This window comes from Pseudomonas sp. 2725, from assembly GCF_050434585.1.
Classification (GTDB): domain Bacteria; phylum Pseudomonadota; class Gammaproteobacteria; order Pseudomonadales; family Pseudomonadaceae; genus Aquipseudomonas; species Aquipseudomonas jessenii.
The window spans coordinates 401670-459340 of record NZ_JBNDIV010000003.1 but is presented as its reverse complement, the minus strand read 5'-3'; the positions used below and the strand labels follow the sequence as shown (position 1 = coordinate 459340).

Genomic DNA, 57671 nt, shown 5'->3' with positions numbered 1-57671 from the left:
GCTGTTCCCAAATCCCTGTGGGAGCGAGCCTGCTCGCGATAGGGCCAGAAGCCCTGCAAAATCAGGATCAGGCCAGACTGTCCGGATCCCCAAAAAACATCTGAATCCGCGACCGCAACCAACGCTCCCCCGGATCATTATCCTGGGATCCGCGCCACGCCATGTGCAACTCGAAACTGCGCACCGGCAACGGCGGATCTTCGGCCCGCACTCCGCCAGCGGCAGTCAGTGCATCGGCTGTGTAGTCCGGCACCGTCGCCACGATGTCGGTTCCGGCGAGCAGGGTACTCAACCCGTTGAACTGCGGAACGGCGAGCACCACATGCCGTTTGCGCCCGAGCTTTTCCAGCTCTTCATCGATGAAGCCGCTGAGGTCGCCAGCGAACGACACCAGTGCATGGGGGCGAGCGCAGTAATCATCCAGACTCAACGGCCCCGGCACGGTGTCGGCGCGCAACAGCTTCGGTTGGCTGCGGCGCAGTACCTTGCGTTTGGCGTTGGCCGGCAGGTCGGTGGTGTAACTGACACCGATGGATATCTCACCGGATGCCAGCAACCCCGGCATCAGGATGTAGTTGACCCGACGTACCACCAGCACAATCCCCGGCGATTCGGCACGCAGGCGCTTGAGCAGCATCGGCAGCAAGGCGAACTCGACGTCGTCCGAAAGGCCGATGCGGAACACGGCGGTACTTGTGGCAGGATCGAACTCGGCCGCACGGCTGACGGCGGTGGAAATCGAATCCAGTGCCGGCGAGAGCAGGGCGAAGATCTCGACCGCCCTGGCGGACGGCTCCATGCTGCGGCCGGTACGCACAAACAAGGGATCATCGAACAGGCCGCGCAGGCGCGAGAGCGCCGCACTGATGGCTGGCTGGCCGAGGAACAGTTTTTCCGCAGCACGGGTCACGCTGCGTTCGTGCATCAATGTTTCGAAAACGATCAACAGGTTCAGGTCGACACGACGCAGGTCATTACGATTCATCTGGAGTCCTGGCAGAGTCAGCAAGCTTGACGTGGGCGGCCATATGAGAACAATGGCCAGCAGGAATATTACGGGGAAAGACTGGTACTCTGCACCGGGTAATTCAGTTTTTCCTACATAGGCTGCTTCGGTTTCTTACGACATTTGACGATGTTGCCGCCGCTGCGGAATCAATGACAGGCATGTCGACTATTAATAGCCACAGATAGTGTTGGGTTGAAAGCCCGGCTAGAGTTCATGGCATTAGAGGTTTATTTGGCGAGGTTTGCGATGTCCCGCACGATACGTTTTCACAAGTTTGGTCCAGCCGAGGTGCTCAAATGCGAAGAGCATGCGACGGCTCTGCCTGCACCGGGCGAAGTGCAGGTGCGCGTCGAGGCGATCGGCATCAGTTGGTATGACACTCTCTGGCGTCAGAACCTGGCCCCGTCCCATGCACGACTGCCTTCAGGCCTTGGCCAGGAGATGGCCGGTATCGTCACCGCTGTCGGTGATGGCGTCGATGACCTGGAGGTCGGTGACAAGGTCGCCAGCTTTCCGGCCCAAAGCCCGAACGACTACCCGGTCTACGGCGAGCAGATCGTTCTGCCGCGCTCGGCAGTCACCCGTTATCCGGATGTGCTTAGCCCGATTGAAGCGAGCGTGCACTACACGCCGTTGTTGATCGCCTATTTCGCTTATGCCGATCTGGCACGGGTCAAGCCCGGGCAATTTGTTCTGGTGACTGACGCGAGTCATTGCGCCGGACCTTCGTTCGTACAACTGGGCAAGGCCTTGGGTGTTCGAGTGATCGCCGCGACCAAGACCGAGGAGGAACGTGAATACCTGCTGTCGCTGGGCGCCGAGAAAGTGATCGTCACCGAGGAAGAAGATCTGCTGATGCGGATCAACAAAATCACCGATAACCGTGGCGTAGATGTGGTGTTCGATGGTTTGGGCGGTCCGCAGATGTCGTTGCTGGGCGATGTGCTGGCGCCTCGCGGCAGCCTGGTGCTGTACGGCCTGCAAGGTGGCAACCAGACACCTTTCCCGGCCTGCGCAGCGTTCCAGAAGAACATTCAGTTCTTCGTGCACTGCATCGGCAACTTCACGGGCAAGCCGGAACTGGGCATCACCCAGGACCAGGCCGCACTGCAACGTGCCTTGCGCGACATCAATCAGCTGACCGCCGACCGCGTTCTGCTGCCGCTCAAGACTCGGGTCTTCCCGTTTGCCGAGTTTGTCGAAGCACACCGCTACATGGACGAATGCCCGTGTCGCGAACGGGTCGCGCTGCAGGTCGAGCCGGCGTAGCACTTACAGTCCTCCCAAGAGTCCGTGCCCACACGGACTCTTTCGTTTGAGCCCCCCCGAAAGCCGTCGATCCGCAGGCCGGTCCAGCAACTGAACTGGTTTTTGCCCGTAATCTGTAGCTTCTAATCAGCCACTAAGCCCTGATAATTGAATGATTACTTTCATCTCAAGGAATGAGTCATGGCCGGGTGTCAGGCTGAAACTTTTCAATGTGCGCCATCGGTGCAAATCTCCAAATTAGTTGGCCGTTGGCTAGTTGCCAAAAAGACAGCTGCAACTTCCTTCCTTGTTTCTTGTATTAAGTGTCTGTGGGACTTTGTCGGATATTTCCTAGGACTACGGTTTCAAATCAGCAAACCCTTGCCAGCAGGGCGCTCCAGCCTCACCTCTGTCGTTAAGTCGAGGGGGTGCTGCGATCGTTTCAAATGATTTCAAGAAAATTCAAGTGTTAGCATTTGGCAATAAAGTCCATGACTCCATTCGCGCCGACAGTCCAACGGGATTTGCTGTCTGTACGATATTGAACTTACGAGTATCAGGTAAATAAAGATGACCAGCATCCATGACCAAGCGATGAACTATGTCTATCAACAAGTGCTGCAGCGATTGCTGGGTTTTTTTTCCCGTGCCGAACGCACTGCATTGCAATTGTTGATTCAGCGCCTGGCAGTAGCGGCCGGGGGCATGGAGCACATTGGCGATTACAAGGTGTTGGCGATCCAGTCCGGGGCTCGTGACAACTGCTACACCCTGGCTTTGTTGCGTGCTGCACAGTTGACCATCGCCACGCGGACACCGGCGACATTCCAGTTGCGCATCGCCTCGTTACGGTTGAACGGCACAAGCGGCGCGGCCGTGGAAAACATGCACCGGACCAACAGCGCATTGTTTGTCTATGACGATCCCCGGGTCGAGGTACTGATGGTCGATGATCGGGAAGTCTTGCCGTTCAACCACCTGGCGCCGATCTCCGACGCCGGCCGCGAGTCCAGCCGCCTGAACCTGCTGCTGATCGGCCATCGCCGGGAGTGGCGCGGCGGGTTCGACCTTTGGGATGACGGTTATCTGGCCACGGGAGAGTTCTACGGACAAATCGCTCGCTGGGACGGCGGTGTCGACGCCCTGCTCATCAGTGACACGCCGCGTCAGCAAAAGCAGTTCATCGACGGCTTGAGGCGCGCCGCCACCAAGGCAGGGCTCGAGCCTTCGCCTGCGGGCGAGCCGGGTTATGCTGGGTTGTTTGCATTGCTCGATGAACTGGGCAGCGACTGTTATCACGGGTTCTACGCCGATTACGGCCAGGCCCGGTGGCGTCCGCAAGAGCGCTTCGAAACCTGCCGTCGTACGGCCTGCATCGACATTCACGACCTGCTGGTCAGCAACCTGGAAGAGCGTTGGCCATTGTTGACGGAGTTTCTCGGCTTCCAGCCTGACGAACTGTCCGCGCAGATCAGCGACAACGAATTCGTCAGCCCGTCGATCACGGCGCACGTCCGAGGGTTGCATGCGTGCTTCGTACAGAATCGCAATTACGAATCCGGTGTTGCGCAATACCTGCAACGTGCCTTGGTGATGATGCGCCGCAAGCACTTGCCCGAGCGATTGTGCGAGCAGGCCATCGAGGTCTTCGGCAATCCGGCGACACTGGTCGAACTGCGCGCCCGAGCGGCGGCCGAGGCACAAAAGAACCTGGGCCTGAGCGAAGCACAACTGGTGTGCCTGCTGTTTGCGCCCTTTACCGAAAAAGGTGCGGGGCTCGAGCGTTTTCTGCGTCAGTGCCATCCGGGCATGCTGGTGGCCATGCCCGAGTTGCATAAGGCGATGCAGGGGCATCCGGTCGCCGAACAGATCATGCAATGGATGATTGATGTCAGCGGATTGCCCGTCAGCCTGATTGGCCGGCTTTACCGCATGGAGCGGGCGCCCGCAGACGCTGGCGGGGCGGCTGAAGCAATCATCCCAAGGGCCGTGTCGCAAAATGCGCTGGACGATCCTGATGCTGACAGCACGTTGGTGGATGAATGGTCAGCGGGTCACTGAACGTGGGCGGATTTTCAGTCAATGCAAATGGCCTTCGCCGATGAAAGGTCCACGAGAAACGGATTTCGCCTATCAAGCGGTTTATCGATACCTGGTCAGCCTGATCAACGAGTCTGAAGGGGATTCGCGCATCCGCCTGCCGTCGCTGCGGCACCTGGCTGAGCGTCTGAATGTGTCGATCTCGACCATTCAGTACGCCTATTCGCTGCTGGAGAAAGAAGGGCGGGTCTATTCGGTGGCCAAGTCCGGTTACTACGCATTGCCAGTGTCCGCAATCAACCTGCAGGACAGCGGCAGCGACCTGCTGGAAGCGGTCTACGTCAATGCCAGGCGCCCGGGGATGTTGGTCCTGAGCGCCGATGAACCGGCGTTATTGCAGCCACTGGACAGCCCGTTGTTGCTGCTGGAGCGGGAGTTGCTGCGCCAGTATCCCCGCCAGCCGCAGTCGCCTTCGCAACCCTGCGGCGAACTCGAACTGCGTGCCGCCCTGGCAGCACGCTACACCACGTCTCCCATGCGTTACTGGCACGCCGATGATGTCTACATCGGCGCCGACCTGCGCGGTGTACTGGAAATCCTGATCGCCGTGCTGGGATTGAAAGACGCTACGGTGGTGGTCGAATCGCCGTGCGACTGGACGATCCTGCGTTTGTTTCAAGCCGCCTGCGTGCGGGTGATCGAGTTGCCCGTGCAAGCCGATGCCTGTCTGGATCCGGAACGTCTTGAAATGCTGCTCGATACCGAACCGGTAAGGCTGGTGATGCTGTCATCGGCCCTGAACATGCCCCGTGGCAGCCTGGCGCCTGACCACAACAGACAGGCCATTGCCCGGCTGTTGGCCGCCCATGACAGTTGGGTGCTGGAAAACGACTGTTATGGCGAACTCGGATTCGACCTGGGCACCCTGCGCTTTCGAGACTTGCTGGACCCTGAGCGGCTGATAGTGTTTTCCACGTTCGAGAAAGTCATCGGACCTGAAGCGCCCTACGGTTTTTTGCTTTCAAGGCATTTGAGCGCCGAGTTGCAACGGCACTTTCTGCTGCGGTCCTTCCGACTCTCGCCGATACGCCAGAAAGCCATTGCCCGTTTGTATAGCAGCGGTCGCATTGATCAACACCTGCTGGTGCTGCGGCGGCTGCTCAATGACCGCAAGAATCAAATGACCCTGTTGTTGCAGGAGCGATTGGGTGATTCCTTGCATTTCGTCGAGCCGCACGGTGGTGCAACGATCTGGATGCGCTCGTTGCGTCGGGTCAATGTCCGTCGTGTGTTCCAGCGCCTGCTGGCGCATCAGGTGGTCATCGCGCCAGGGGAGTTGTTCAGCCTCCACGGTCTGCACGGACAGCATCTGCGCCTGAGCCATACCTTCGGTGGCGATCACAATCTGGCGGCCGCGCTGGGATTGCTGGGAGATGCGCTGCGCCTGGAATCAATCGAGTGAGTGAGACAAAAAATAACAACCTCCACTGTGCGGATCGATCCCATCGCCTTGCGGTCAAACTGCCAGTAAACTGCGACCCAATTCCTGAACCACTCTATTCCAGAGGTTTTGCATGACACTCAGTCCTTTTGCGGGTAAACCGGCACCGGCACAATTGTTGGTCGACATCCCGCGACTGGTAACGGCCTATTACACCGGCCAGCCTGATGCCGCGATTTCCACCCAGCGCGTTGCCTTCGGCACGTCGGGGCACCGTGGCAGCTCGTTCGACTTGAGTTTCAATGAATGGCACGTTCTGGCGATCAGCCAGGCGATCTGCCTGTACCGCGAAGCTCAAGGCATCGATGGCCCGCTGTTTGTCGGTATCGACACCCACGCGCTGTCCACGCCGGCCGGCGCCAGTGCCCTCGAGGTACTTGCAGCCAACGGCGTGACCGTGATGATCGCCGAAGGTGACGAGTACACGCCGACACCGGCCATTTCCCATGCGATTCTCTGCTACAACCGTGGACGTACCACTGGCCTGGCGGACGGCATTGTCATCACGCCGTCCCACAACCCGCCGCAAAGCGGTGGCTACAAGTACAACCCAACCAACGGTGGCCCGGCCGATACCCACATCACCAAGTGGATCGAAGCCAAGGCCAACGAACTGCTGGCCAACAAGCTCACTGGCGTCAAGCGCATCAGCTACGAGCAGGCACTTAAGGCCAGCACTACCCATCGTCACGATTACCTCAACACCTATGTCGCCGACCTGATCAACGTGATCGACTTCGACGCGATCCGCGATGCCAAGCTGCGCCTGGGTGTCGATCCACTGGGTGGAGCAGGGGTGCGCTACTGGTCGGCGATTGCCGAGCATTACCGCCTGGACCTGGATGTGGTGAACAAAGAGGTCGACCCGACCTTCCGCTTCATGACCGTCGACTGGGACGGCCAGATCCGCATGGACCCATCGTCCAGCCACGCCATGCAAGGCCTGATCGGCCTGAAAGAGCGCTTCGACGTGGCGTTTGCCTGCGATCCGGACCACGACCGCCATGGCATCGTCACGCCGTCCGGTGGCTTGCTGGCACCGAACAACTACCTCGCCGTTGCCATCGACTACCTGTTCCAGAATCGTCCGCAATGGCGCGCCGATGCCGCCGTGGGTAAAACCGTGGTCAGCAGCGGCTTGATCGATCGCGTGGCCAAGCGCCTGGGGCGTCGCCTGTACGAAGTGCCGGTGGGTTTCAAATGGTTTGCCGACGGCCTGTTCGATGGCTCCCTGGGTTTCGGCGGCGAAGAAAGCGCCGGTGCCTCGTTCCTGCGCAAGGACGGCGGGGTCTGGAGCACCGACAAGGACGGTTTGATTCCGGCCCTGCTGGCCGCCGAGATGACGGCCCGGACTGGTCGCGACCCGAGTCAGGCGTATCGCGCCTTGACCGATGAACTGGGTGAGCCGTTCTCGGTACGGGTCGACGCCAAGGCCAATCCGGAGCAGAAAGCGCTGCTGAGCAAGCTGTCGCCGCAACAGGTCACCTCGACTCAACTGGCCGGCGAACCGATCCAGAGCATCCTCAGCCACGCACCGGGCAATGACCAGGCCATTGGCGGTCTCAAGGTCATGACCGAGAACGGCTGGTTTGCGGCGCGTCCTTCAGGCACGGAAGACATCTACAAGATCTACGCCGAAAGCTTTGTCAGCGACGACCACCTCAAGCAACTGGTGGCCGAGGCGCAAACGCTCGTGGATGGTGCCATTTCCGCAAAATAAACGGCGTAATTCCCACTGGAGTTGCATATAACCCTGTGGGAGCGAGCTTGCTCGCGATAGCGGACTGTCAGTCAAAATCAATGTTGGATGCCAGGCCGTCATCGCGAGCAAGCTCGCTCCCACAGGGGTTGGCTGCAGCCACTTAAAGGGGGTGACCAATGCGGTCGCCCCTTTTTATTTGCGATTGCGCTCAGCGAATCAAGCCAGATCCACCAGAACAATCTCGCTGTCCTCGATGGCCGTCACCCACAGCACCTGCTCATCGGCAACGGCTACGCCGTCTCGAGCTTGTGCACGCAAGCCATTGACCTCAATGACCCCCGTGGCCGGTACCAGGTAGGCGCGACGACCGTTGTCCAGGTGATACTCGGCGGATTCGCCGGCCTTGAGGTTCGCGGCTACCAGCCGGGCATCGGCCCGAATGCGCAGGCTCTGATCGTCGCCTGCCTTGCCGCTGGCCAGGGTGACAAAACCTTCGCGATTACCTTTCGGGAACGGCTTGGCGCCCCAGGACGGCGCCAGGCCGGACTCGTTCGGGATGATCCAGATCTGGAAAATCCTGGTCGGCGTCGCTTCCAGGTTGTACTCGCTGTGGGCGATCCCGGTACCGGCGCTCATGACCTGGACGTCACCCGCTTCGGTACGACCCTTGTTGCCAAGGTTGTCCTGGTGGGTAATGGCGCCTTCGCGGACATAGGTGATGATTTCCATGTCGCGGTGCGGGTGTTGCGGGAAACCGGTGCCGGGCGCGATCACGTCGTCATTCCAGACCCGCAGGTTGCCCCAGTTCATACGCTTGGGATCGTAGTATTCGGCGAACGAAAAATGATGGTGGGCATCCAACCAGCCGTGGTGAGCACCGCCGAGCGAGTTGAAAGGTCTGAGTTCAAGCATGATCGTCTCCAGAAAAGGTTCGTCATGGGGCCAGGTGCCTGAGCCCACGAAGCGAGACCGGTGAGTGATGACGGCCATCATCCAACAGGCAACAATCGATAAAAAGCGTAAAAAATGCTGCATTCCTATCGAATGGGTTGATATGAAATAACCTCGAAAATTTCTCATCCAACCTTCACTTCATCGCATAAGCCAATGAGTCATAAGCAATTCACTAGAACTCAACGGCAAATGCAGACACCATAGCGCTCAACAGCCTCACACCCTGGAGTCAGTCCGCGTGCCGCAACACACCCCCGATCTCCCTCCCGAACTTCGCCCCCTGGCCGAGATGCCGCTGATCAAGCGATTGCTTGCCCGATTCTTCGGCTACAGCCTGACCCGCCTGCACGCACAGCATCGTGCGTCGTGGTTGCATGGCCAGGCTGACGGTTTTCGCAGTGGTCACAGTGCCGGGGTCGATTACGGCTACAGGGAAGGCAAGCTCGAGGGGCTGGAAGAGGGCCGGCAGGTTCTGCTGATCCGCGACTCGCGCTGCACTGAACATCGACCGCCGAATGTCGATGACCTGTTGTTCGACGACTGGCGCCTGCCGTTGAGCGCCGAGCTGAAGAAGCGTATGAAGGCCGATGTCGCCCGCTTGTTGCCGGCCCATGCCCAACCCAGTGCCGCACAGTGGAAAATGATCTTCAGCGACACCCCGTCCACCTCGGTGATCGCGGGTGCCGGTGCAGGCAAATCGACCACGCTGGTGCTGCGTATCCTGCTGCTGACCCATTACCTGGGCTTCGAGCTGAGTTCGATGACGGTGGTGACTTTCACCCGCGAGTCGCGCAAGGACTTCATCAACAAACTGATCGAACTGTTTGCGCTCTGGGGCCGCGGGATCAGTTTCAAGGAGGCGCGGGACCTGGTGCGCACCTTTCACTCGCGGATCCTGCCGATGGTGCGCAGCCTCCCGGGTTTTGAGCGTTTGCAGGCTTTCGAGAACCTCAGCCTGCGGGCTGCACAGGGTGATGAGGAGGTCGACAGCAATCCGTTCGATCTGCGCATCAACGACGCCCAACGCCAGCAGCTCAACGCCTGCTATCACCGTCTGCACCGTGACGATGAGCGTTTTCGCGAGTTGATCAAGCCATTGTCCCGGCATGCCCTGCAACTCAAGGAGCTGGAGCGCGATCACCCGGATGTGCAAAAACGCATGGGCGTTACCGAGCTTGCGGCCAAACGCGATGAGGAGCTGTGCGACGCCATCGAGGACCTGTGGTTTCGCGCCGGTGCCTGGCCCATCAAGGGCATCGAACCGAATCGCCAGTCGTTCGATATCAACGGTTCGACATTCCATTGTCACGGCTACATCCCGTCCCTGGATGCCTGGGTGGTGCTGGGGTTCGATCCTCGGGAGAACCCGCAGGTCACGCGACCAAATGCCAAGCTGTCGGTGCGCGCAGAGTGGGCAGTAAAGCGCACCCTGTTTCAAGCTTTCTGTCGTAAGCCATTGATATGGCTAGATAGTTACGAATCATCAAAACGTGTTCTGGCCTCGCTCGCCGGTGATGCCAGCGCCGGGCCGGGTTTCGACTACAAGGTCAAGGGCGAGCTCGCTTCAGCGCCGCTGCTCGATTGTTTTGTCGCCGCCGCCGGGTTCATCGAAAACCTCGGGCTGGACGTGCCGGGCGCCGTGGCCCGGATGAGTTTCGCCAAGGACGATCCCGACCGGTTCTTCTTCGAAGCCTTGAGTCTGTACTGGCGGGCGCTGGAAGATCATTTGCTGGATCAGAAGCCGCCGATCATGACCTACAACCGAATGTTCGCCCTGTTCAGCGAACATTCGCCGGAGAACCTCAAACTGCTCGGCGATGAGCTGCTGCGGCCGCTGTCACACCTGATGATCGACGAATTCCAGGATGTCTCGCCGCAGATCGTCTCCTGGATCAGGGCCAGCCTGGCAGAGATCCGCAGTCGCGGGCCGGCCATGCACGTCGGGCGCGGAGCCCAGCGTTCCTCGTTGCTCTGTGTGGGCGATGACTGGCAGTCCATCTATGGTTGGCGCGGCAGTTCGCCGACCTACTTCATGGAGTTCAACAAGGAGTTCCCGTCGCCGAGCACCACCAAGGTCATGCTCAGCGACAACTACCGCAGCCACCAGCACATCATCGATGCCGCCGAGCACATCGTGCGCGCAGCACCGGCGATTGCCGGGAAGAAAGCCAAGGCCAGCGGTGAACCTAAGGCATTGCTGCCGGTGAACGTCCTTGATCGTGATGACCAGGGCATGGCCCAACGCCTGATGGAGCATTACCGAAAGGGCGATTCGATCTTGATGCTTTATCGAAAAAGCAGCGATAAGTCATTGATAGAAGAGCATATTCAATCAGTACTTAATGTTGATTCCAGCTTGCCGTATGAGGCTCGCAGGCTCAAGCAGTTGACGTATCACAGCGCCAAGGGCCTCCAGGCCGATGCGGTGTTTTTGCTGGGCGACTGCCAGCACCTGACCAGTTCACCTTACAAGAATCAGGTTTACCGGATGGCGGGCCTGGGCAAGGCCGGCGACAGCGAGCCCTATGACAATGCCCAGAAGGACGAGATCCTGCGGTTGGCCTACGTGGGTATTACCCGCGCTGTCAGCCATTGCTACTGGTACGTCGACGCACAAGAATCCCAGGCCGCGAACATGCCCAAGGCCTCCGACCGGATCGGCAAGGGCAAAGCGTTTTTTGTCGACCATCGTAAAAGCCAAATCACCGCCTGACTTCTGTAGGTGTAGGAGCGACCTTGCTCGCGATGGATTCAAGAGCGCCGTGGTTAGCCAGTAAATACGCGTTATCGTTAACGACCATCGCGAGCAAGCTCGCTCCTACAGGTACAGGGAAGCGTTCAACAAAAAGCCCACATAAAGTGGGCCTTTTAACAACTGAGCCTTCAGGCATAACTCTTGAAGGCCTCCGGTGGGATGAAGGCTTCAAGCTCGTCCTCCACCGCTTCGATTATTCGTTCTACATCCGCGGCATTCATGACGGTGGCGCACGGAATACCGGCAATGGCGATCATGGTCTCGCCAGTGGCACGATCAAAAAGGCGGGCAATCATGCTGCCCGGCGCGTCCATGCTCGCCTCGAAACCCATGGGATGAAAATGCCAGCGCATCAGCTGGCAGGCGTTTGGAAACGTGACCTTGCTGAACCCTTTATTCATGTGTTGCCCGCCTTCATTATCGAGCGCGTCCGTTAGCTCATGGTAGGAGGGAAGAACCTTCATTGGTTCAACCAGTGACAGTTTTTAAAAGTAGCATCCGGATGTGAAAACAATGTGGAGTTTTCAGGTCGTTTGGCGATTGCCGGCGCTTTTTTTGATTCAGGTCACGCTTATCGGCCATTTGCGGGCACAAGCCATCATCGGTTTAGTCGTTGAAGACAAAACGGAAGTTGGGCAAGCTCGGTCTTTTCCCGTCGAGATGTTCAATGCACGCCGATGATGATGGCCCGCTGCAAACCCAGGCCACGGGCGAGACGGTCATGCGCTATCACTTGCGCTGGAAGCACCGGGATCTGGATGGCGTCATGGCGCTTTATCACCCTGAAGTCCAGTACAACGACTTTTTCCAGAACCGGGTCATGGGCCTGGCCGAATTGCGCGAGTATGTGCGCAGCAGCATGCCCCGGGATCCGGACGAAGCGCTGGAGCACTCCGACCGCATTCGACTGGACGGCAACACTGCGTTCATTCAGTACCGCATCACCTTGCGCGGTGGTGAAGGGTTGGTGTCGTTCCGCGCCAGCGAAGCGATCACCGTCAAGGACGGGCTGATCTGGCGGGTCAATGAATATGCTTCATTGGTGCACGAACAACCCGGCAGCAAAACGTCCGGCAACCAGCGCCCGGCGGTCAGCCGGCTCGGCCTGTCGCCTCGCCAACTGAGCTTCATGGCCGATGACCTGCAGCAGTATTTCCAGCGCCAACAGCCTTATCTGGACCCGGAGCTCGATCTGCAACGAGTGGCGAAGGAGTGTGGCTACAGCCGCAACCAGATTTCCTACCTGTTGAATCAGGTGCTGGGCCAGAGCTTCTACCGCTACGTCAACCAGGCGCGCCTGCAACATTTGCTTGCGGCGCTGGATGCCGCCATGCTGCCAGTACGCATCGACGAAATGGCCTTCGCCGCCGGATTCAATTCGCTGTCGGCGTTCTACAGATGTTTCCGCCAGCACACCGGCCAGTCCCCCAAGGCCTACGTCAAACAAATTTCTTTGCGTGCACGCGCGCAAGACAACGCCTGAGGCCACGCACTAGGATCGACGCCATCGAAGTTTGAGTGGCGGAGTCTTGCATGCCGGCGTGGCGCACTATCAGTTTGTGGATGGACCAGCTCGACGAGCCGCTATTGGCGCGTCCGGCGCTGGAGCGGGACCTGGATGTCGACGTGGCGATCATCGGCGCGGGTTATACCGGACTCTGGACCGCGTACTACCTCAAGCGGCACAAACCTGACCTGAACATCGCCATCGTCGAAGCGCAAACCGCCGGTTTCGGCGCGTCGGGGCGCAATGGTGGCTGGCTGATGGGCAATTTGCTGGGAGAAGACCGCCTGCTGGCCAAACTGTCGGCCGAAGCGCGCCGCGCCTCCTACGATTTGTTGCACAGCATTCCGGATGAAGTGGAGATTGTCCTCGAACGTGAGGGAATCGACTGCGATTACCGCAAAGGCGGGGTGCTGTATTGCGCCGCACGCTATCCGGAGCAGGAGGCCAGCCTGCGTCGCTACCTGGACGATCTCCACCGCCAGGGCCTCAACGACAGCCACTATCGCTGGCTTACCCCGGAACAACTGGTGCAACAGATCCTCATCGCCAAACTCTACGGCGGTATCTACGCGCCGCACGTGGCGACCATTCACCCGGCCAGGCTGGTACGGGGGCTGGCCCGGGCGGTGGAGCGCCTGGGCGTCAGAATCTACGAAAACAGCCCGGTCACCCATTGGCAGTCCGGCAGTCTGCGCACGGCCAAAGCTTCGGTGCGCAGTCGCTGGGTGGTGCCGGCGGTAGAAGGCTACTCCGTGACGCTGCCGCCATTGGGGCGTTATCAGATGCCGGTGCAGAGCCTGATCGTCGCGACCGAGCCCTTGTCGGCGGCCACCTGGGACGAAATCGGCCTGAGTCACGGCCAGGCATTCAGCGAGGCCAGTCGCCAGGTCACCTACGGTCAACGCACCGCTGACAACCGATTGATCTTTGGCGCCCGTGGCGGGTACCAGTTCGCTGGCAAGCTGCGCCACGACTTCGACCTGAGCGCTGACGAAATACACCTGCGGCGTTATCTGTTCGGCGAACTGTTCCCGCAGTTGAAGAACGTGCAGATCACCCATTCCTGGGGCGGCAACCTGGGCATGTCCCGGCATTTCCAGCCACACATGCTTTGCGACCGGGCCAACGGCATTGCCCTGTCGGGCGGTTATGGCGGGGAGGGCGTTGGCGCCAGCAACCTGGGAGGCCGCACGCTGGCCGACCTGATACTGGGGCGCGACACCGATCTGGTACGCCAACCGTGGGTCATCCCCCAGCGCGGCCTCGACGCACTGCGGGCCTGGGAGCCGGAGCCGATCCGCTGGCTCGGCTACAACGCGATCATCCGCAGCTTTGTCCACGAGGACCAGACCCTGGCCAACCCGGCCACAGCGCCCTGGCGGCGCAGGCTGGCCAGCGGGGTGGCCGGTTTCATGGAAGGTTTCATGCACTAAACAGCGTCTCTACATCGACAGGTATCGCCATGAGCATCACGCAATTCAAGAACACCGCAACCCTGAAACTGGACGAATCCAATCCGGTCGCCGTACCCCTGGGAACTCCCGTGGCCGTGGCTTCGACCACCAGCGTCGAACGCGACGACGGCGTCGAGACCGGTGTCTGGGAATGTACCCCCGGGCGCTGGCGGCGGCAGATCGTCGCCCAGGAATTCTGTCACTTCATTCAGGGCCGCTGCACCTTCACGCCCGACGGCGGCGAACCGCTGCACATCGAGGCCGGCGACGCGCTGATGCTGCCAGCCAATAGCCTCGGTATCTGGGACATCCAGGAAACCGTGCGCAAGACCTACGTTTTGATTTTTTGAATGCTTTTGAAATTTGAAAGCTGATCTTTTGATTGCCTGCCAATAACAACAACCTCTACAGGAATCGACTCATGATCCGAAAGACCCTGACTCTGGCTCCGCTGATGCTGGTTGCATCCATCAGCCAGGCCGCCGAAACCGTCAAAATCTACAACTGGTCGGATTACATCGCGCCAGACACCACGAAAAACTTCCAGAAAGAAACCGGCATCGGCTTCACCTACGACGTCTACGACAGCAACGAAACCCTCGATGGCAAGCTGATGACCGGAAAATCCGGTTACGACGTGGTGTTTCCGTCCAACCACTTCATGGCCCGGCAGATTGAAGGCGGCGCACTGAAGAAACTCGACAAGAGTCAGCTGCCGAACTGGAAAAACCTCAACCCGGTATTGCTCAAGGCATTGCAGACCAACGACCCGGGCAACGAGCACGGCTTCCCTTACCTGTGGGGCAGCACCGGCATCGGCTACAACATTGCCAAGGTCAAGGCGGTGCTGGGCGACAACGCCCCGGTGGATTCCTGGGACCTGATCTTCAAGCCCGAGAACATGCAGAAGTTGCAGAAGTGCGGCGTGGCCATCCTCGACAACGGCCCCGAACTGCTGCCGGCCGCGTTGAACTACCTCGGTTTGCCGCATCACAGCAAGAACCCGGAAGACTACAAAAGGGCCGAAGCCCTGCTGATGAAGGTGCGGCCGTATGTCAGCTATTTCCACTCGTCCAAGTACACCAGTGATCTGGCCAATGGCGACATCTGCGTCGCGGTCGGTTTCTCCGGCGACATCCTGCAAGCGGAAAACCGCGCCAGGGAAGCCAACAATGGCATCGACATCGGCTACTCGATTCCCAAGGAAGGCGCAGCGATCTGGTTCGATATGGTCGCGATGCCGGTCGACGCCCCGGACGACAAGGCCGGCTACGCCTTCATGGACTACCTGCTGCGCCCGGACGTCATGGCCAGCGTCAGCAACTACGTGCATTACGCCAATGGCAACGAGCAGGCCGACAGCCTGATCGACCCTGCGATCAAGAACGACACCAAGGTTTACCCAAGTCCTGAAATGATGGGCAAGCTGTTTGCGCTGGAAGCCATGCCACTGAACATCGACCGGGTGCGTACCCGGGTCTGGAACAAGATCCGCACCGGCAGCTGACAAGCTGCATCAGGCCACCGGGAAAGGATGTCCCGATGCGCCATCAGCCAACTGGCTCGAGCGTACAACGCATTTGCCCCGAGCCCGGGATCTGTAACAGGGCCTCGTTACCGGTTTGCCAAAAGCCGTAGCTACCCCGCAAATCCTTGCCGTTGTATTGGCTTGCATAATCGTTCGGTACCTGGATAAGGGTGGCAGAGGTATTCGCCCATTTCAGGTACACCACACGCGGCTCGACATTGAAGAAAGTAGCGGCAATCAACGCGTTCAATCCTGCGCAACGAAAGGCTACGGGGCCATCGGTGAGCCTGCTTGGATCCTTGGTCCTCGCAATGGCCGAACCCTGGCGAAGCTGGTGTGCGCGTTCGGCATAACTGCGGATCGTGCAGGCCTTGGGCTCTGCCTTGGTGGCACATTGATTTCGCGCGTCGACCCAGAAGCGCTGTTCGATCTCGACCTTGTCGGGGCGCGGTACCGAATGATCGTCCGTGAGCGCCAGGCGATAAAGGCGTGTCAGTTCAATCTCCATCCGCTTCAGCTGTGGGTCGCGACAGATCAGCTTCTCGACGGATGCGCTGGCCCTGGCGCAGTCGAAGCTGGTTGCCAGGACCGTAGTCGTCCCGGCATTCGCACAAATGCTCATTACCGCACACGCGCTGGCGGCGATGAGAGCGGCCAAAAGAGGCGTGACCATTTTCATGTCGGCTTCACCCGGATCATTTCGTGAGGCCCGTGGTGTAAGGCAATCCATCGAACCCTTGCACCGTCATTCGTTCATGGGCTGTATCGCAGTTTAAGGCAGTGTGCAAAACCTGCCACACCGGGGAGGGTTCCAGTGGGGCGACAACGCCGGTTGTGCAGCCTTTGCGGAGCTGAAATGGTTATTGCCTGATGGTCATTCGTTGCCTGCTCGCGAAGAGCGATAACCCGGTATTCAGAGGTGATCACTTCATTGAAATGTTTAACAGATTAAACATAAATAGTCGGACGATTCGAGCGCCCGGAAATTTACCTATATTTAATAATTAAATTGTCGATTGTCCGACAATAACTCCCGTCTAATATTTTTTAATTCAATACTTTCTCAGTACGCCCACTGTTTACGGGCACATTCCTGAATGCGCAAATTTGACGTCAAAAAAGTAGTGGACGTTTGATTTCTAATTGTGTCAGTTTTCCTACGCCTTCATTGGGCGAGTGATAGGACGATCTCGCCAGGGATCGTCTTTATCTGACAAAAACTGTTCCATAGCTAAACAAGGAAGTGTGTTTATGTCGAAAGTAAAAGATCACGCTATTGATTCCGCCGAACAGGTGCTGCTGCCACTGTCAGCATTGGCGGCAAGCAGTTCTGCATTCAATCAGATCAATAGTTTCAGCCATCAGTATGATCGGGGCGGCAACCTCACGGTCAATGGCAAACCGTCATTCTCCGTCGATCAGGCAGCCAACCAATTGCTGCGCGACGGCGCTGCTTACCAGGACAAGGATGGTAGCGGCAAAATAGAGCTGACCTATACCTTCCTGACTTCGGCATCGTCCAGCACGATGTACAAGCACGGGATTACCGGATTCAGTCAGTTCAGCGCGCAGCAGAAAGCCCAGGCCGTGCTCGCCATGCAATCCTGGGCCGACGTGGCCAATGTTACCTTCACTGACAAGGCCAGCGGCGGCGATGGCCACATGACCTTCGGCAACTACAGCGGCGGTCAGGACGGTGCGGCTGCGTTTGCCTACCTGCCTGGTACCGGGGCCGGTTACGACGGGACTTCCTGGTACCTGATCAACAGCAGTTACACGCCCAACAAGACCCCGGACCTGAACAACTATGGCCGGCAAACCCTGACCCACGAAATCGGCCACTCCCTGGGCCTGGCCCACCCCGGCGACTACAACGCCGGCGAGGGTGCACCGACCTACAATGACGCGTCCTATGGGCAAGACACCCGCGGCTACAGCGTCATGAGCTACTGGAGTGAAAGCAATACCAGTCAGAACTTCAGCAAGGGCGGCGTCGAAGCCTACGCGTCCGGCCCGCTGATTGACGATATCGCTGCCATTCAGCAGCTCTACGGTGCCAACACCACCACTCGCACCGGCGACACTACCTACGGTTTCAACTCCAACGCCGGTCGCGACTTCCTTGGCGCGTCTTCTTCGGCGGACAAGGTGGTGTTTTCGGTCTGGGATGCAGGCGGCAAGGACACCCTGGACTTTTCCGGGTTTACCCAGAACCAGAAGATCAACCTCAATGAAACGTCGTTCTCGGACGTCGGCGGCCTGGTGGGTAACGTCTCCATCGCCAAGGGTGTCACCGTCGAGAACGCCATTGGCGGTTCGGGCAACGACTTGCTGATCGGTAACAACGTGTCCAACGAGCTCAAAGGCGGTGCCGGCAACGACATCCTTTACGGCGCTGGCGGCGCGGACAAACTGTGGGGCGGCGCAGGTTCGGACACCTTCGTGTTTGCAGCCAGCAGTGACTCCAGGCCAGGTACGGTCGACCAGATCCTCGACTTTGTCAGCGGTCTGGACAAGATCGACCTGACCGGCATCACCAACGGCGCGGGCCTGCACTTTGTCAGCGCCTTCACCGGGGCGGTGGGCGATGCGGTGCTCAGCACCTCGGGCGGCAACAGTTTGTTGTCGATCGACTTCTCGGGGCATGGCGCGGCTGATTTCCTGGTCAGTACCGTGGGCCAGGCGGCGTACTCGGACATCGTGGCTTGATGTGAGGTGAACAAGGAGGGCGGCGCCCGATGCGCTGCTCTCTTACCGTAAGCAGGGTTGCGGCCCGGAGTACAAAAACCTATGACGCACAGCGTCTTTTCCCGCAAGACAAGCGCGTGGCTACTGGCAGCGTTGATGATGTTTTTTGGAGAGGAAACCATGGCAAGCAGTCTGAAACTGGCGGATCCGTCAGAGTTGGCTGGCAATTGGCTGGCTACGCTAAGAGCCGCGCAAGACACGGACAAATCACCGCTCGTTGCTTCGAATGAATGCTTGATCGACTTTCAGCCAAATCAAACCCTGGGTGCTGGCGCGGACTGTTTCACCGCCTGGCTTGGGGAGCAGGCGATCGGCTGGTTTCCCGAACCGGACGGCATTGCAATCACCGGCAAGGAAGGCTCAAAAATCCTGTTTTTCAACCGTCAGTTCGAAGGGTTTTATCAAGGTACTTTGCAGTCGGGTCGGATCATTACCCTCAAGCGGCCGACGCGTTAGCCGCAAAAGCAGTCAAGCGCAATCCCCCGGCACTTTATCGATCACAAAACATTGTTCGTTATTTGTAAACGATAACGGGCAAACAATGTCTCGACCGTGTGCGGACAGTTAACTGGAACCTCGCCCGCGCGTGGCGATAAATATCAGCTCAGGAATAACCAATGAAGATGGCGAAGGCCCCAGCCACCGCACCATTAATAAAGGCACTGGGGGACTATAAGAGCATCTTGATCAGCGTCGGTTGTTTTACCACCCTGATCAACATTCTGATGTTGGCGCCCTCTATCTACATGCTGCAAGTCTATGACCGGGTACTGTCTTCGCAGAATGAAACAACACTGGTCATGTTGTCGCTGATGATTGTCGGGTTCTTTGCCTTTATCGGTTTGCTGGAAGCTGTCCGCAGTTTCATCGTCATCCGTATTGGCAGTCAGTTGGAGCGACGGTTCAATCTGCGGGTCTATCGGGCGGCGTTCGAGCGCAACCTGTTCAAAGGCGAAGGCAATGCGGGACAGGCGCTGGGGGATCTGACACATATTCGCCAGTTCGTCACCGGCCCGGCGTTGTTCGCGTTTTTCGATGCGCCGTGGTTCCCGGTGTACCTGTTGGTGATTTATTTGTTCAACATCTGGCTCGGCGTTTTTGCCACGGCGGGGGCTCTGCTGCTGATTGCGCTGGCCTGGCTGAATGAGTCCATGACCAAAAAACCGTTGGGCGAAGCCGCCGCGTGTTCCCAGCAATCCAGCCAATTGGCCACCAGCCATTTGCATAACGCCGAAACCATTCAGGCCATGGGCATGCTGGGGGCGTTGCGCAATCGCTGGTTTCAGGTGCATTCACGGTTCCTCGGCCTGCAAAACCAGGCCAGCGACACGGGCGCCGTCATCAGTTCCTTGAGCAAAACCCTGCGCCTGTGCCTGCAATCGTTGGTGCTGGGCCTTGGCGCATTGCTGGTGATCAAGGGTGACATGACCGCCGGAATGATGATCGCCGGTTCGATCCTGATGGGCCGTGTGCTGAGTCCTATCGATCAGTTGATCGCCGTATGGAAACAATGGAGCGGCGCCAAGCTGGCTTACCGCCGTCTCGACGCCTTGCTGCAAGCCTTCCCGTCGGGCGACGAGGCCATGGCGCTGCCGGCGCCGAAGGGCCAGATCACCTTTGAGCAGGTTAGCGCGGCGCCTCCGGGGCAACGGGCGGCGACCCTGCACCTGGTCAGTTTCAGCCTCGCAGCGGGTGAGGTGATGGGCGTGCTCGGTGCTTCCGGTTCCGGTAAATCGACACTGGCACGGGTACTGGTGGGTGTCTGGCCGACGCTCGGTGGTACGGTGCGGCTCGACGGTGCGGACATCCATCGCTGGAACCGCGACGACCTCGGGCCTTACATCGGTTACCTGCCGCAGGACATCGAGTTGTTCAGCGGCAGCATCGCGCAAAACATCGCGCGTTTCCGCGAGGCCGATCCACAGCGCGTCGTGGCCGCCGCACAGCAGGCCGGGGTGCATGAACTGATCCTGCGCCTGCCGCAAGGGTACGACACCGTGCTCGGCGAAGACGGTAGTGGCCTTTCCGGCGGGCAGAAACAACGGGTGGCCCTGGCCCGTGCGCTGTACGGCCAGCCGCGCCTGGTGGTGCTGGATGAGCCGAACTCCAACCTCGACACCGTGGGTGAAGCGGCGTTGGCCAGCGCGATTGCGCAAATGAAGGCCCAGGGCACCAGCGTGATTCTGGTGACCCATCGTTCTTGCGCATTGGCCCAGGCCGACAAGTTGCTGGTGCTCAACGACGGGCGCTTGCAGGCGTTCGGTTCGAGCCAGGACGTGCTCAAGGCACTCTCGGGCGCTCAGCAAGCACAACATGAAAAAACCGCACAAGCGCCGGGCGGGCTCAGCATGAGCTGGCAGTCTCAGCCCGCGACAAGGAGTTCGGGCGTATGAGCCGCAGCCAAGTAAAGCCTCAAAACGAAGCGACGATGGAGCAGGACTACCTGGCTGGACAGCCTGAACGCGACGCGCGTTACTTCGCTCGCCTGGGCTGGATACTGGCGATTGTCGGCGCTGGCAGTTTCTTCACCTGGGCCAGCCTGGCCCCCCTCGATCAGGGCATACCGGTACAGGGCACAGTGGTGGTTTCGGGCAAGCGCAAGGCCGTGCAGTCGATGAGCAACGGCGTGGTCAGCCAGATTCTGGTGAGCGAAGGCCAGCGGGTGAAACAGGGCCAGCCGTTGTTCCGGCTCGACCAGACCCAGGTCGCCGCGGACGTGCAATCGTTGCAAGCGCAGTACCGCATGGCCTGGGCCAGCCTTGCCCGTTGGCAAAGCGAGCGGGACAACCTCAAGCAGGTGAATTTCCCCGCCGAGCTAAGCAATGATCCCGACCCGCGTCTGGCGTTGGTGCTCGAAGGCCAGCGCCAGTTGTTCAGCAGTCGTCGCGATGCCTTCGCCCGCGAGCAGGCCGCGTTGCGCGCCAGCATCGAAGGCGCCGGCGCGCAACTGGCCGGCATGCGCCGTGCCCGTACCGACTTGAGCGCTCAGGCCGATTCCCTGCAACAACAGCTAAGCAATCTGACGCCATTGGCGGAAAACGGCTACATCCCGCGCAATCGGTTGATGGAGTACCAGCGGCAACTGTCGCAAGTGCAACAGCAGTTGGCCGAAAACCTCGGCGAAAGCGGTCGGGTGGAGCAGGGCATTGTCGAGTCCCGCTTGAAGTTGCAACAGCATATCGAGGAGTACCAGAAAGAAGTACGCACCCAACTGGCCGAAGCGCAGCTCAAAAGCGTGACGCTGGAGGAACAGTTGACCTCCGCCGGGTTCGATCTGCAGCACAGCGAGATCATCGCCACGGCTGACGGCATTGCGGTCAATCTGGGTGTACACACGGTAGGCGCGGTGGTGCGCCAGGGCGACAACCTGCTGGAGATCGTGCCTCAGGACACGCGCCTGGAAGTGGAAGGGCACCTGCCGGTCAACCTGATCGACAAGGTCGGTCCGCACCTGCCGGTGGATATCCTGTTCACCGCCTTCAACCAGAGCCGCACCCCGCGAGTACCAGGTGAAGTCAGCCTGGTCTCCGCCGACCAGTTGCTCGATGAGAAAACCGGCGCACCGTACTACGTGCTGCGCAGCAGCGTCAGTGACCAGGCCATGGAGAAACTCAATGGCCTGGTGATCAAGCCCGGTATGCCGGCGGAAATGTTCGTACGTACCGGTGAGCGTTCGCTCCTCAATTATTTGTTCAAACCGCTGCTCGACCGGGCAGGCTCCGCGTTGACCGAGGAATAAGGATGTTCGGCTGTATGAAAAAGCTTTCGATGCTCGGGGCGGCGTTGATGTTGTTCGCGGGCAACCAGGCCGTGGCGGCCATGGGACCGTTCGAGATCTATGAACAGGCACTGCACAATGATCCGGTATTCCTCGGCGCTATCAAGGAACGCGATGCAGGCCTTGAGAACCGTGCCATCGGCCGCGCCGGATTGTTGCCAAGACTGGGTTACAACTACAACAAGGGCAGGAACAGCTCCAAGGCCACCTACCTCAACGAGCGCGGGCAAAACCAGAGCGATGACCGCAACTACAGCAGTTACGGTTCCAGCCTCACCTTGCAACAGCCGTTGCTCGACTACGAGGCCTACGCGGCTTATCGCAAGGGCGTCGCGCAATCGCTGTTTTCCGACGAAAATTTTCGTGGCAAGAGCCAGCAATTGCTGGTGCGGGTGCTGGAAAACTACACCAAGGCGTTGTTCGCCCAAGACCAGATCGATATCGCCCTGGCCAAGAAGAAAGCTTTCGAGCAGCAGTTCCAGCAGAACGAGCAGATGTTTCGCCAGGGCGAAGGTACTCGCACGGACATTCTCGAAGCCGAATCGCGCTATGAGCTGGCCACCGCCGAAGAAATCGAAGCACGTAATGAACAGGATGCATCTCTGCGCGAACTCGGCGCGCTGATCGGTGTGCCGGCGATCGACATTGCCGACCTTGCACCACTGGATCAAAACTTCCAGACCTTCACCCTGCAGCCGGCCAATTACGACACCTGGCATGAGATGGCCGTGGCCAACAACCCCAACCTGGCTTCCCAGCGCCAGGCGCTTGAAGTGGCGCGCTACGAGGTCGAGCGCAACCGGGCCGGGCACCTGCCCAAGGTCAGCGCCTACGCCACGGTGCGTCAGAATGAATCGGAAAGCGGCAACACCTACAACCAGCGCTACGACACCAACACCATCGGCATCGAAATCAATGTGCCGCTGTACGCCGGCGGTGGTGTTTCTGCATCGACCCGCCAGGCAAGCCGTGCGATGGAACAGGCCGAGTACGAACTGGACGGCAAGACCCGGGAAACCCTGATCGAATTGCGACGGCAGTTCAGCGCCTGCCTGACAGGGGTGAGCAAGCTGCGTGCCTATCAGAAGGCCCTGGTCTCCGCCGAAGCGCTGGTGGTCTCGACCAGGCAAAGCATTCTGGGCGGTGAGCGGGTCAACCTCGATGCGCTCAATGCCGAGCAACAACTGTTTACCACCCGCCGGGATCTGGCCCAGGCCCGCTACGACTATCTAATGGCCTGGACCCGGTTGCATTTCTACGCCGGGACCTTGAGCGAGCAGGACCTGGCCAAGGTGGATGAGGCCTTCGGCCAGGGACCGAGGGTGCAGTAGCTATTAAAAACAGTATGGAGAGGACTCAAAAAATGCCTGTCTGTTGAGGAACTGCACACCGCAGCCCCTGTAGTGGCGCGTTTTAACCAAGAGGAATTGAGGCAAGGCGTCTAACAACAAGGATTTTGGCAACACAACTAAGGAAGGTAGCTCGATGAATAACAAGTACAACAATCTAGCCGTGCTCTGCGCGTTGGCCACACTGGGCACCGCACACGCGGCACCCTACGTGGAAAACGGCAGGACAGGCGATCCCGAAAGCTGGCGCAGCACAGAGTTCAGCGCTGACTGGGGCCTGGGGGCGATCAACGCGCAGGATGCCTATGCGGCCGGTTACACCGGCAAAGGCGTGAAGCTGGGGATCTTCGACCAACCGGTGTACGCCTTGCACCCGGAGTTTTCCGGAGCCAATAAGGTCATCACGCTGGTGACCAGCGGCATCCGCGAGTACACCGACCCGTACATTCCGGTCAAGGTCGGGGACGCCTTTCTCTATGACGGTTCGCCCTCGGTGGGCTCCAACGGCAAACTCGGTGCCCACGGCACCCACGTTGGCGGGATCGCCGCCGGCAGCCGCGATGGCGGACCGATGCACGGCGTCGCCTTTGGTGCACAGATCATCAGCGCCGACAACGGCGACCCGGGCCCGGAAGACGGTATCGTACGCGGCAACGACGGCGCGGTGTACAAGGCCGGTTGGGACGCCCTGATCGCCAGCGGCGCGCGGATCATCAACAATAGCTGGGGCATCGGCATCACCGACCGCTTCGACCTCGGCGGTCGGGACCCGGCGTATCCGCACTTCACCGTGCAGGATGCACAACTGCAGTTCAACGAGATCCGGACCTTGCTGGGGACCAAACCCGGCGGTGCCTACGACGGCGCCATCGCGGCGGCCCGCAGCGGCATCGTGACGATTTTCGCCGCCGGTAACGACTACAACCTCAACAACCCGGACGCCATCGCCGGCCTCGGTTATTTCGTCCCCGAGATCGCGCCGAACTGGATGACCGTCGCGGCCTTGCAGAAGAACCCGGACACCAACAGTCCCGACCCCTACAACATCAGCACCTTCTCGTCGCGCTGCGGCTACACCGCGAGTTTCTGCGTGTCGGCGCCAGGCAGCCGGATCTACAGTTCGATCATCAGCGGCACCGATGCCGCTGACCTGACTACCGGCTACGCCAATTACAACGGCACCTCCATGGCGGCACCGCACGTTGCCGGCTCGGTGGCGGTGTTGATGGAACGCTTCCCGTACATGACCGGCGCACAAGTCGCCAGCGTGCTGCGTACCACCGCCACCGACCTCGGCGCACCCGGCGTCGATTCGCTGTATGGCTGGGGCATGATCAACCTGCGCAAAGGCATCGACGGCCCGGCGATGCTCGTCACCGAGCAGGACATTCCCGAAGAGTTCCGCATCGACGGCGCCTACGGCTCCAGTCAGTTTGTCGCGGACTTGCCGGGTATCGGCGCGATCATCGACGCCGGCAAACCCACCGAGCGTGTGTGCAACGACGTGCACTGCGGGCTCGACGTCTGGCGCAACGACATATCCGGCCACGGCGGCCTGACCAAGCAGGGCATCGGCACGCTGGTGCTGACCGGAGCCAACACCTACACCGGCCAGACCCTGGTCAATCAGGGCCGATTGGCCGTCAACGGTTCGCTGCTATCGGCCGTCACCGTCAATGACAATGGCATCCTCGGTGGTAACGGCAGTATCGCGGCACTGACTGCGAAAAGCGGCGGTACCGTGGCGCCCGGCAACTCCATCGGCACCTTGCAGGTGACGGGCGACATGACCTTCGAGCCCGGCTCGACCTACGCCGTAGAGGTGTCGCCCACCCGCAGCGACCAGATCATTGCCGGCGGCACAGCCACCATCGAAGGCGCAACGGTCAGCCTGACCCTGGAAAACAGTCCAACGCTGCTGACCACCGGCGAGGCGAAAACCCTGCTGGGCAATCAGTACAACATCCTGCAAGCCGCTGGCGGGATCGAAGGGCGTTTCGGGGCGGTGTTGCCGGACTACCTGTTTATCGGTGGCACCCTCGGTTACACGACGGACAGCATTCAACTGGCGGTGGAGCGCAATGCGACATCTTTCACCAGTGTAGGCCTGACCCCGAATCAACGGGCCGTGGCCGCTGCCGCCGAGCAACTGGGCGCAGGCAATCGGCTCTACGAAACCCTGCTGTTGTCGCCGACCGCCGCTGTCGCGCAACAAGCGTTCCAGCAATTGTCCGGTGAGATTCATCCGGCGATCGGCACGCTGCTGATCAACGACAGCCGCTACCTGCGCGATGCGGTCGGCGAACGTCTGCGCGAGCGTGATCTGTTCGACGCCAGCGCACCGACCGATGACCGCAGCAATGCCTGGCTCAAAGTGCTCGGCGCCTGGGGCAAGAGCGATGGCGGGAATGACAACGCCAGTTCCAACAGCTCCATCGGCGGGCTGCTGGCCGGCGTCGATGGCTTGATCACTGAAGACACACGACTGGGTTTCGTTACCGGTTATAGCGATAGCTCGTTGAGCATGGGCGATGGCACGCACTCGTCGGCATCGGTCGACAGCTACCACTTGGGCGCCTACCTGGGCCACGAAATCGACGCGCTGCGCCTGAGCGTCGGCGGTGTTTACAGCTGGCATCGCATCGACGTCAAACGCGACCTGCAATTCGGTGACGTCAGCGGCAAGCAGAAATCCAAACGCGATGCGACCACCGCGCAACTGTTCACCGAAGCGGCGTATCGCCTGGACCTGCAACCGCTGGCACTGGAGCCGTTCGTCAACCTGGCTTACGTGCACCTGAACACCGACAGCTTCAGCGAAAAAGGTGACGCCGCCGCACTCAAGGGCGGTGAAAACAACCGCGACGCGGTGCTCTCGACCCTTGGCCTGCGGGCGAGCAAAGCCATTGCGCTGTCCGATCAGCAACAACTGGAACTGTCCGGCACGCTCGGCTGGCAGCACAACCTGGGCAACACCCGTTCCGAAGACCACTTGGCCTTCGTCAATGGCAACACCGCGTTCAGCGTGCAAAGCGTGTCCATGGACCGCAATGCCGCGGTGGTCGGTGCCCGGGCCGGCTGGGCGCTGGGACGCGATACCCGCTTGAACCTGGACTACAACGGACTGCTCGGCTCCCGGGAAAAAGCCCATGGTGTGGGCCTGACCCTGGACTGGCAGTTCTGATTTGACGCAAAGGAAGCAAGAAAATGGGACTGTTTGATTACAAAAATGCCGGCAGTGAGGCCGGCAAGGCGTTGTACTCCGACGCGATCGCGCTGGCGCTGTACGCGTATACGCCTACCGGCCAGCCACTCCCGGCGACCGCCTGGGCGCCAATTGGTGCCTCGGCCTTGGGCTATCAGGGCAAGGTTGGCACCCAAGGTACCTTCTATGGCGAGAAGGACGGCTTCACCAGCGCCGAAGCCGAAATCCTCGGTAAATACGACGGGGCCGGGAACCTGATCGGCCTGGGCATCGCCTTCCGTGGCACCGGTGGCCTGGGGTACAGCGACACCTTCGGCGACATGAAAAACAACCTGTTGGCCGCAGTCGGTCCGGTGGATTATGCGAGCAACTACGCGAAAAACGCTTTCGACAGCCTGCTCAAGAGCGTCGCTGCATTCGCCATCGCCCACGGCCTGAGTGCCAGGGACGTTGTGGTCAGCGGGCATAGTCTTGGCGGTTTGGGGGTCAACAGCCTGGCGGAGTTGAGTGGCAATGACTGGGGCGGTTTCTTCAAGGAAGCCAACTACATCGCCTTCGCTTCGCCAACCCAAAGCGCCACCGGCAACAATGTGCTCAACATCGGTTATGAGAACGACCCGGTGTTTCGGGTGCTCGACGGCACTACCTTCAGCAGTGGCTCACTGGGCAAGCACGATGGTCATCAGGATTCAGCGACCAACAACGTCGTCAACTTCAATGACCAGTACGCCTCCACCGCGCAGAACCTGGTGCCCTTCAGCATTCTCAACCCGCTGAACTGGTCGGCCCATGGATCGCCGGGTTACGCCGACGGACTGAACCGGGTGATCGACTCTGCCTTCTATGACCTGACCGGGAAGGATTCGACCCTGATCGTCTCCAACCTGTCGGCGTCGTCTCGCGGCGCCACCTGGGTCGAGGACCTCGGGCGCAGTGGCGAGCCGCACACGGGCAGCACGTTTATCATCGGCACCGACAGCGCCGATTGGCTCAAGGGCGGCGCCGGCAATGACTTCATCGAAGGCCGGGACGGCAACGACCGTTTCCGCGACGACGGCGGCTTCAACATACTTTTGGGCGGCAAGGGCAACAACACGTTCGAACTGCTCAAGCCACTGCAGAACTTCAGCTTCGCCAACGATGGCGATGGCACGCTGTTCGTGCGTGACGCCTATGGCGGCATCAGCATGACCCGGGACATCGGCGCGCTGGTGAGCCAGGAGTCCGGATCATGGTGGAGCACCAGGGACATCACCTGGACCGTCACCGGCAACGGCCTGCTCAACAGCAACGAACTGACCCGCTACAGTCATTCGCTCAACGGCGATGCCCTCGGTAATACGCTGTTGGCCGACGCCCAGGGCGACTGGCTGTTCGGCAACGGCGGCGATGACGTATTGCGCAGCGACAAGGGCCACGTGACCTTCGTCGGCGGCAACGGCAACGACGTGATGCATTCCACCGGGGACGGCAGCAATACCTTCCTGTTCAGCGGCGCTTTCGGATTTGATGCGATCAATGGCTACCAGGGCAGTGACACCCTGGTGTTCATGGGCGTTGAAGACGCGGGGCAGGGCTATGACTACCGACAGCATGTCTCCCAGGCCGGTCAAGACACGGTGCTGAAGGTTGGCGACTTTTCCGTGACCCTGGTCGGGGTGGGGCTGGATAACCTGTCGACTTCCGGTTTTGTGTTTGCCTGACAGATTTTTGTAACAGCACTGGAGGCTCCGGGCATCTCGCGATCGAGGTGTCCCGGCTGTGAGCTATCTCTGACAATTCCAACAAAGAGAGAGGCAATACCCATGGGTGTGTACGACTACAAGAACCTTGGTACAGAAGACGCCAAAGCGTTGTTCACCGACGCGATGGCAATCACGCTGTACTCCTATCACAACCTCGACAACGGCTTTGCCACCGGTTACCAGCACAACGGTTTCGGCGTGGGCCTGCCGGCAACGTTGGTGACCGCGCTGATTGGCGGCACCGACTCCCAAGGGGTGATTCCCGGTATCCCCTGGAACCCCGATTCGGAAAAGGCCGCACTGGACGCGGTACAGAAAGCCGGTTGGACACCCATCACCGCCGCGCAGCTGGGTTATGACGGCAAAGTCGATGCACGGGGAACCTTCTTCGGTGAAAAGGCCGGCTATACCAGCGCCCAGGTGGAAATCCTCGGTAAATACGACGCCCAAGGGCACCTCACGGAAATCGGCATCGCCTTTCGCGGCACCAGTGGCCCTCGTGAAAGCCAGATCAGTGACTCCATCGGCGATGTCATCAATGACCTGTTGGCGGCATTGGGTCCACAGGATTACGCGAAAAACTATGTGGGTGAAGCGTTCGGCAAGCTGCTCGCCGACGTCGCGGCGTTTGCCCGGGCCAACGGGTTGTCCGGTAATGACGTGCTGGTCAGTGGTCACAGTCTCGGCGGGCTGGCAGTCAATAGCCTGGCGGATTTGAGCCGCGAAAAATGGGGCGGTTTCTTCCAGGATTCCAACTACATTGCCTACGCCTCGCCAACTCAAGGCAGCAGCGACAAAGTGCTGAACGTCGGCTATGAAAACGATCCAGTGTTCCGCGCGCTGGACGGTTCGGCGTTCAACCTGGCATCGGTCGGTGTGCACGATGCCGATCAAGCCTCGGCCACCAACAACATTGTCAGCTTCAATGACCACTACGCGTCGACCGCATGGAATCTGCTGCCGTTTTCCATCCTCAACATTCCGACCTGGATTTCCCACTTGCCGACCGGTTATGGCGACGGCATGACCCGGGTGCTGGAGTCAGGGTTCTACGACCTCACCAGCAAAGACTCGACCATTGTTGTTGCCAACCTCTCGGACCCGGCGCGGGCCAACACCTGGGTCCAGGACCTGAACCGCAATGCCGACATCCACAAAGGCAGCACTTTCATTATCGGCAGTGACGGCAACGACCTGATCCAGGGCGGCAAGGGCAACGACTATCTGGAAGGCCGCGACGGCAACGACACCTTCCGTGATGCCGGTGGCTACAACGTCCTTTTGGGCGGCAACGGGCACAACGTGCTCGACTTGCAGCAGTCGGTGAAAAACTTCGACTTTGCCAACGACGGCGCCGGCAACCTGTACATCCGCGATGCCAATGGCGGCATCAGTATCACCCGTGACATCGGCAGCATCATGAGCAAGGAGCCGGGCTTTTTATGGGGGCTGGTCAAGGATGACGTGACCCACAGCGTCACCGCAAACGGGCTGGCGGACGGCAACCAGCTGACCCGGTACGAGTCGTCGATAAAGGGGGGCATGGGGAACGATACGCTCAAGGCGCAGGCGGTCGGCGATTGGTTGTTCGGTCTCGACGGCAACGATCATTTGATCGCAGGCAAGGGCAACGACGTCTTGATCGGCGGGGCCGGCAACGACCTGCTGGAATCGGGGGGCGGGATCGATACGTTCCTGTTCAACGGCGCGTTTGGCCACGACCGGGTGTTGGGCTATCAGTCGAACGACAAACTGGTGTTTCTCGGGGTACAGGGTGTTACGCCGGCCGACGACTTCCGGGACCATGCCACCGTGGTGGGGCAGGATACCGTGCTGACGTTTGGCAATGATTCAGTGACATTGGTCGGGGTCGGGCTGGACAGTTTGTCGGGTGCGGGGTTTGTGATCGCCTGATGGTGAGTTGGCTCCGGTAAGGGCCTCTTCGTCGGAGCGCCGCCCGGACCAGGCCCGCTCCCGCAAGGTTGGCGCATACCCTGTGGGAGCGGGCTTTCCCGCGATGAACGATAACGCGAAATTCAGTCTTCCCTGCGAATCGTGGCCACTTCATCGGCCTTGACTTTCACTTTCGCCCCGGAAATATCTTCGAACTCGAAGAAGCCATCCTTTGTCTTGGTTTCCGGCATGTCCTTGGTCAAATACTGGGTGCCGTTCTGCAGGGTCACCACCGTTGGCGTCGAGCAACCGGCCAGCATCAGCAGGGCCGCCGCCGCCAAGGGCAAGCCCAATGTCTTGATGTCCATAATCACCTCCCGTACGTTTTGAAGCAGCACCATCAGCTCGAGGCTGTCACCGTTTCTCTCTGGCGGTTGGTGCCGCCCGGGGGCAGAAAGTTCTACTGCCCGGAAAAAATACCGTACAGCGCCGCCATTTATCCTTTTCCGATTGCGCCGCGCAGGGCGGAACTGGTATCTGTACGCATAACCAGTATTCGCTCGCCATGGCCCATTTCCCTGTGACTGCAAATCCCCTCGACGATCCGTTCTACTACTTGAATAACTTCATGCAAGTGCTTGATTGGCTTGAGCAGCGCTCAAGCGATTTGTTGAGCGTCGAAGAGCAGCGCTTCACACATGAGTTTAAGCGGTTGCCCCGTGAATCGCAGGCGCTGCTGGTCAGAATGGTGATGCGCAAAGGCGTTCATTTCAGGGCGAGCAAGCTGCATTACGACGAAATCGGCGATATCGGCACCGCCGCCGGCCCGCTGCTCGAGCTGCGTTGGGTCGAAGGGCAAATGCCCATCGCCATCGACGAACTGTTCGAGGTGCTGCTCAAGGCAGAAATCCTCCAGACCTTTGCCGCTGTCATCGATCAACCCAAAGGCAAGAAAGCCGATTGGTTGCCGGCGCTGTGCGAGCAGTTTCCCCAGGTGCAAAGCTTCAACGACTGGTGTCCGAGCCTGGACGAGCGCCTGTTCAGCCTGACCATCATGCAATTGTGCGATCGCCTGCGCCTGATGTTTTTCGGCAACCTGTATCAGGACTGGTTGGAGTTCGTATTGGCCGACCTCGGTATCTACACCTACGAAAAAGTCGAATTCTGTGCCGAGTCCCGTGGCTTGCGCAGCCGCGAAGACGTGGATGCCTGCGTCCTCCTGCACGCATACCAGCAACAATTCGAGGCCGGTGAAGCGCTGGAAGAGGTGGCCGAGCGGATCAAGGGCCTGGCGCTGGACAATCCGTGGTTGCAACGCCGGCGCGGCAAGCTGCTGTTCCAGATGGCCCAGTACTGCGAACGCATCGCCGATTTCTCCATGGCCCTGAACCTGTACCGCGAATGCGCTTTTCCCGGCGCGCGTGCGCGGCTCATTCGCGTACTGGAACGCAGCGGCCAGTTTGAACAGGCGATGGACCTGGCCGTGCAGGCTGAACAGGCACCGCAAAGCGCCGCGGAACACCAACAGTTGCTCCGCGTCCTGCCACGTCTGCGGCGCAAGCTCGGCGGGCCGCCCATCAAGCGGGCAGCGCCTCGGGAAATGCAGCGCCTGGACCTGCAATTGCCCAGGACAGACCCGGCATTATCGGTGGAGTTCTATGTTCAGGCGCATCTGGCGCAAGATTCGGCGCCGGTGCACTACGTGGAAAACAGCCTGGTCAATTCATTGTTTGGCCTGCTGTGTTGGCCCGCGATCTTCGCGCCTTTGCCGGGGGCGTTTTTTCACCCGTTCCAGCGCGGGCCGGTGGATTTGCTCAGCGAAGACTTCCATGTCCGCCGGGCCGAACTGTTTCAGGCTTGCCTGGCCGAACTCGACGACGGGCGCTACCGGCAGACCATCCGCGAACGTTATGCCGCCAAGTGGGGCGTGCAGTCGCCGTTCGTGTTCTGGAGCGTGCTCAGCGAAGAGTTGCTGGAGCAAGCCCTCGATTGCCTCCCGGCCGAGCACCTCAAGCACTGGTTCAACCGCCTCTTGCTGGACATCAAGGCCAATCGCGCCGGCATGCCGGACCTGATCCAGTTCTGGCCGCAGCAAAAGACCTACCGCATGATCGAGGTCAAGGGCCCGGGCGATCGCCTGCAGGACAACCAGTTGCGCTGGCTGGAGTTCTGTCATGAGCACCAGATGCCCATCGCCGTGTGCTACGTGCAATGGGCGGAGCAGGGCGATTGAGCTACAGCATTGCGGTGCGGGCGCTGTGCGAGTTCACCGCCAAGACCGGCGACCTCGATCTGCGCTTCACGCCGTCACCAACCGCGCTGGAAGGTATCGTCGGGCACCGTACGGTGGCCTCGCGACGCAGCGAGGGTTACCAAAGCGAAATTGCCCTTGAGGGCCAGTATCAAACCTTGACGGTCAAGGGCAGGGCGGATGGCTATGACCCCGGGCAAAACTGCCTGGAGGAGGTCAAGACCTACCTCGGCGACTTGAGCAAACAACCGGCCAACCACCGCCAATTGCATTGGGCCCAGGCCAGGATCTACGGCTGGTTGATGTGTCGGAAACTGGACCTCTCGCGGATCAGTCTGGCACTGGTGTATTTCGACATCGTCAGTGAAAAGGAGACCTGCCTGGTCGAGTCTTTCGACGCCATCGAGCTGCAACAGTTCTTCGAACGGCATTGCGCGCAGTTCCTGCAATGGGCCGAACAGGAAGTCGCCCATCGAGAAGGGCGCAATCTGGCTGCGCAGGCCCTGGCCTTTCCCCATGCCGGTTTTCGACCGGGGCAGCGTCATCTGGCCGAATCGGTGTTCAAGGCCGTCAGCACGGGGCGCTGCCTGATGGCCCAGGCGCCCACGGGCATCGGCAAGACCCTGGGCACCTTGTTCCCGATGATCAAGGCGCTGGCGCCGCAGCAACTGGACAAGGTGTTCTTCCTTACGGCGAAAACCCCGGGACGGCAACTGGCCCTGGACGCCGCGCATGTGATGCTTGCCAGCGCCGATGCGCCGCCGTTGCGGGTGCTGGAGATGATCGCCCGGGACAAGGCCTGCGAACATCCGGACAAAGCCTGCCACGGCGAGTCCTGCCCACTGGCCCGGGGGTTCTACGATCGCCTGCCCGCCGCACGGCAGGCGGCCAGTCAACTGAGCCTGTTGAACCAGAGCGCCTTGCGCGAGGTCGCCCTGGCGCACGATGTCTGCCCGTATTACCTGAGCCAGGAAATGGCGCGTTGGGCCGACGTGGTGGTTGCCGACTACAACTATTATTTCGATTTCAGCGCGTTGCTGTTCGGTCTGGCCCAGGCCAACAACTGGAAGGTTGCGGTGCTGGTCGACGAAGCCCACAACCTGGTGGAACGCGGCCGCCAGATGTACAGCGCCAGCCTCGACCAGGCGACCTTCAACGGCGTGCGCAAAACCGCTCCCGAAGCGCTGAAAAAACCCATGCAACGGGTCAACCGCGAGTGGAATGCCCTGCATAACGCGCAAACCGGCGCCTATCAGGCCTATGACAAGGCGCCGGAAAAGCTCCTGCAGGCGCTGTCATCGTGCAGCGCCAACATCGGTGACTACCTCAACGATCACCCTCAAGGCCTGGACAGCGCACTGCAGGGATTTTACTTCGACATGCTGCACTTTTGCCGGGTCGCCGAACTGTTCGATGAGCAGTTCCTGTTCGACATCAGCAAGCGCGACCTCGAGCGCCAGCGCAACCTCTCGCAACTGTGCCTGCGCAATGTAGTCCCCGCCGGCTTCATCCGCCCGCGCCTGACCGCCGCGCGTAGCACGGTGCTGTTTTCCGCGACCCTCAGCCCCCGGCACTATTACGCCGATTTACTGGGAGCGCCGCAGGACACGGTGTGCATCGACGTCGAGTCGCCGTTTCACGCCGATCAACTGCAAGTGCACATCGTCGACCAGATCTCCACGCGGTTCGTACATCGCCAGTCCTCTCTCGAACCGATCGTGGACTTGATCGCCAGGCAGTTCTGCAAACGCCCCGGCAATTACCTGGCGTTTTTCAGCAGTTTCGATTACTTGCAGCAGGTGGCGCAGTTGCTGGCCGAGCGGCACCCGCGGATCAAACTGTGGTCGCAATCCCGTGGCATGGGCGAGGCACAGCGTCAGCAGTTTCTCGATCAATTCCACGCCGAAGGCCAGGGCGTCGGCTTTGCGGTATTGGGCGGGGCCTTTGGTGAAGGCATCGATTTGCCCGGCGCCAGGCTGATCGGCGCGTTTATCGCCACGCTGGGGCTGGCGCAACTCAATCCGGTAAATGAGCAACTGAAACGGCGCATGGCCGCCATTTTCGGTGCCGGTTATGACTACACCTACCTTTATCCCGGCGTACAGAAAGTGGTTCAGGCCGCTGGACGGGTCATCCGTACGCAACAGGATCAAGGAGTGGTGATGTTGATCGACGACCGTTTTGGCGAGCACAAGGTCAGGCAATTACTGCCGCGCTGGTGGTCGATTGCGACAACGAATTCTCGCTCTGCGCCGTAGGAATCTTTACCTTTAAAAACAAATACATACCTTGATCAAAACAACGAATTGAACAATCAGCGCCAGCACGCTTTATTGGAAAGGCTAGATATCACAACCCAATTCTTTGATAAGGAAATCAAGGTATGTCAGAAGCACCGAAATACAACTATTCCTCAGACGACGTGATCAAGGCGTTCGACGAGATCTTCCCTGCGCTCTTCGTCGGCAAAACTGCTGAAGCCATCCCAAAGTTGCTGATCACCGCCGGAGTGGAGGGCTCGGGCAAGACTTACTTGTTGGAAAAGAGCTTGCTGCCATCCGGGAATTACGAGAACTACATTCGACTGTACCTGCCTGAATATCGAAAAAAACACCCGCATTACGCCGACATGATCAAGCTCGGCGTTTTGCACGCCTACGAACATACAGAAGCGTTTGCCAGGGAGCTCGGTGAGAAAATCTTCGCCAACGCGCTTTCTCAAAGATGCAACATCATCATGGAGTGCGCGTTCGATGACATCGGTTTTGCCGGATTGGCAAAATTTGTTCCCGGTTATCAACTCGAAGTCCATGTCGTGGGCTGCAATCACGCGTTCGCCCATCTGTCCAGCATCAAAAGAGCATTCTCCAGCCTGGAAAAGCAGGAGATGGAACGGTTTGTCAGCTATTCGAGACTCGAATCGAGCATCAGTAACGCCCCTGCGGTTCTCGTTGCGTTCGAGTTCATCGCAAAGACAGTGAGTGGCTCGCAAATCTTCCTGTACGAGCGCGGTCTGGGCACGCTGAGCGAACGGGTACTGCGTGCTCACAGCACCTATACCCTGGACCCAAATGGGAATTTGAACGAAGTTTCAACGTTGCTGCCATATGCGTACAGGGCCTATGACACTATCCTCAGAAGGTCCGTCTATTCGATGGAGGAGCGTGACGAGATGGTCAGGGAATGTCATCTGCAGCTGCTTAAAACCAGCAAATATGACAAACAGGTTCCCGATTTCGTCTACAACGACCTTTACTCCTATATCACCAAATACGTGTATCGCTAAGCCGGGATTGCAGGCTATGAAGCAAACTGCCGCAGTCATGGCTTTCCAAATTGGCAGTTTGTCTCATACTCCAGAAAAACAATCATGACGCGAGAACTCAATGAGCGAGGATCGAAACAGGCCGAGTACCGTTGAGGACAAGCGCTTTCGCCTGTTGATCGATGCAGTGATCGACTATGCGATCTACATGATTGATCCCGACGGCATCATTACCAGCTGGAACGCCGGCGCCAGGCGTTTCAAGGGCTACGAGGAGGCCGAGATCCTCGGTCAGCATTTCTCGCGTTTCTACACCGATGACGATCGCCGTGCCGGCTTGCCCCAGCGGGCACTGGACACGGCGATTCGTGAAGGGCGTTTCGAGGGCGAAGGCTGGCGGGTGCGCAAGGACGGCACGCATTTCTGGTGCCATGTGGTCATTGATCCGATCTTCGACCCGTCGGGCACGTTGCTCGGTTTCGCCAAGATCACCCGGGACCTGACCGATCGCAAAATGGCCGAGGAAGTCCTCAAGCAAAGCGAGCAGCAGTTTCGCCTGCTGGTGCAGAGCGTTACCGACTATGCGATCTACATGCTTTCCCCGGACGGCCGGGTGAGCAACTGGAACCCCGGCGCCCAGCGCATCAAGGGTTACTTGCCGGAAGAGGTCATTGGCCGGCATTTTTCGATGTTCTACACCCCGGAGGATCGCGATGCCCGCGAGCCACAACGGACGCTGGATATTGCCGTTCGTGAAGGGCGCTTTGAAAACAAGGGCTGGAGGATGCGCAAGGATGGTACGCGGTTCCTCGCCCATGTCATCGTCGACCCGATCTGGGGCGACACCGGCACATTGCTCGGTTTTGCCAAGATCACCCGGGACATCACTGAAGTCACCCAGGCGCAGCAGGCGCTGGAGCAAACCCGTGAGGCCTTGTTCCAGGCGCAGAAAATGCAGGCCATCGGCCAGCTCAGCGGTGGGATCGCCCACGACTTCAACAACCTGCTGACGGTGATCCTCGGCAATCTGGAAATCGTGCGCAAACGGGTGACGGATGACCCCAAAATAACCCGCCTGATCGACAACGCCACCCAAGGTGCCTTGCGCGGTGTATCCCTGACCCAGCGCATGCTGGCGTTTGCCCGACGCCAGGAGCTCAAGTCGGTACCTGTGCGGATACCGGCGTTGGTGGAAGGCATTTCCGGGCTATTGCGCAGCTCCCTGGGGCCTTCGGTGAAAGTCGAAACACGCTTTCCCGAGGATCTTGAACCGGTGATGGCGGACATCAATCAACTGGAACTGGCCGTACTGAACCTGGCGACCAACGCCCGCGACGCCATGCCCCACGGCGGGACCATCATCTTCAGTGCCAGGACCGAGGAGGTCACCGGCGGCGCCTCATCATTGGCCGCTGGGCGTTATGTGTGCCTGAACATTGCCGATACCGGCGAGGGCATGGATGAAACCACGCTGGCCTCGGCGATGGACCCCTTTTTTACCACCAAGGGCGTCGGTAAAGGTACGGGCCTGGGGTTATCGATGGTCCACGGTTTTATCGAGCAATTGGGTGGGCGCTTCATCCTCAAAAGCAACAAGGATCAGGGTACGACGGCCGAGTTGTGGTTGCCGGTTGCCACCCGGGGTTCGGTGGCTGAGCCTGTAGCGCAAACGCAGACCGTGGAAGTGCCCCGCCTGTGCGTACTGGTGGTGGACGATGACAGTCTGGTGTTGACCAGCACCAGTCTGCTGCTTGAGGACCTCGGGCACCGGGTCATCAGTGCGCCTTCCGGAGCCAGGGCGCTGGAGCTGTTCGGCAGTGAACCGGGTATCGATCTGGTGATCACCGACATGGCCATGCCACAGATGAGTGGCGCGCAACTGGCCAACGCCATCAGGCTCATACGGCCGAGCGTGCCGATCATTCTCGCCACCGGTTTTGCCGAACGCCTGGAAGGCATTGCCGCGCGTCTACCTCGTTTGTCGAAACCCTTTACCCAGCTCAACCTGGTGGAAGTCATTGCCTTGGCGATGAAGTGACGCGGCGGTTACGCCGTTCATAGCGGGCAAGCATCGGCTGGGTGCTGATGCCGTGGACCAGAATGCTCAGGGCGACCACCGAGAGCGTCAGGTCGGCACACACCGTTGCCACTGAAGGCAGCAGATCGTGGTTCAAGGCATAGAAAAGGTAGTAGAAACTCCCGATGCCGCGAATTCCGAACCAGCCAATCAACCAGCGTTGCGGGCCATTGAGCAGCGAACCCCATGGCATCAGCCAGACCGTCAGCGGGCGAATCATCCCGAACAGTACCAACGCGACCAGCAACGCCCGCCAGTCCCAGTGCGCGATCAGCACAATACCGAGCAAGGTGACCAGAAAAACTTCCATGGCCCGTTCCACCAGGCTGCCGAACGACAGCATGTCGCCCATCATGATCCCGGCGGCGACTTGCGTGTCTTCCAGGTGCTCCACATTGCCGAGCACGGCCGCCTCCGGTTCGACATGCTGATGACCGACCACCGCTTGAACCAGGTGTTCGGCCGGTGTGTGGGCGTCACTGCTTGTCCTGACCTCGGCCCGGCGCAAGCCCAGGCCGGCGGCAAACACCGAGAGGAACCCGTAGCCGCCGATGGTTTCGGCCACGACGTAAGCCAGTGCGATCAAGGCCAGGGCAAGGTAGTCATTGGGGGAAAACGTGCTGTCGGCATTCTTGATGCGCATGAACAACGTCAGGTGACCAATACCGCGCCCCATCCAGTAACCGGTCAGCAGTCCGGCGGGCACGCCCCACAACAGGCGCTTGAAAAACCAGTCATCCAGACCGCTGCCAAAGCTGCCGTTTTGCTGCAAAAACAACAGTCCCAGAATCACGAACGGAAAAGCGATTCCGTCGTTCAGTCCCGCCTCGCCCGAGAGCCCGAACCGCACCGGATCATCATCCTTGGCGTCATTGACCTGAACCAGCGAGGCCAGGACCGGATCGGTCGGCGCCAGTATCGCCCCGATCAGCAGCGACGGCCCCCACGCCAGTCCGAAAGCGAAATGCAGCAGCAGGCAGACGCCGACAATGGTCAGCACCATCACCGGTCCGGCCAGGACGAACGCCACTCGCCATCGGCGATCACGAAGAGGAGGTCGCAGCTTGAGCCCGCAGACAAACAATGAAAACAGCACCGCGACTTCCGTCAGGTGCTCGATCCAGAACGCCGCCTCCTTGATATCCAGCCTGAGCATACCCAGGCCCGCCGGCCCGATGGCGATGCCCAGGACCAGGCACACCGCCGAAGTGGTGACCGGCATCCAGCGCAGGTACGACGAAGTCAGTGCCAGGGTCAGCAACACCGCGCCCAACACCGCCACCCAGGCAACGAAACTCATGGCTCAGATCCCGAAACAACCGTCAGTGCAGGGCTATAGGCTGTTGAGCATTGAAGGGCTGCATCGGTTCAATTATTACCTGCAGGAGTGAGCCTGCTCGCGATAGCGCCGTGTCAGGCAACACATTGCCGACTGACAGGACGCCATCGCGAGCAGGCTCACTCTCACAAGGGGATAGGTATGGCTAGAGGGGGCGGGTCAGGCCTTGAGATGGCGCAAACTGCGCTCCATCCGCGCAATGCCTTCTTCCAGCAGCGACCTTGGGCAGCCGAAGTTCAGGCGCACGAACTGCTTGCAGCCATCGCCGAAGTCCAGACCGGCGCTCAAACCCACCTTGGCCTGTTCGAGGAAAAACTGCTGCGGGTCGTCCAGCCCCAGTGCCGTGCAGTCGAGCCACGCCAGGTAGGTGCTTTGCGGCAGGTTCATGGTGATGCCCGGCAGGCGGGTGTGTACGGCCTCGGCCAGGTAATCCCGGTTGCCTTGCAGGTAGACCTTCAGCTCGGCAAGCCATGGTGCGGCTTCGCTGTAGGCGACGCGGGTGGCTTCCATGCCCAGCGGATTGACGCTGTCGACCATGCCGCAACGAGCGTGGTTGACCTTCTCGCGCAGGTGGCGGTCCTGGATGATCATGAACGAGGTCTTCAGGCCGGCGATGTTGTAGGCCTTGCTCGCCGACATCAAGGTGATGGTGCGCTGGGCGACCTGCGGGCTCAGGGTTGCCATCGGAATGTGCTGGCGGCCGTCGAAGCACAACTCGGCGTGGATCTCGTCGGAAATGATCCAGGCATCATGCTCAAGGCAAATGTCGGCAATGGCTTGCAGCTCTGCGCGGGGGAAGGCCTTGCCCAGCGGGTTATGCGGGTTGCTCAGCAGCAGTGCGCCACCACCTTGCAGCGACTGGCTCAGGGTATCCAGCGGCGTTGTGTAGGTGCCGTCGGCTTGCTCATCGAAATTCAGTTCGACCTTGTTCAGCCCCCAATGCCCGGGCGCATGACGCAGCGGTGGGTAGTTCGGCACCTGCACAACGACATTCTGTGGCGCCTGCACCAGTGCCTTCAGTGCCATGTTGAAGCCGGACTCGACGCCCGGCAGGAAAATCAGCTCCTGGGGCTCGACGCGCCAGGCGTACTTGTTCCAGAGGTCGGCAACGATTGCCTCGCGCAGGTCATCCTGGGCCACGCTGTAGCCGACCATCGGGTGTTCCAGTCGTTTTTGCAGGGCCTGGATGATCATCGGCGGCGCGGCGAAATCCATGTCGGCGACCCACATCGGCAACACATCGGCGGGGTAGCGGCTCCACTTGGTGCTGCCGGTGTTGTGGCGGTCGAACACCTGATCAAAATCGAAAGTCATGCGGGGTCTCGTAACGGCAGGTTGGTTATGGCGCCATGATAAGCGCCAACCCCCTGTAGGAGCGAGCTTGCTCGCGATGGAGTGTCAGTCGACACTCACTCAGCTGATACACCATCGCGAGCAAGCTCGCTCCTACAGTGGGTAGTGTCTGGAGGGCCGACGGTCGGCTGTCATGGTGAATTCGACAGCATTGACTACAGTTTGTAGTGTCGGCAGCCAGACTGCCGCGACCGTGGTTGTTCGAAAAAGCCCGGCCATGTACCGGGTTCCACCTGATCAGGAGTGCACGATGGATCTCAGCCGTCGTCAGTTCTTCAAGGTCGCCGGCATCGGCCTTGCAGGCTCTAGCCTGGGTGCGTTGGGCATGGCCCCGACGCTTGCCTTTGCCGAACAGGTGCGTCACTTCAAGCTCGCCCACACCCATGAAACCCGCAACACCTGCCCGTATTGCTCGGTCGGTTGCGGCTTGATCATGTATAGCCAAGGCGATACGGCGAAGAATGTCGCGCAAAACATCATCCACATCGAAGGTGACGCCGACCACCCGGTCAACCGCGGCACCCTTTGCCCTAAAGGCGCAGGCCTGCTGGACTTCATTCACAGCCCCGGCCGCCTGCAATACCCGCAGGTGCGCAAACCCGGCAGCACCGAATGGACCCGCATCTCCTGGGATGAAGCGCTCGATCGCGTCGCCGACCTGATGAAGGCCGACCGCGACGCCAACTTCGTCGAGAAGAACGCCCAGGGCCAAACGGTGAACCGCTGGCTGACTACCGGTTTCCTCGCGGCATCGGCGGCGTCCAACGAAGCCGGCTATATCACCCATAAGGTGGTGCGCAGTCTCGGCATGCTGGGGTTCGATAACCAGGCGCGTGTCTGACACGGCCCGACGGTGGCAAGTCTTGCCCCGACGTACGGCCGTGGTGCCATGACCAATACCTGGACCGATATCGCCAACGCGAATCTGGTCCTGGTGATGGGCGGCAACGCAGCAGAAGCGCATCCGTGCGGCTTCAAATGGGTGACCGAAGCCAAGGCGCACAACAAGGCGCGGCTGATCGTGGTCGACCCGCGTTTTACCCGGACCGCCTCGGTGGCCGACTATTATGCGCCGATTCGCACCGGCACCGACATTGCCTTCATGGGCGGGCTGATCAATTACCTGCTGACCGAAGACAAGATCCAGCACGAATACGTGCGCAACTACACCGACGTGTCGTTCATCGTCAAAGCCGGCTATGGCTTCGAGGACGGGATCTTCAGCGGCTACGACGCCGCCAAGCGCCTTTACACCGACAAGTCCGGCTGGGGCTATGAACTCGGTGAAGACGGTTTTGCCAAGGTCGACCCGACCCTGCAGGACCCACGCTGCGTCTATCAGTTGATGAAGCAGCATTACAGCCGCTACAGCAAAGAACTGGCGAGCCAGATCTGTGGCATGCCCGTCGATGCCATGCAAAAAATCTGGGAGGAAATCGCCACTTGCTCGACACCGGGCAAGACCATGACCATCCTCTATGCCCTGGGCTGGACCCAGCACTCGATTGGCGCGCAGATGATTCGCAGCGCGGCGATGGTGCAACTGCTGCTGGGCAACGTCGGCATGCCGGGCGGCGGCGTGAACGCCTTGCGCGGGCACTCCAACATCCAGGGGCTGACCGATCTGGGCCTGTTGTCCAACTCACTACCGGGCTACCTCACGCTACCCGGCGATGCCGAACAGGACTACAACGCCTACATCGTCAAGCGCACGCAAAAGCCGTTGCGCCCGGGGCAACTGTCCTACTGGCAGAACTACGGCAAATTCCACGTCAGCCTGATGAAAGCCTGGTACGGCGCCAACGCCACGGCCGAGAACAACTGGGCCTACGACTACCTGCCGAAACTGGACATTCCCCAATATGACATTCTCAAGGTGTTCGACCTGATGGGGCAGGGCAAGGTCAACGGCTACATGTGCCAGGGTTTCAACCCCATTGCCGCATTGCCCGACAAGAACCGGGTGATGGCAGCGCTGGCCAAGCTGAAATGGCTGGTGGTGATGGATCCGCTGGCCACCGAGACCTCGGAGTTCTGGCAAAAGGTCGGGCCGTACAACGACGTGAACAGCGCCGACATCCAGACCGAAGTCATTCGCCTGCCCACCACCTGCTTTGCCGAAGAGGATGGTTCGCTGGTCAACAGCAGCCGCTGGCTGCAATGGCACTGGAAGGGCGCCGACGGACCGGGTGAAGCGCAGACCGATATCCGCATCATGAGCGAGCTGTTCATACGTCTGCGTCAGCGTTATCAGGCCAATGGCGGCAAATACCCCGACCCGATGCTCAAACTGTCGTGGCCGTACAAGATCCCCGAGGAACCTTCGCCGGAAGAACTGGCCAAGGAAATCAACGGCTCCGCCACCACGGACTTCACCGACGCGACGGGCGCGGCGATCAAGGCCAATGCGCAACTGGCCGGGTTCGGCCAGCTCAAGGATGACGGCAGCACGGCGTCCGGTTGCTGGATTTTCTGTGGCAGCTGGACTGAACTCGGCAACCAGATGGCGCGGCGCGACAACAACGACCCGTACGGCATGCACCAGCATCAAGGCTGGGCCTGGGCCTGGCCGGCCAACCGGCGGATTCTCTACAACCGCGCTTCGGCGGACCTGCAAGGCAAGCCGTGGGATCCGAAAAAACGCCTGGTGTGGTGGAACGGCAAAGCCTGGGCCGGCACCGATGTGCCGGACTACAAGGCCGATGTGCCGCCGGAAGCGGGGATGAATCCGTTCATCATGAACCCCGAGGGCGTGGCGCGATTCTTCGCCGTCGACAAGATGAACGAAGGCCCGTTCCCCGAGCACTACGAGCCGTTCGAGACGCCGATCGGCATCAATCCGCTGCACCCGCAAAACAAGAAAGCCACCAGCAACCCGGCGGCGCGGATCTTCGATTCGGTGTGGGATTCCCTCGGCGTGGCCAAGGATTACCCGTACGCCGCGACCAGTTACCGGCTGACGGAGCATTTCCACTTCTGGAGCAAGCATTGCAAGCTCAACTCGATTACCCAACCGGAGCAGTTCGTCGAGATCGGCGAAGTGCTGGCCAAGGAAAAAGGCATCGTCGCCGGCGACCGGGTGCGGGTCAGCAGCAAGCGTGGCTTCATCGAAGCGGTGGCGGTGGTGACCAAGCGGATTCGTCCGCTGCAGGTCAACAATCAGGTGGTGCACCAGATCGGCATTCCGTTGCACTGGGGGTTCACCGGTCTTACGCGCCACGGTTACCTGACCAACACCCTGGTGCCGTTCCTCGGCGATGGCAACACCCAGACCCCGGAATCCAAGTCATTCCTGGTCAACGTGGAGAAAGTCTAAATGGCCAGCCAAGACATCATTGCCCGCTCGGCCACCACCACACCTGCGCCCTCGGTGCGCGGCATGGAGGAAGTCGCCAAGCTGATCGACACCACCAAATGCATCGGCTGCAAGGCCTGTCAGGTCGCCTGCTCGGAATGGAACGAGTTGCGTGACGAGGTCGGCCATAACCATGGCACCTACGACAATCCTCAGGATCTCACCGCAGAAACCTGGACATTGATGCGCTTCACCGAGCACGAGACCGACGCCGGTAACCTGGAATGGCTGATCCGCAAGGATGGCTGCATGCACTGCGCCGAGCCCGGTTGCCTGGCGGCATGCCCCAGCCCGGGGGCGATCATCAAGCACGCCAATGGCATCGTCGATTTCGATCAGGATCATTGCATCGGTTGCGGCTATTGCATCACCGGGTGTCCGTTCAACATTCCACGGATCTCGCAAAAGGATCACAAGGCCTACAAATGCACCTTGTGCTCTGACCGGGTGGCGGTAGGGCTGGAGCCGGCCTGCGTGAAAACCTGCCCGACCGGTGCCATCGTGTTCGGCTCCAAGGACGACATGAAGGAACATGCGGCCGAGCGTATCGTCGACCTCAAGAGCCGGGGTTTTGAAAACGCCGGCCTATACGACCCCGAAGGCGTCGGCGGTACCCACGTGATGTACGTGTTGCACCACGCCGATACGCCAAGACTGTACGCCGGCTTGCCCGATCACCCGGCGATCAGTCCGTTGGTAGGGCTGTGGAAGGGCATCAGCAAACCCCTGGCACTGTTGGCCATGGGCGCAGCGGTGCTGGCCGGGTTCTTCCACTACGTGCGCGTCGGTCCGCAAATCGTCGAAGAGGATGAACATCCGGAGCCGCCGGACAACGCCGTGCACGAAGTCGATCCATCGGTGCACACCTTCGATCCCCGAGGGGAGGGCAGGCCATGAGCGACAAGACGATCCTGCGCTACACCAGCAACCAGCGCACCAATCACTGGCTGGTGGCGATTCTGTTCCTCATGGCCGGGTTGTCCGGGCTGGCGCTGTTCCACCCGGCGCTGTTCTGGCTGAGCAACCTGTTCGGCGGCGGGCCATGGACGCGCATCCTGCACCCGTTCATGGGCGTGCTGATGTTCGTACTGTTCCTCGGCCTGGTGTTTCGCTTCTGGCGCGCCAACTACTTCATCGCCAATGATCGCCTGTGGCTAAGGCGCATCGACCGGGTGATGAAAAATGAAGAGGAGGGCGTCCCGCCCATCGGCAAATACAACCCCGGGCAGAAGCTGCTGTTCTGGACTTTACTGCTGTGCATGCTGGTGCTGTTGTTCAGCGGGCTGGTGATCTGGCGTGCGTACTTCAGCGAGTATTTCGGCATCACCACGATACGCTGGGCGATGTTGCTGCATGCGCTGGCCGGTTTCGTGCTGATCCTGAGCATCATCGTGCACATCTATGCCGGCATCTGGATCAAGGGCTCGGTCAGCGCCATGTTGCACGGCAGGGTCAGCCGCGGCTGGGCCAGGAAACACCACGAACTCTGGTATCGCCAAGTGACTCAAGATGAGACCCGCGGCGAAGCGCCCAAACGACCGATCACCAAAAAGGGCTGACATTTGCCAACCATCCTTGAACCCGGAGAAATCGAAGCGGCGGCCAGTTCGCCGCCGTTTCTGTACATGCCACCGCATAACCTGTTCAGCCTGCGTGGCCAGCGCCTGGAAACGCTGGCCGAAGGGCACCCGATGGCCGATTACCTGCGCCTGATCGCCGGGTTGTGCCGGGTGCAGCAACAGGTGCTGGACGACCCGCCGCCAAGCGACCCCCTTGACCGGCAACGCATCGAGTTGTGCCAGCAACACGGCTTGCCGCCGTTCGCGGCCGACAGCCTGGCGCGCGAAGACGATTGGCAGCCTTACCTCGATGCCTTGCTGCAGTGCTATAGCGCACCGTCACAATCCGCCGTGGCCGATGCCGTGGACACCTTGCGCCTGGCCGGTGCCGGGCAACGGCGTGCCTGGGCGGTGGCGCTGGTCAGTGGCCAGTATTCGCTGGTGCCGGCGGCGCTGGTGCCGTTTCTCGGTGCGGCGCTTCAAACAGCCTGGAGCCACTGGCTGTTGAGTACGCCGAACCTCGCACTAACTCCCGGCGACAGCCTCAGCCAGTGCCCGGCCTGCGGCTCGCCGGCCATGGCCGGGGTGATCCGTCATCGCGGCAAGCACAACGGCTTGCGTTATCTGGTCTGCTCGCTGTGTGCCTGCGAGTGGCATGTGGTGCGGGTCAAATGCGTGTATTGCGAACAGAGCAAGGGCCTGGAATACCTCAGCCTTGAAGATGATCGCCATGCCGCCAACCAGGCGCCGTTGCGCGCCGAAGTCTGCCCCGGTTGCAACAGTTATCTGAAGTTGCTCTATCTGGAGAACGATGCGGACGCCGAAGCGTTGTCGGCAGACCTGTCCAGCCTGATGCTCGACATGCGCCTGACCCAGGACGGTTATCAGCGTCTGGCACCCAATCTGTTGCTGGCGCCGGGAGACGAGTAACCGCAGCGTCTACACTCTGGCGCGAGGGCCATTCGTTTTCAGGAGCGCCAGATGTCTGTACGCAGTGCCAGCCAACCCCTGCGTCTACCTTCTATCGACAGTTTGTTGCGTCACCCGGCGTGCCGGCCGTTGGCCGAGCGCTATGGACGCGACGCCTTGCTGGGCGCCTTGCGGCTATTGCTGGATGAACTGCGCGAAGGCGTACGGCAGGGTTTGCTCGAACCTGTGGAAGTCAGCGCCGACGTGCTGGCGGGCAGGGTCGGCGAGCGATTGGCAACCGAGCATCGCAGCCATGTGCGTCGGGTGTTCAACCTCACCGGCACGGTCTTGCACACCAATCTCGGCCGGGCGTTGTTGCCCAAGGAAGCGATTGAAGCGGTGCAAATGGCCGCGCGCTATCCGCTCAACCTCGAGTTCGACCTGCGCAGCGGCAAGCGCGGAGATCGCGACGACCTGATCGAAGGCTTGATCCGCGAATTGACCGGCGCCGAAGCGGTGACCGTGGTCAACAACAATGCCGCAGCGGTGCTCTTGACCCTCAACAGCCTGGGCGCGCGCAAGGAAGGGATTATTTCCCGGGGCGAACTCATTGAAATCGGCGGTGCCTTCCGCATTCCCGACATCATGGCCCGCGCCGGGGTGAAGCTGGTTGAAGTCGGCACCACCAACCGCACCCATGCCCGCGACTACGAGACTGCCATCGGCCCGCGCAGCGGCTTGATCATGCGCGTGCATGCAAGCAACTACAGCATTCAAGGCTTCACCACGAGTGTGGCGACGGCTGAACTGGCGCAAATTGCCCACCAACATGGACTGCCGTTGCTCGAAGACCTCGGCAGCGGCAGTCTGCTGGACTTGACCCGCTGGGGTTTGCCGGCAGAGCCGACGGTGCGCGAGGCCCTGCTCGATGGCGCGGACATCGTCACCTTCAGTGGCGACAAACTGCTCGGCGGACCACAGGCCGGGTTGATTGTCGGCCGCAAGGAATTGATCGCCAGGATCAAGAAAAACCCGCTCAAACGTGCACTGCGTGTCGACAAAATGACCCTGGCGGCCCTGGAAGCCGTGTTGGGTTTGTACCGAAACCCGGACCGATTGGCCGAGCGTTTGCCGAGCCTGCGCCTGTTGACCCGGCCACAGGCCGAGATTCTCGCCCAGGCCGAGCGCTTGCGGCCGGCGCTTGCCCAAGTGCTGGGTGACGGCTGGAGCGTCAGCGCCATGCCGGCACTGGGCATGATCGGCAGCGGCAGCCAGCCGGTGGCGAGGCTGGCCAGCGCAGCGCTGTGTCTGCGCCCGCTGACGTCCAAGCGCTTGCGCGGACGCTCGTTGTTGACGCTGGAAGAAGCCTTTCGCGACTTGCCGATTGCGGTCCTGGGGCGCATCGACGATGACGCCCTGTGGCTGGACCTGAGGCAACTGGACGACGAGCCGGCATGGCTGGCGCAACTCGAACAATTACACGTGGAGGGCCGGGCAGGGTGATTGTCGGCACCGCAGGGCACATCGACCATGGCAAGACGGCGCTGCTCCAGGCGCTGACCGGTCAGGCGGGTGACCGGCGCCGCGAAGAGCGTGAGCGCGGCATGACCATCGACCTTGGCTACCTGTATGCCGAGCTGGAGGCGGATGCGCAGCTGACCGGATTCATCGACGTTCCCGGCCATGAGCGCTTCACCCACAACATGCTGGCCGGAGCGCAGGGCATCGATCTGGTGTTGCTGGTGGTGGCCGCCGATGACGGGGTGATGCCGCAGACCTGCGAGCACCTGGCGATTGTCCAGTTGCTGGGCATCCCCCGGGCACTGGTGGCGATCAGTAAGTGCGACCGGGTCGACAGCGACCGGGTGCAGATCGTGCGTGAGCAGGTCCGTACCTTGCTGGCGCCCGGAGCGTATGCCGATGCGCCGCTGATTGCGCTGTCGAGCTTGACCGGCGAGGGCATCGAAACCCTCCGCCAACAATTGCTGCAAGCCCAGCGTGAAGTACAGCAGCGCAGCACCGAAGGCGGTTTTCGCCTGGCGATCGATCGGGCTTTCAGCGTGGCCGGGGCCGGTATCGTGGTGACCGGCACGGCGCTGTCCGGCCAGGTCGCGGTGGGCGATACCCTGCTGTTGGGACCACAGGGCAAACCGGTGCGCATTCGCGGCCTGCACGCGCAAAGCCAGGCTGCCGACCACGCTTTCGCCGGCCAGCGCGTGGCCTTGAACCTGAGTGCCGAACGGCTGGCTCTGGAACACATCCATCGCGGCCACTGGTTGCTGGCCGAGAGCTTGTACGCGCCTACCCGGCGCCTGGACATCGACATGCAACTGCTGGCCGGCGAACCCCGGGCTTTCGAACACTTTCAACCGGTGCACGTGCACCTCGGCACCCAGGACGTGACCGGGCGCGTCGCCTTGCTGGAAGGCACCAGCCTGGCACCCGGTGGCCGGATGTTTGCGCAACTGCTGCTAAACACAGCGGTGCATGCCGTGAAGGGTGATCCGCTGATCCTGCGTGACCAGAGTGCCCAACGAACCCTGGGTGGCGGCCGGGTGCTCGATCCGTTTGCCCCGGATCGGCAACGCCGCAGCCCCGAACGTCTGGCGCAACTGGGTGCGCTGGCGAACAGTGCCGGGCTGGAAGAAGTTTTGCCGGCGTTGCTGGCCCACAGCGACACCGGACTCGATCCGCAGCGCCTGGAGCGGCAGTTCAACCGACCGCGCAGCAGTTGGGTGTTGCCCGCTGACGTGCGCCTGATCGATACCCGTCAAGGCCCATTGCTGTTCAGTGCAAGTCGCTGGGAATCGTTGAAAGCGCCCTTAGTGGATCAGCTCGCGCATTTCCATCAACTGGAACCGGATCAGATGGGGCCGGACCGGGATCGCCTGCGTCGATTCACCGGCGGCACGCTGGATCGCCCAACGTTTATCAGCCTGCTCGACGAGTTGTTGGCCAGCGGCGACATCGCCAGCAGCGGCCCGTGGTTGCACCTGCCCGAACATCAGGTGCGTTTAAGCGAAGAGGACGAAACCCTGTGGCTACAATTGCAGCCGCTATTCGAACAGGCCGGATTCGACCCGCCCTGGGTGCGCAATCTGGGGCATGACGAAGCCACCGTCCGCGCATTGCTACGCAAAATGGCGCGCCTGGGCTTGATGCACCAGGTGGTGCGCGACCTGTTTTACACCGACAGCATGATTCGCCGATTGGCGGCTATGCTGTTGCAACTGGCGGACGCCAACCCGGTGATTCAGGTGACGGCGTTTCGTGATGCGGTGGGCCTGGGGCGCAAGCGCAGCATTCAGATACTGGAGTATTTTGACCGTGTCGGCCTGACCCGGCGCTTTGGCGATCGTCGGCAGATTCGCCTGGACAGTGCGCTGGCCCAGCGAAATGAGCTTTGATTCAGAGGCAATAACTCAAGGAAGGCAATCGCGCCCGGTGGCGCGGCCGGGCTTCAAACCCGGTTGGGGACGGCATCCGTTCCCGGGCAGGTTCGACTCCGGCTGCCTTCCGCCACTTTCCGCTCAGAACGGCCCGAAGTTCAACGGGTACTGGATGACCACGTACACCCGGTCGATGTCATCGCCGGCCTGGGCCGCGTTCGCCCGGTGCGACACATGGGACAGTTGCAGCGACAAACCCTTGGCCGTCCCGGCCTGCACGACGTAGTGCAGGTCGATGTCACGCTCCCAGTGTCTGCCCCCGGCACCTTGTTGTGGCACGTAGGTGCCGGTCGCCGGGTCGAACGGGTTGTAGGCCCCGCCTTGTGGTGCATGGGTGCCGTCGATCTGGTCGCCGGTGACGTAGCGGGTCATGAACTTCAGGCCGGGTATCCCGAAGGCAGTCAGGTCCAGGTCATAACGAACCTGCCAGGAGCGTTCGTGGGCGCCGTTGAAGTCGGCGTACTTGATCGAGTTGGCCAGGTAGATGGAATCGCCACCGACGAAATCGAATGGCGTATCACCGTCGACTTTCTGATACGCCAGGGTGAAACCATGGGCGCCCAGCGCGTATTTACCGGACAGGCTGTACGCCGTGTTGTCGATGGCACCGGCCAGCGCCTGACCACTGTCCCTGGTGTGATAGAGGTTGGCGTCGAGGAACACCCCGGACTGCTTGAAGTGCAGGTTGCCGTAGTACTGATGCCAGGTGTCGGTCAGATCCGAGGCATACAGGGCGCCGCCAACCGGGCTTTGGGTAAACAGATCGGCGCCGACAAACGAAATGCCGCCGGCCTCGGTATTGGCGCCATAACCGAAAAAGTTGCCCTTGCCTGAAGCACTGTCCTGATTCTTGAATGCCGTGAAGTGACCGGCTTGCAGGTTCATGCCATCGATTTCGCGGCTGTTGAGCAGAAAACCTGTGGCGTACTCCGGCTGCAGGCGTTTGTCCGCGGTATCGAACACCGGGGATTCGACCTCCATTTCGCCAAACGCCAGGGTGGTATTCGATGCCTTGAGCTTGATCGCGCCGCCACCGCTGGAGTAATTGCTTTCGCTACGACCGTCACTGCCCACGGGCAGCAGACCGGTTCCGGAATGGCCTTTGCCACCGTCGAGTTTCAATCCAGCAAAGGCATGGGCATCGAGACCGAAACCAACTGTGCCCGGCGTGAAACCGGATTCAAAAGCGCTGATAAAACCTTGAGCCCATTCGGCTTTGAAGTTTTTTCCGGTCGGTGAGGGGGATCGATAGTCGCTGTTCAGATAAAAGTTTCGACTGAGCACGCCAAGGGTCGAGCCCTCGAAAAATCCGTCTGCGCCTTGCACCGATTCCTCGGCCGGTGCGTGGTTGGCCAGCAGGCAGAAAAACAGGGCAACAGGCGCCCTGAAATCTTGCAGGGAAAGGATCATCAATGGGTCACCACAGGGGAGGTTCTGCCTTTGCAATGGTCATGACACTGTTCTTACGGGGGGCGTGAGGTGGTCATGGTTACGTAGATCGGGTCGGGAATATTGAATCGGTGTGCTGTCTTTGATGCCTGGTGCGCAAAGTGGCTAGAACCCCAATAGGGCTGTCCATCGGCACGGTCCTGCAAGCGGCCGGCTATCGATTATTCTGGTAATGAGGCCAGCGCTGCCGGCCGAGGAGGGGACGCAATCATGTCTGCACAGGATCGAGAACTGCTGGACCAGGTGCTTGCCGCCCATGGCGGCCTGGTGCGCTGGAACAGTTTCAATAAGGTCTGCGCCACGATCGTCACCGGCGGCTCGCTCTGGGGCATGAAAGGGTTGACCCAGGACAGCGCGCCACGCCAGATGACCGCGTGGTTGCATGAACAAAGAGCCTCGGTGAAACCCTTCGGCGCACCGGAGCAATTCACGGCCTATACGCCGAACCGAATCGCCATCGAGAATACCGCGGGCAAGGTGATTGCCGAGCGCCATGCGCCCCGGGCATCCTTCAAGGGCCATGGGGAACACACGGCGTGGGACCCGTTGCACCGGGCCTACTTCAACGGCTATGCGATGTGGTCCTACCTGACCATGCCCTTCCTGTTCACCTTGCCGGGCGTAACCTGCGAGGAAATCGAGCCCCTGCAAGAGGGGGCCGAACTCTGGCGGCATTTGCGGGTGCACTTTCCCGACAGCATCGCAACCCACAGTGCCATCCAGGACTTCTATTTCGGCGATACCTTTCTGCTGCGCCGCCACGACTACAACGTCGATGTGAGCGGCGGCATGCCCGCTGCCCAACTGGTTGGTGACTACGTTGAAGCCGACGGATTGCGCATGCCGGGCAAGCGGCGAGCCTATCGACGCAAGATCGATGGGCAGGTCAACAAGGAGGCGTTGCTGGTGTCGATCGACTTGAGTGAAATCCATTACTCGTAGCAAAAATCGTGTCTTGGCGTAACCGGGCGGAGCGCGAAGCTAGCCGTCGCGTCCTGTGGGAGCGAGCTTGCTCGCGATGAGGCCGGCACATCCAGCATTGATGCCGGCTGACACTCCGCCATCGCGAGCAAGCTCGCTCCCACCTTTGTTTTGTGGTGTGACAAGCATTTGTGGGCGCCACTGAAATCTGTGGGAGCGAGCTTGCTCGCGATGAAGCCGGCACGTCCAACATTGATATCGGCTGACACTCCGCCATCGCGAGCAGGCTCGCTCCAACAGGGTTTAGGGGGTTTCCATGCCGCCAAAATGAAATGAGCGCCACCCGGGCGCTCATTTTTTCAGATCCTGTTCATTTGGTTTTCACCACCGCCGGTGGGGTCCAGTCGCCGTCGAGGACATCGGCTTGCGGCCAGTAGGCGCGGATGTACAGCGAGAATTCGGCACCTTTGGGCGAGGGCAGCCAGTTGCTTTCCTTGTCCTTGCCCGGTGATTCACTTTGCACGTAAATGGTCAGCGAGCCGTCAGGATTGGTTTGCAGGGATTTGTTCTTGGTGCCGATGGAGTAACGCTTGAGCTCATTAGGCGAGAAGAAGTGCTGTTCGTTGTACAGCGTCAGCGACCAGAACCCCCTGACTGGCGGCAGCTTGCCTTTGGCGAACGTGACGCTGTAGCCGTACCGGCCGTTGAGGCGCAGGCCGTTCTCATCCAGGTCCTGGTAGAAGTATTTGGTCTCTTTCTGCTGGTTCACGAATATGTTCGAACGCGCGACGGCGGTACGGGTGAAATAGTCGGTGCCGAACGCTGCACCGTTGCTCACGGTGCTCCAGTGATTGGGCAATTGCAGACCGTAGTTGCGGAACTGCAACAGCGGGTCGATCACTTCGCTGTCGGCCTTTTTCGCCTCGTCGATCATCGCAGCGCGAAGTTGCGGGTCGGCCTTGGCGATGGCCGCGAGGGTGGCCATTTGCGCGTAGCGGGCTTCTTCCCCCGGCAATGGCTTGGCGTCCTTGAGCAGGGCCGGCAGCTCATCGAAGAACTTCTCCGGCACCACCCACTTGGTTTCGGCATTGCCTTCGGTAGCCTGGGCCGGGAATTTCGGCAGCTTGGCCCAGTTGCGCTTCTTCATTTTGCCGTCGTATTGCGACAGCGGGTACATGTCGATGCCCGACAAAGCCGGCTGCACGGCCTGGCGGTCGGCGGCGGTGTCGTCCTGGAATACCCGTGGGATCACGAACCCGGTGTTCGTACGCGCCCGGTACACCCGCTTGATGCCGGGCGGCACCTTGCCGTTCCAGTCCGGGCCGACCAACAAGTAGAAACCCGGTTGGGTGTTATACATTTTGCCCATTTCGGCGAAGCTGTCCGAACGCAGGTCCACCACCTGATACACCCAGAAACGGCCGTCGAAGTCCGGCACTTGCAGCACCACCGGCTCAATGTCCAGGGCGATGCTGCCGGCGCCGTACACCACGTCCTGGTTCGGACAGGCCACCAGCCGCTCGGCCGGGTCGATGTAGTCGCTGAGCATCGACAGCCGATTGATCGGGGCCACGGGTACGATGCCGCCCATCAAGCCGGGTTCCGGCAAGTTCTTGAAGGCCTGGCGACGATTGAAGATATTGGCCATCGGCCAAGCCCAGAAATACGCCTCGCGCGCCATCATGCGCACATACGGTTCGGTTACTTTGGTGCCGGCGACAGGGCCTGAGACAGGGCTGGCGACCGGAGCGGCAACAGTGGCTTGCGCTGCGTAACCCGGTGTACTCAACAGGGCTGCGGCTGTGACCGTACTGGCGAAAGTCAAGGCGAGGAGGGCATGACACCGGGGTAAACGATTCATGAAGCGTCCTTACTTGTCGGCAGTCACCGAATGCAGGTGATTCGCTCTCAAGATAGCTCATCCATTACCCCAGTGCTGTTCAGCACAGGCGCGAGGGCCTCAGATCGACCTTAAAGATGATCGGCATCAATCACCGCCTTGGCGAACGCCTGCGGATCTTCCTGCGGCAGATTGTGGCCGATGCCACCATTGATCAACCGGAACTCGTATTTGCCGGTGAAGCGCTTGGCATAGTCTTCAGGCGCCGGGTGCGGTGCGCCGTTGGCATCGCCTTCAAGGGTGATGGTCGGCACGCTGATGGACGGCGCCGTGGCCAGTTTCTGCTCCAACGCTTCGTACCGACTTTCGCCCTGGACCAGGCCCAGGCGCCAGCGGTAGTTGAACACAGTGATGTCGACATGGTCGGGGTTGTCCAGCGCCTTGGCGCTGCGGTCGAAGGTGGCGTCATCGAACGCCCATTTCGGCGAGGCCAGTTGCCAGATCAGCTTGGCGAAGTCATGGGTGTTCTTCTCGTAACCGGCGCGACCACGGTCAGTGGCGAAGTAGAACTGATACCACCACTGCAATTCCGCCTTGGGCGGCAGCGGGTTCTTGCCGGCCGCCTGGTTGCCGATCAGATAACCGCTGACCGAAACCAGCGCCTTGACCCGTTCCGGCCACAGTGCCGAGACAATGCCGGCCGAACGCGCACCCCAGTCGTAGCCACCGAGCACCGCTTGCTTGATCTTCAGGGCATCCATGAAGTCGATGACATCACTGGCCAGTGCAGCCGGTTGGCCATTGCGCAGGGTTTTGTCGGACAGGAAATGCGTATCGCCATAACCCCGGGCATAGGGCATCAGCACCCGATAACCCTTGGCGGCCAGCAACGGCGCAACCTCATCATAGCTATGAATGTCGTACGGCCAGCCGTGCAGCAGGATCACCACCGGCCCGTTGGCCGGGCCTGTTTCTGCGTACGCCACGTCCAGCAGCCCGGCGTTGACATGCTTGAGCGGGCCGAAGGGCGAGGGCGCCGCCTGGGTGGTACCGGCAGGGGCCACGGCTGGCTGCGCGGTGGCGGCCGTTTGCGCGTGGGCCGCACCGAGCACACCGAACAGCGTCAGCGCGAGAATCGAAGGACCGACCAGGTGGCGGCGAGTCTTGCCGGATTTGCTGTTGCGCAGTGCCATCTTCATGGGATGTCTCCATTACCAGCCGTGGGTCAGGGGTTCCGTCCGAACCCCTTCAAACCTTACGAGCATTCAAGCGCGACAACGTATCTGGCCTGTGTCCAATTGCAGTCCGGATGAAAGTCTGTGTATCGAGGTGTCACGCCGATACACTGTGATACACAACAGGTCAGACACTGGAGGGGGGCAGGATCAGTATGAAGACTAACTCGACTAAAGCACTATTTAGTCGAGTTATGTTGGCAAATGCTTCGATTATGCCAATAAAGTTGCGATTTAAAGGCAGGGAGACAAAATGAATCAAAGCACCACGAAAATTGCAAAGCTGATCAAAACCCTGGCCCTTGAGCCCCATATCGAAGGTGGTTTCTTTCGCAGAACCTACCAGTCGGACGACCAGAACATGATTCTGACGTCCACCGGCCAACGGCATTGCATGACGTCGATTTTCTATCTGCTGACCCAGGACGCTCCAATAGGTCATTTCCATCTGAACCGGTCAGACATCGTTCATTACTATCATCTGGGCGATCCGATTCAGTACACGCTGATTTTTCCGGACGGCACATTGAAAACCATTGTGATGGGTCACGACGTTCTCGCCGGACAATGCTTGCAACTGCATGTGCCCGGTGGCATCTGGAAAGCTTCGCAGGTGATGCACGGCGCAGCAGGATTCGGCTTGATCAGTGAAGCGGTTACGCCAGGCTTTGATTTCGCAGATATGGAAATGGGTGACCGGCAAAAGCTCGGTCAGCAGTTTCCTGAGCATTGGGCATTGATCGAAAGGCTGACGCGAGGATGAGGGGGTTCCTTGCTTCAAGATCTGTGTGAGTCTGTGCCAATCTGGCCATATCGTATTACGTGTAATGTATATTATGTTAAATGCTGTATTGAAGCAGATCCCCGCCTAAGTCCTGAGCTCCACGTACTACCCGGAAGTAATTCTGAGAAATCCATGCTAGTAATTATCCTGTTTTCCGCACCGCTGTACCGTCCGCTTCGGCTGTCATCGGTGTCGAGTGGCTCACCATTCATAGGCAACGAAAGCAGCCCGAACCAACTCCACCGTGAACTACACTGAGTTAAGTTTCATTAGAGCTGCGAAATGTTGATGACAAGACTCCAAAGCCCGTTTCCGATATTTCCACCGATGTCTGATTTTTTCCGGTGCATTACCGTTTAATGAAGGTGCTGTCAGCCTAAAAAGGCAGGTTTTTGCCCATCCCAGAAGCTGTAAAAACAGCTTTGACGTGTTCCAGGTCACGACTAATGCGACCCGCGGCGTTGACTGCGCATTCGCTCAGTCAACGAACATCGATGATCGAAAGCGGTGAGTTCTTGACCGTTTTTACACACCCAGGGCCACAAGCGGACATTCAAAGGGCTCGATAACCAACCATGATAGCCGCCATCTATACAACTTAAGCTCATCCAAACGCCCTATCACAAACAAGCTGACAATCAGGTCCAGGTGCGCACCACCCGCATTCTTGTACACGGTGATCTCCTCCTCACCCCGCTCAAAGGCCAGCAATTGACTCAGATCGAAAAGATCCCCCTCGATTAGAGGAAAAGTAGGCGGATTTGGCCTACGCCAGTCAGGCCGCTATCAGCATGGTGCTGTCGCAAGCGGAAAATCTAATAGCCTTTAGACCGATCAACCACATTCAAGAGAGGCATTCCCTCACACTCTCTTCGGAGATTCTCAACAATCACCGCCACCCCACCTTCAATCTGCACATCGCTTGCAATATGTGGGGTCAGGAGCACTCGAGGGTGTTTTCTGAGTGGGTTGTCTTGAGTAGGAGGCTCTTGTGCCAAAACATCCAGTACGGCACCTCCCAGACGACCTTCATTCAACGCAGAAAGCAAAGCTGTTTCTACAACGTGGGCGCCACGTCCCACGTTAATCAGTCCAGCGCCATGAGGCAGGCAATCGAGCCTTGCTGCATTGAGTATCCCGTCTGTTTCGGGAGTCAGCGGCAACATGTTCACAAGGATGTCGCACTGCCCTAAAAACTCCTCTAATTCGTCCGGGCCGACGTAACAGCGACCACCTGGCACCTCCTTCGAAGAACGATTCCAGCCACTGAGCTGAAATCCCAATGGCTGAAGGCGATCAAGCGCGGCACGTCCGAGATTGCCAACCCCCATGACACCAACACGCCGCTGTGAAGCATGCACGATTGGTCGAGGTTGCCAGCGAGCACTTCGCTGATCCTCTTGGTAAGCAAGGATGTTTCGATGCAAGGCAAGAACACCAAACAGAACATACTCAGCCATGATGTCAGC

At 60.0% G+C, this 57671-nt stretch carries 40 protein-coding genes and 1 tRNA gene (1 of these 41 only partly in view); 30 read left to right on the top strand and 11 right to left on the bottom strand.

Going from position 1 to position 57671, the window contains the following annotated elements; translation table 11 throughout:
* Nucleotides 1–67 precede the first annotated feature (67 nt).
* The gene (locus ABIE16_RS09845; RefSeq protein ID WP_090455287.1) at nucleotides 68–985 is read right to left on the bottom strand and encodes a LysR family transcriptional regulator; all 918 of its coding nucleotides are present in this window, start codon (nucleotides 983–985) and stop codon (nucleotides 68–70) included.
* Between the two features lie 270 nt (nucleotides 986–1255).
* Between ABIE16_RS09845 and ABIE16_RS09840 the strand changes: the two genes are divergently transcribed.
* The 4 genes from ABIE16_RS09840 (at nucleotide 1256) to pgm (ending at nucleotide 7518) form a co-directional block, all read left to right on the top strand.
* Nucleotides 1256–2278, top strand: a complete 1023-nt coding sequence (locus ABIE16_RS09840; RefSeq protein WP_218495755.1) for a zinc-dependent alcohol dehydrogenase family protein — start codon at nucleotides 1256–1258, stop codon at nucleotides 2276–2278.
* A 549-nt stretch (nucleotides 2279–2827) separates the two neighbouring features.
* Nucleotides 2828–4318 carry a hypothetical protein gene (locus tag ABIE16_RS09835; RefSeq protein ID WP_429520996.1) on the top strand — a complete coding sequence of 497 codons (1491 nt, stop codon included), beginning with the start codon at nucleotides 2828–2830 and terminating at the stop codon, nucleotides 4316–4318.
* A gap of 40 nt (nucleotides 4319–4358) precedes the next feature.
* The gene (locus ABIE16_RS09830; RefSeq protein ID WP_429521164.1) at nucleotides 4359–5759 is read left to right on the top strand and encodes a PLP-dependent aminotransferase family protein; all 1401 of its coding nucleotides are present in this window, start codon (nucleotides 4359–4361) and stop codon (nucleotides 5757–5759) included.
* A 112-nt stretch (nucleotides 5760–5871) separates the two neighbouring features.
* Entirely contained in the window at nucleotides 5872–7518 is a 1647-nt protein-coding gene (pgm, locus tag ABIE16_RS09825; protein WP_429520995.1) for a phosphoglucomutase (alpha-D-glucose-1,6-bisphosphate-dependent), read from the top strand.
* 198 nt (nucleotides 7519–7716) lie between these two features.
* On the opposite strand, the gene ABIE16_RS09820 is transcribed toward pgm, so the two are convergent.
* Entirely contained in the window at nucleotides 7717–8412 is a 696-nt protein-coding gene (locus ABIE16_RS09820; protein ID WP_429520994.1) for a pirin family protein, read from the bottom strand.
* Between the two features lie 280 nt (nucleotides 8413–8692).
* On the opposite strand from ABIE16_RS09820, the gene ABIE16_RS09815 reads away from it, so the two are divergent.
* Complete coding sequence (locus ABIE16_RS09815; protein WP_429520993.1) at nucleotides 8693–11167, top strand: UvrD-helicase domain-containing protein; 2475 nt, start codon at nucleotides 8693–8695, stop codon at nucleotides 11165–11167.
* Between the two features lie 170 nt (nucleotides 11168–11337).
* Here the strand turns inward: ABIE16_RS09815 and ABIE16_RS09810 are convergent, their stop codons facing one another.
* Nucleotides 11338–11610, bottom strand: coding sequence for a DUF1652 domain-containing protein (locus tag ABIE16_RS09810; protein WP_057716601.1), 273 nt, complete (start codon nucleotides 11608–11610; stop codon nucleotides 11338–11340).
* Between the two features lie 266 nt (nucleotides 11611–11876).
* Between ABIE16_RS09810 and ABIE16_RS09805 the strand changes: the two genes are divergently transcribed.
* The 4 genes from ABIE16_RS09805 to ABIE16_RS09790 all read left to right on the top strand — a co-directional run bounded on the left by ABIE16_RS09805 (nucleotide 11877) and on the right by ABIE16_RS09790 (nucleotide 15677).
* A complete protein-coding gene (locus ABIE16_RS09805; RefSeq protein WP_429520992.1) occupies nucleotides 11877–12692 on the top strand; it encodes a helix-turn-helix domain-containing protein in 816 nt (271 codons plus the stop codon).
* A gap of 50 nt (nucleotides 12693–12742) precedes the next feature.
* Nucleotides 12743–14149 (top strand): NAD(P)/FAD-dependent oxidoreductase, encoded by a 1407-nt coding sequence (locus ABIE16_RS09800; protein ID WP_429520991.1) that lies wholly within the window; start codon nucleotides 12743–12745, stop codon nucleotides 14147–14149.
* 29 nt (nucleotides 14150–14178) lie between these two features.
* The gene (locus ABIE16_RS09795; RefSeq protein ID WP_008050088.1) at nucleotides 14179–14520 is read left to right on the top strand and encodes a cupin domain-containing protein; all 342 of its coding nucleotides are present in this window, start codon (nucleotides 14179–14181) and stop codon (nucleotides 14518–14520) included.
* A 71-nt stretch (nucleotides 14521–14591) separates the two neighbouring features.
* Nucleotides 14592–15677, top strand: a complete 1086-nt coding sequence (locus ABIE16_RS09790) for a polyamine ABC transporter substrate-binding protein (protein ID WP_429520990.1) — start codon at nucleotides 14592–14594, stop codon at nucleotides 15675–15677.
* A gap of 43 nt (nucleotides 15678–15720) precedes the next feature.
* Here the strand turns inward: ABIE16_RS09790 and ABIE16_RS09785 are convergent, their stop codons facing one another.
* A complete protein-coding gene (locus ABIE16_RS09785; RefSeq protein WP_429520989.1) occupies nucleotides 15721–16377 on the bottom strand; it encodes a hypothetical protein in 657 nt (218 codons plus the stop codon).
* A 572-nt stretch (nucleotides 16378–16949) separates the two neighbouring features.
* Between ABIE16_RS09785 and ABIE16_RS09780 the strand changes: the two genes are divergently transcribed.
* The 8 genes from ABIE16_RS09780 to ABIE16_RS09745 all read left to right on the top strand — a co-directional run bounded on the left by ABIE16_RS09780 (nucleotide 16950) and on the right by ABIE16_RS09745 (nucleotide 30437).
* A complete protein-coding gene (locus ABIE16_RS09780) occupies nucleotides 16950–18407 on the top strand; it encodes a serralysin family metalloprotease (protein ID WP_057714794.1) in 1458 nt (485 codons plus the stop codon).
* Nucleotides 18408–18488: 81 nt separating this feature from the next.
* Entirely contained in the window at nucleotides 18489–18902 is a 414-nt protein-coding gene (locus ABIE16_RS09775) for an AprI/Inh family metalloprotease inhibitor (protein WP_429520988.1), read from the top strand.
* Nucleotides 18903–19063: 161 nt separating this feature from the next.
* Complete coding sequence (locus ABIE16_RS09770; protein ID WP_429520987.1) at nucleotides 19064–20839, top strand: type I secretion system permease/ATPase; 1776 nt, start codon at nucleotides 19064–19066, stop codon at nucleotides 20837–20839.
* A gap of 35 nt (nucleotides 20840–20874) precedes the next feature.
* A complete protein-coding gene (locus ABIE16_RS09765; RefSeq protein ID WP_373423033.1) occupies nucleotides 20875–22185 on the top strand; it encodes an HlyD family type I secretion periplasmic adaptor subunit in 1311 nt (436 codons plus the stop codon).
* Nucleotides 22186–22187: 2 nt separating this feature from the next.
* Entirely contained in the window at nucleotides 22188–23555 is a 1368-nt protein-coding gene (locus tag ABIE16_RS09760; RefSeq protein WP_090455261.1) for a TolC family outer membrane protein, read from the top strand.
* 154 nt (nucleotides 23556–23709) lie between these two features.
* Nucleotides 23710–26757, top strand: coding sequence for an autotransporter domain-containing protein (locus ABIE16_RS09755; RefSeq protein WP_429520986.1), 3048 nt, complete (start codon nucleotides 23710–23712; stop codon nucleotides 26755–26757).
* A 23-nt stretch (nucleotides 26758–26780) separates the two neighbouring features.
* Nucleotides 26781–28481, top strand: a complete 1701-nt coding sequence (locus ABIE16_RS09750) for a polyurethane esterase (RefSeq protein WP_429520985.1) — start codon at nucleotides 26781–26783, stop codon at nucleotides 28479–28481.
* Between the two features lie 102 nt (nucleotides 28482–28583).
* Entirely contained in the window at nucleotides 28584–30437 is a 1854-nt protein-coding gene (locus ABIE16_RS09745; RefSeq protein WP_340311937.1) for a polyurethane esterase, read from the top strand.
* Between the two features lie 122 nt (nucleotides 30438–30559).
* Here ABIE16_RS09745 and ABIE16_RS09740 read toward each other — a convergent pair whose 3' ends face one another.
* Nucleotides 30560–30784, bottom strand: a complete 225-nt coding sequence (locus ABIE16_RS09740) for a YgdI/YgdR family lipoprotein (protein WP_057714802.1) — start codon at nucleotides 30782–30784, stop codon at nucleotides 30560–30562.
* A gap of 197 nt (nucleotides 30785–30981) precedes the next feature.
* On the opposite strand from ABIE16_RS09740, the gene ABIE16_RS09735 reads away from it, so the two are divergent.
* The 4 genes from ABIE16_RS09735 to ABIE16_RS09720 all read left to right on the top strand — a co-directional run bounded on the left by ABIE16_RS09735 (nucleotide 30982) and on the right by ABIE16_RS09720 (nucleotide 37970).
* Entirely contained in the window at nucleotides 30982–32649 is a 1668-nt protein-coding gene (locus ABIE16_RS09735) for a VRR-NUC domain-containing protein (RefSeq protein WP_429520984.1), read from the top strand.
* Complete coding sequence (locus tag ABIE16_RS09730; RefSeq protein WP_429520983.1) at nucleotides 32646–34925, top strand: ATP-dependent DNA helicase; 2280 nt, start codon at nucleotides 32646–32648, stop codon at nucleotides 34923–34925. The genes ABIE16_RS09735 and ABIE16_RS09730 overlap by 4 nt, the downstream gene beginning before the upstream one ends.
* A 125-nt stretch (nucleotides 34926–35050) precedes the next feature.
* Nucleotides 35051–35953: a zeta toxin family protein gene (locus ABIE16_RS09725; RefSeq protein ID WP_429520982.1), complete on the top strand. Its 903-nt coding sequence runs from the start codon at nucleotides 35051–35053 to the stop codon at nucleotides 35951–35953.
* Nucleotides 35954–36053: 100 nt separating this feature from the next.
* Entirely contained in the window at nucleotides 36054–37970 is a 1917-nt protein-coding gene (locus ABIE16_RS09720) for a PAS domain S-box protein (protein ID WP_429520981.1), read from the top strand.
* Here the strand turns inward: ABIE16_RS09720 and ABIE16_RS09715 are convergent.
* Entirely contained in the window at nucleotides 37948–39309 is a 1362-nt protein-coding gene (locus tag ABIE16_RS09715; RefSeq protein ID WP_159389947.1) for a cation:proton antiporter, read from the bottom strand. The genes ABIE16_RS09720 and ABIE16_RS09715 overlap by 23 nt on opposite strands.
* A gap of 198 nt (nucleotides 39310–39507) precedes the next feature.
* Nucleotides 39508–40662 carry a MalY/PatB family protein gene (locus tag ABIE16_RS09710; protein ID WP_429520980.1) on the bottom strand — a complete coding sequence of 385 codons (1155 nt, stop codon included), beginning with the start codon at nucleotides 40660–40662 and terminating at the stop codon, nucleotides 39508–39510.
* A 289-nt stretch (nucleotides 40663–40951) separates the two neighbouring features.
* Between ABIE16_RS09710 and fdnG the strand changes: the two genes are divergently transcribed.
* From fdnG to ABIE16_RS09675, 7 genes are all read left to right on the top strand, one after another.
* Nucleotides 40952–44017: a formate dehydrogenase-N subunit alpha gene (gene fdnG, locus ABIE16_RS09705; protein ID WP_429520979.1), complete on the top strand. Its 3066-nt coding sequence runs from the start codon at nucleotides 40952–40954 to the stop codon at nucleotides 44015–44017.
* Entirely contained in the window at nucleotides 44018–44953 is a 936-nt protein-coding gene (gene fdxH / locus ABIE16_RS09700) for a formate dehydrogenase subunit beta (RefSeq protein WP_057714811.1), read from the top strand.
* Entirely contained in the window at nucleotides 44950–45615 is a 666-nt protein-coding gene (locus ABIE16_RS09695) for a formate dehydrogenase subunit gamma (protein WP_057714812.1), read from the top strand. The genes fdxH and ABIE16_RS09695 overlap by 4 nt, the downstream gene beginning before the upstream one ends.
* Nucleotides 45616–45618: 3 nt before the next feature.
* Nucleotides 45619–46545, top strand: a complete 927-nt coding sequence (gene fdhE / locus ABIE16_RS09690) for a formate dehydrogenase accessory protein FdhE (protein WP_349734226.1) — start codon at nucleotides 45619–45621, stop codon at nucleotides 46543–46545.
* 51 nt (nucleotides 46546–46596) lie between these two features.
* On the top strand, nucleotides 46597–48027 hold the full coding sequence (gene selA / locus ABIE16_RS09685; RefSeq protein WP_429520978.1) for an L-seryl-tRNA(Sec) selenium transferase: 1431 nt from the start codon (nucleotides 46597–46599) through the stop codon (nucleotides 48025–48027).
* The gene (gene selB, locus ABIE16_RS09680; protein WP_429521163.1) at nucleotides 48024–49931 is read left to right on the top strand and encodes a selenocysteine-specific translation elongation factor; all 1908 of its coding nucleotides are present in this window, start codon (nucleotides 48024–48026) and stop codon (nucleotides 49929–49931) included. The genes selA and selB overlap by 4 nt, the downstream gene beginning before the upstream one ends.
* Before the next feature lie 19 nt (nucleotides 49932–49950).
* Nucleotides 49951–50046 (top strand) — tRNA-Sec (locus tag ABIE16_RS09675).
* An 8-nt stretch (nucleotides 50047–50054) separates the two neighbouring features.
* Here ABIE16_RS09675 and ABIE16_RS09670 read toward each other — a convergent pair.
* A complete protein-coding gene (locus ABIE16_RS09670) occupies nucleotides 50055–51383 on the bottom strand; it encodes an OprD family porin (protein ID WP_429520977.1) in 1329 nt (442 codons plus the stop codon).
* A 249-nt stretch (nucleotides 51384–51632) separates the two neighbouring features.
* On the opposite strand from ABIE16_RS09670, the gene ABIE16_RS09665 reads away from it, so the two are divergent.
* Nucleotides 51633–52364: a hypothetical protein gene (locus ABIE16_RS09665; RefSeq protein ID WP_349734222.1), complete on the top strand. Its 732-nt coding sequence runs from the start codon at nucleotides 51633–51635 to the stop codon at nucleotides 52362–52364.
* Nucleotides 52365–52713: 349 nt separating this feature from the next.
* Here ABIE16_RS09665 and ABIE16_RS09660 read toward each other — a convergent pair whose 3' ends face one another.
* Both ABIE16_RS09660 and ABIE16_RS09655 read right to left on the bottom strand, forming a co-directional pair.
* Nucleotides 52714–54204 (bottom strand): DUF1254 domain-containing protein, encoded by a 1491-nt coding sequence (locus tag ABIE16_RS09660; RefSeq protein WP_349734220.1) that lies wholly within the window; start codon nucleotides 54202–54204, stop codon nucleotides 52714–52716.
* A gap of 110 nt (nucleotides 54205–54314) precedes the next feature.
* Nucleotides 54315–55382, bottom strand: coding sequence for an alpha/beta fold hydrolase (locus ABIE16_RS09655; RefSeq protein ID WP_090455232.1), 1068 nt, complete (start codon nucleotides 55380–55382; stop codon nucleotides 54315–54317).
* Nucleotides 55383–55671: 289 nt separating this feature from the next.
* On the opposite strand from ABIE16_RS09655, the gene ABIE16_RS09650 reads away from it, so the two are divergent.
* Nucleotides 55672–56181 (top strand): cupin domain-containing protein, encoded by a 510-nt coding sequence (locus ABIE16_RS09650; RefSeq protein WP_429520976.1) that lies wholly within the window; start codon nucleotides 55672–55674, stop codon nucleotides 56179–56181.
* A gap of 836 nt (nucleotides 56182–57017) precedes the next feature.
* On the opposite strand, the gene ABIE16_RS09645 is transcribed toward ABIE16_RS09650, so the two are convergent.
* Nucleotides 57018–57671: the 3' portion of a 2-hydroxyacid dehydrogenase gene (locus ABIE16_RS09645; protein ID WP_349734147.1), read on the bottom strand. It continues 273 nt past the right edge of the window; the window shows 654 of its 927 coding nt (coding positions 274–927); its start codon lies beyond the right edge, outside the window; it ends in the stop codon at nucleotides 57018–57020.

What these genes read in the sequence shown, in the direction of transcription:
- ABIE16_RS09830 (WP_429521164.1), top strand. Translation starts at nt 4,359, where the DNA reads ATGAAAGGTCCACGAGAAACGGATTTCGCCTATCAAGCGGTTTATCGA.
- ABIE16_RS09805 (WP_429520992.1), top strand. Translation starts at nt 11,877, where the DNA reads ATGCACGCCGATGATGATGGCCCGCTGCAAACCCAGGCCACGGGCGAG.
- ABIE16_RS09770 (WP_429520987.1), top strand. Translation starts at nt 19,064, where the DNA reads ATGAAGATGGCGAAGGCCCCAGCCACCGCACCATTAATAAAGGCACTG.
- ABIE16_RS09765 (WP_373423033.1), top strand. Translation starts at nt 20,875, where the DNA reads ATGGAGCAGGACTACCTGGCTGGACAGCCTGAACGCGACGCGCGTTAC.
- ABIE16_RS09725 (WP_429520982.1), top strand. Translation starts at nt 35,051, where the DNA reads ATGTCAGAAGCACCGAAATACAACTATTCCTCAGACGACGTGATCAAG.
- ABIE16_RS09710 (WP_429520980.1), bottom strand. Translation starts at nt 40,662, where the DNA reads ATGACTTTCGATTTTGATCAGGTGTTCGACCGCCACAACACCGGCAGC.
- ABIE16_RS09795 (WP_008050088.1), top strand. Translation starts at nt 14,179, where the DNA reads ATGAGCATCACGCAATTCAAGAACACCGCAACCCTGAAACTGGACGAA.
- pgm (WP_429520995.1), top strand. Translation starts at nt 5,872, where the DNA reads ATGACACTCAGTCCTTTTGCGGGTAAACCGGCACCGGCACAATTGTTG.
- ABIE16_RS09800 (WP_429520991.1), top strand. Translation starts at nt 12,743, where the DNA reads ATGCCGGCGTGGCGCACTATCAGTTTGTGGATGGACCAGCTCGACGAG.
- fdxH (WP_057714811.1), top strand. Translation starts at nt 44,018, where the DNA reads ATGGCCAGCCAAGACATCATTGCCCGCTCGGCCACCACCACACCTGCG.
- ABIE16_RS09665 (WP_349734222.1), top strand. Translation starts at nt 51,633, where the DNA reads ATGTCTGCACAGGATCGAGAACTGCTGGACCAGGTGCTTGCCGCCCAT.
- ABIE16_RS09660 (WP_349734220.1), bottom strand. Translation starts at nt 54,204, where the DNA reads ATGAATCGTTTACCCCGGTGTCATGCCCTCCTCGCCTTGACTTTCGCC.
- ABIE16_RS09840 (WP_218495755.1), top strand. Translation starts at nt 1,256, where the DNA reads ATGTCCCGCACGATACGTTTTCACAAGTTTGGTCCAGCCGAGGTGCTC.
- selA (WP_429520978.1), top strand. Translation starts at nt 46,597, where the DNA reads ATGTCTGTACGCAGTGCCAGCCAACCCCTGCGTCTACCTTCTATCGAC.
- ABIE16_RS09785 (WP_429520989.1), bottom strand. Translation starts at nt 16,377, where the DNA reads ATGAAAATGGTCACGCCTCTTTTGGCCGCTCTCATCGCCGCCAGCGCG.
- ABIE16_RS09750 (WP_429520985.1), top strand. Translation starts at nt 26,781, where the DNA reads ATGGGACTGTTTGATTACAAAAATGCCGGCAGTGAGGCCGGCAAGGCG.
- ABIE16_RS09760 (WP_090455261.1), top strand. Translation starts at nt 22,188, where the DNA reads ATGTTCGGCTGTATGAAAAAGCTTTCGATGCTCGGGGCGGCGTTGATG.
- ABIE16_RS09820 (WP_429520994.1), bottom strand. Translation starts at nt 8,412, where the DNA reads ATGCTTGAACTCAGACCTTTCAACTCGCTCGGCGGTGCTCACCACGGC.
- ABIE16_RS09670 (WP_429520977.1), bottom strand. Translation starts at nt 51,383, where the DNA reads ATGATCCTTTCCCTGCAAGATTTCAGGGCGCCTGTTGCCCTGTTTTTC.
- ABIE16_RS09745 (WP_340311937.1), top strand. Translation starts at nt 28,584, where the DNA reads ATGGGTGTGTACGACTACAAGAACCTTGGTACAGAAGACGCCAAAGCG.
- ABIE16_RS09740 (WP_057714802.1), bottom strand. Translation starts at nt 30,784, where the DNA reads ATGGACATCAAGACATTGGGCTTGCCCTTGGCGGCGGCGGCCCTGCTG.
- ABIE16_RS09780 (WP_057714794.1), top strand. Translation starts at nt 16,950, where the DNA reads ATGTCGAAAGTAAAAGATCACGCTATTGATTCCGCCGAACAGGTGCTG.
- ABIE16_RS09720 (WP_429520981.1), top strand. Translation starts at nt 36,054, where the DNA reads ATGAGCGAGGATCGAAACAGGCCGAGTACCGTTGAGGACAAGCGCTTT.
- ABIE16_RS09650 (WP_429520976.1), top strand. Translation starts at nt 55,672, where the DNA reads ATGAATCAAAGCACCACGAAAATTGCAAAGCTGATCAAAACCCTGGCC.
- ABIE16_RS09755 (WP_429520986.1), top strand. Translation starts at nt 23,710, where the DNA reads ATGAATAACAAGTACAACAATCTAGCCGTGCTCTGCGCGTTGGCCACA.
- ABIE16_RS09655 (WP_090455232.1), bottom strand. Translation starts at nt 55,382, where the DNA reads ATGAAGATGGCACTGCGCAACAGCAAATCCGGCAAGACTCGCCGCCAC.
- ABIE16_RS09790 (WP_429520990.1), top strand. Translation starts at nt 14,592, where the DNA reads ATGATCCGAAAGACCCTGACTCTGGCTCCGCTGATGCTGGTTGCATCC.
- ABIE16_RS09845 (WP_090455287.1), bottom strand. Translation starts at nt 985, where the DNA reads ATGAATCGTAATGACCTGCGTCGTGTCGACCTGAACCTGTTGATCGTT.
- ABIE16_RS09835 (WP_429520996.1), top strand. Translation starts at nt 2,828, where the DNA reads ATGACCAGCATCCATGACCAAGCGATGAACTATGTCTATCAACAAGTG.
- ABIE16_RS09810 (WP_057716601.1), bottom strand. Translation starts at nt 11,610, where the DNA reads ATGAATAAAGGGTTCAGCAAGGTCACGTTTCCAAACGCCTGCCAGCTG.
- ABIE16_RS09735 (WP_429520984.1), top strand. Translation starts at nt 30,982, where the DNA reads ATGGCCCATTTCCCTGTGACTGCAAATCCCCTCGACGATCCGTTCTAC.
- ABIE16_RS09695 (WP_057714812.1), top strand. Translation starts at nt 44,950, where the DNA reads ATGAGCGACAAGACGATCCTGCGCTACACCAGCAACCAGCGCACCAAT.
- ABIE16_RS09715 (WP_159389947.1), bottom strand. Translation starts at nt 39,309, where the DNA reads ATGAGTTTCGTTGCCTGGGTGGCGGTGTTGGGCGCGGTGTTGCTGACC.
- ABIE16_RS09775 (WP_429520988.1), top strand. Translation starts at nt 18,489, where the DNA reads ATGACGCACAGCGTCTTTTCCCGCAAGACAAGCGCGTGGCTACTGGCA.